Source organism: Kribbella sp. NPDC004138 (assembly GCF_053603655.1).
Genome location: NZ_JBSGFZ010000032.1, coordinates 1 through 56867, shown reverse-complemented (window position 1 = coordinate 56867; position 56867 = coordinate 1). Strand labels below are relative to the sequence as shown.

Sequence of the window (56867 nt, the reverse complement as noted above, 5' to 3'; positions counted from 1 at the left end):
ACTCGGATCCCTTGCGGGACAGGGAATCCGCGAGATGCTCGAGGGCCGGCAGCAGCTCCTGGACGACACCCGCTGTGGCGGCGACGTGGATCGCCGACGGGAAGGTGTCGTTGCTGGACTGCGACGCGTTGACGTGATCGTTCGGGTGCACGTCGGCGCCGAGCGCGCGGGTGGCGAGGGTGGCCAGGACCTCGTTGACGTTCATGTTCGTCGACGTGCCGGAACCGGTCTGGAAGACGTCGATCGGGAACTCCGCGTCGAACTGCCCCGCGGTCACCTGGTCCGCGGCGGCCGCGATCGCGGCGGACCGGTCGGCGTCGAGCACCCCGAGCGACGCGTTCACGACCGCGGCGGAGGCCTTGATCTGGGCGAGCGCGTGCACGAGCTCCGGCGCCAGCGGCCGCCCGGAGATCGGGAAGTTCTCCACCGCGCGCTGCGTCTGCGCCCGCCACAACGCGTCGCGGGGCACCTTGACCTCGCCCATCGTGTCGTGCTCGATCCGGAATTCCACGTCATCACCCATACCTGCAGAGTACGTCGCTCACCGTTGCCGGAACCGTTCGATCGGCAACCTGTGGACAACGACACAACGACTACGAGGCGCCTTGATAGACGTAGTACAGCTCGTCGCGCCCCTGGAGCTGGACCGGCACGGGTTTGACGTCGCACGTGCCGAACACTGCGCCGACGGCGGTCTCCAGGGCGGTCGACGCGGACGAGGACCACACGGTGAGGACGCCGCCGGCGCGCAGCTTGGCCCGGCAGGTGGTGAGGAAGCCGGACGTGTAGATGGTCGAGTTCTCGTTGTAGACAAGGAAGTCCGGGCCGTTGTCGACGTCCAGCAGGATCGCGTCGACGGACGCGTCGGGGAGGTCCGTGACGACCGCGCGGACGTCGCCGACGACGACCGCGACCCGCGGGTCGTCGAGGATCGACGGGACCAGGCCGGAGCGCATCCACGACACCAGGTCCGGCTCGATCTCCGCGACCACCACCTCGCCGAGCCGGTCGTCGGCGAGCAGCGCGCGGACCGTGTACCCGAGGCCGAGTCCCCCGACCAGCACCCGGTCCGGCCGCTGCACCGCCTCCAGCGCAGCCGACGCCAGCAACTCCTCGCTCGACGTCTCCCGGTCGTCCATCACGAATACACCGTTGACCCGCAGCTCCAGCGCCCCGTCGTCCTCCCGGCGCCGCAGCACGAGCTCTCCGCGCTCACCACGCACCCGCGCAATCTCCCGCACTCCACCATCCTCCCATCCACACATCCCGCTACGTCCGAAGAAGTCGCGAGACTTCCCGCCGCATCTCCGGACGTAAGGCGGTTGTCCACAGGGGCGGGAGGGAGTAGTGGCGGGAGCGGGGGTGCGGAGGGGAAACTCTCGCGGATGTTGGAAGGAGGCGGATCTCGGGCGGCGCGTCATCGGCGGCAACGAGCCGAGCGTAGCCGCGAGCTGTTCACGCAGCAGTACGGCGTTGCGAGTCGCAGGCAGTTGTACGCCGTCGGACTCGGGCGCTGGGACGTCAAGGCCGAGCTCCGTTCCGGCCGTTGGTCGACGCGCGGACCGCAGTCGATCAGCAACATCACAGGTGGGCTCTGCGAGCGAGGACGTTGGTGGACCGCATTGATCGAAGTCGGGTCCCGCGCGGCTCTGGACGGTGTCACCGCACTCCAAGCGGCCGGACTGACTGGCTTCACCGAACCAGCCATTCATGTCTCGATGCCCAAGTCCGGAAAACCGAGGCGGTGGCCAGGAGTTGTGGTGCACGAAACCCGGCGCCGGGTCAGCACGGATGTCGTCGTCGCCGGCATTCCGCGAGTCCGACCGGCCGTAGCGGCTGTCCGGGGCGCGCTGTGGGCCGCCTCCGACCGCCAGGCCGCGCTGATAATGACGATGTCAGTACAGCAGCGGCTGGTCACTGTAGCTGCGTTGGACGAGGCGATGGCAAACGTCCGGCGACACCGCAGGCGCAAGTTCCTCCTCCGGCTCCTCGTCGATCTCCAAGGTGGCGTGCAGTCGATGGCAGAACTTGACTTCGCTCGGATGTGCAGGGCGGCCGGTTTGCCGGAACCAGATCGCCAGGTGGTTCACGATCTCGGGGACGGTTGGGCCGTGGTCGACAACGAGTGGACCGAGTACGACCTGGTGGTGGAGATCGAAGGTGCTCATCACCTGCACGTTCCGGTGACGATCGCCGACGCCTTACGGCAGAACAACCTCACGACCCGTCGGTCGTCCGTACTGCGGATCCCCGTAGTCGGCCTCCGTACCGACCCCGAGCGTTTCCTCGACCAGGTCCGCGCTGCCCTCACAGCACGCGGCTGGCAACCCCACTGACTCGTTACGTCCGAAGAAGTGCGAGTGCGTCTCGCCACCTCTTCGGACGTAACGGCATCGGGTGATCAGTACCAGCCGCTGTTCTGGGAGTGGTTCCACGCCTTGCACGGCGAGCCGTACGTGGCCTCGATGTAGTCCAGGCCCCACTTGATCTGGGTGACCGGGTTGGTGCGCCAGTCCTTGCCGTACGCCGCCATCCGGTTGCCCGGCAGCGCCTGCGGGATGCCGTACGCCGTCGACGTCGGGTTGTCGGCGTTGACCTTCCAGCGGGATTCCTTGTTCCAGAGCTTCTCCAGGCAGCTGAACTGGCTCTGGCTCCAGCCGTGGTCGGGGAGGAGGTTCATCGCGACCTCCTTCGGCGTGCCCTCGTACTTCTTCCGCTCGGCGTCCCGGCTGGCCCGCTCCTCGGCGGCGTCCCGGCTCGCCTCCTTGAGTGCCTTGTAGCGCAGCAAAGCCGTGTTCCTGGCCTTCATCTTCTGGTCGGCCGCGTCCTGCAGCGCGGTGCGCTGCTGCTCGATGGCCTCGACCTGGTTCCGCATCCGGACCGCCTCGGCGGCGATCTCGGCGGCCGACTTCTCCTTGGCCGACGGCGTGGTCGCGGACGGGATGGCCTTCCCGCTGTTCAGCACGGCCATCTCGGCCCGCCCGGACACCTTCTCCGACGCACTGCTGCTCCCAGGAGAGCTGAAGAGGTCGACACCGGCGACAACGGAGACCACGGCGATTCCGGTGACTGCGAGAACCGCGACGGAGCGCTTCGCTTTCATCTGTCCTTCCGAGAAAACCCGACCCCCGTCGGCTGCAACGAGAACATACTCTGACGTAAACCGTCCGTGATCACAAGCAGGTCACGAACGAACGGTGCGGCCGCCGCGTGGCGACCGCACCGTTCTTACTCTCGCTTTACAGAAAGCTATTACCTAAGAAACGTAACGCTCCTTACAGGTACCGTCTGGCCCGGTCACAGCTGCAGATCGTCCAGCATCTCGGTGACCAGCGCCGCGATCGGCGACCGCTCCGAGCGGGTCAGCGTCACGTGCGCGAACAGCGGGTGCCCCTTGAGCTGCTCGACCACCGCGACCACGCCGTCGTGCCGGCCGACCCGCAGGTTGTCCCGCTGGGCGACGTCGTGGGTGAGCACCACCCGCGAGTTGGCGCCGACCCGGGACAGCACCGTGAGCAGGACGTTGCGCTCCAGCGACTGCGCCTCGTCCACGATCACGAACGCGTCGTGCAGCGACCGCCCGCGGATGTGGGTCAGCGGCAGCACCTCGAGCATCCCGCGATCGATCACCTCGTCGATCACGTCACCGCTGGTGAGCGCGCCGAGCGTGTCGTACACGGCCTGGGCCCACGGCTGCATCTTCTCCGACTCGCTGCCCGGCAGGTACCCGAGCTCCTGGCCGCCGACCGCGAACAGCGGCCGGAAGACGACCACCTTCTTGTGCTGGCGGCGCTCCATCACCGACTCCAGCCCGGCGCACAGCGCGAGCGCGGACTTACCGGTACCAGCGCGGCCGCCGAGCGAGATGATCCCGACGTCCGGGTCCAGCAACAGATCCAGAGCGACCCGCTGCTCGGCCGACCGGCCGCGGATCCCGAACGCCTCGCGGTCGCCGCGGACCAGCCGGATCCGCTTGTCCGGCATCACCCGGCCGAGCGCGCTGCCCCGGTCGGACAGCATCACCAGCCCGGTGTGGGTCGGGAACTCGCCGGCCGCCGGCAGCTCGACCGAACCGTTCTCGTACAGGTCGTCCACGACGTGCGTCTCGACCTCGAGCTCCGCCATCCCGGTCCAGCCGGACTCCAGCGTCAGCTCGGCGCGGTACTCCTCGGCGAGCAGGCCGCACGCCGACGCCTTGACCCGCATCGGCAGGTCCTTCGAGACCAGCGTGACGTCCTTGCCCTCGGCCATGAAGTTGCAGGCCACGGCCAGGATCCGGCTGTCGTTGTCGCCGAGCCGGAAACCGGCCGGCAGCGTCTCCGGGTCGGTGTGGTTCAGCTCGACCCGGAGGGTTCCACCCTTCTCCCCCACTGGCAGGGGCGCATCCAGACGTCCGTGCAGGATCCGGAGCTCGTCGAGCAGTCGCAGCGCCGTACGGGCGAAGTAGCCGAGTTCCGGGTGATGCCGTTTGGCCTCCAATTCGGTGACGACGACCACCGGGACGACGACCTCGTGCTCGTCGAACCGCAGCATCGCGTGCGGGTCCGAGAGGAGCACCGAGGTGTCCAGCACGAATGTGCGCTGGGCCGGTGTGGATGAGGTACTTGACGCCTTGGCATTGTCGGCCATGTCGCACGTCCTCTTCTGGCCGTGACGTGCACCCTCGCCCCGGCCGACCAGTGGTTAGGTGGACCGGGTGCCGCCCTCGGGGTCTGGTGCAGACCCCGTCCGCCGTGCCGCGTACGCAACGACGGGAATCAGTGAGATCGAGACCTGACGTCTCGGGTACTCCGTTCGGCCCCTCATGGGGCTACCGGCTGGCGAACGATTCTCAAGCTGATCGGGCCTCCCGGACAGCCGGCTTCCCCTCCGACCGTCATTGTCAGGGTAGGAGCCTCCTGCAAACGGCGCAGCCCGACACGCCCGGCCACGGGGTTAACACGGTGTTACGCCTTTCCCCCTCACGCGGGGGATCCACGTCACTCCGCCGGGTGATCCGGTCCGGCGGCCGCGCGACGAGGCTCGGGGCATGACTCGGAGCATGACAAGGAACTGGCCGACGTGGACCGGGTACGCGACCGCGCTCTGGTCCCTGGTGTACGGCGTACTCGGGCTGTACTGGACCTTCGGCGGCGCCGGTTACCCGTTCGCGCGGGTCCCTGACGACCTGTCCACGGCGTCGATCCTGGAAGGTATGCCGGTGCACGTCGTCGCCCCCGTGATGGCGGCGATCGGCCTCGGCGGCGCCGTTCTCGCGCTCGTGATGACGCACACCAGGCCGCGCGGATCGATCCTGCAGGCGATCGCCGCCGTGCTCGCGGTCGGCCTGGCGCTCGTCGTACCCGACTACACGCTGGTCGCGGTGGTCGCCATGGCGCCGGCACTGATCGTGTTCGCCTTCACCGGCGTACCGGGGCCGCAGGACGGCGTCGGCGACATCCTGTACTGGCACCGGGTGAATCTGATCATCCTGTTCGTCGGCGGGGTGCTCTGGGCGGCGACGGCGCTCGCGTACCACCGGCGCAGCCGCGAGGCGTGCGTCTCCTGCGGCCAGGGCGCCGCGGAGCCCGCCTGGAAGCGCCCGGAGGCTGCGCTCCGGTGGGGCCGCTGGGCGGTCGCGATCGCGGTCGTGGCGAACCTTCCGTACGAGCTCACCCGGATCGCCTGGTACTTCGGCTGGCCGCTCGGCATCACCGGCGAGTTCCACCGGATGATGGCCGACACGCCCGGGATGCTCGAGATGGGCCTCGGCCTGGCCGTCCTGGGCCTGGGCGGCGGCGTCCTCACGCACGGCCTGGTGCACCGGTGGGGCGAGGTGTACCCGCGGTGGATCTGGTTCAAGGCCGGCCGCCGCGTACCGCCGCTGCTCGCGATCGTCCCGGCCTCGATCGTGTCGGTCGTCCTGATCCCGGCCGGGCTGATGAACACCCAGGCCCCGCTCGACGGCGACATGTGGGGCGCCAACGCGCCGGGCATCCTCTGGATCGCGTGGGGCGCGGCGCTGGGCGTGGCGACGTACGCGTACTACCTGCGGCGCCGTACGACGTGCTCGCGGTGCGGGCGCGGCACTACGTCCCGAAGCGACGCTCTCGCTGCGCGTAGCTCCGGATCGCGCGCAGGAAGTCGACGTGCCGGAAGTCCGGCCACAGCGCCTCGCAGAAGTAGAACTCGCTCAGCGCGCTCTGCCACAGGAGGAAGCCGCCCAGGCGCTGCTCACCCGACGTCCGGATGACCAGGTCCGGATCCGGCTGGCCCTTCGTGTACAGGTGCCGCGCGATGTGCTCCACGTCGACGCGGTCCGCGAGTTCCTCGATCGAGATGCCCTTCGCGGCCTCCTCGAGCAGCAGCGAGCGGACGGCGTCGGCCAGCTCGCGCCGCCCGCCGTACCCGACCGCGACGTTGACCAGCATCCCCTGGTTGTCGTGCGTCGCCGTCTCGGCCGCCTTCAGCGCCTCGGCGGTCGTGCCCGGCAGCAGGTCGAGCGCGCCGACCGGGTGGATCCGCCAGCGGCCGATCGCGGTCAGCTCCTCGACGGTCTGCTCGATGATCCGCAGCAGCGGCTCGAGTTCCTCGGCCGGGCGGGTCAGGTTGTCGGTGGACAGCATCCACACCGTGACGACCTTGACGCCGACGTCGTCGCACCACTCCAGGAACTCGGAGATCTTGTTCGCCCCGGCCTCGTGACCGCGCGACACCGGATCGCCGACCTGGCGGGCCCAGCGCCGGTTGCCGTCGATGATGACGCCGATGTGCCGCGGGATCCGGTCCGGTGACAGGGACCGGCGGACCCGACGCTCGTACAGGCCGTAGATCGCGCCGCGCAGCTTCTGCTTGCCAGGTGTCCGCATGGGCAGGGTGCTCTCCTCAAAGACTCTCGGTCACGAGGCTAGCCCAGAAACGCCGCCGGTGAGAGGCCCTGGAGCGGCTCACGGAAAGCTGCCGGAAAGCTCGAACTTTTCGGTGAGTTCGTGCATCGTAAGCGCGGGAGTGCTGCAGCACCCGGGTGACTTCGCCTACATTTCATTCTTCCGACCGATGCAACCTACGGTTCCGTAGGTTACGGTTGCGTAGGTATGAACCGCCCGGACTCCCCTCGAAAGGACGGCGATGACCGCTACCAGCGCCCAGCCCCAGGACCTCGGGCACCGGCTCTCCGGCCGGCTCGGACCGCTCAAGCCCAAACTTCGTGGATGGTTGCACGCCGGCACCTTTCCGTTCGCCACCGCCGCCGGCATCGTGCTGATCTGCCTGGCCCCGCACGCGAACGCGCGCTGGGCGGCCGCGGTCTATACCGCCGGATCGATGCTGCTGTTCGGCATCTCCGCGCTGTACCACCGGTTCTACTGGGGCCCGACCGGTGAGGCGATCCTGCGCCGGCTCGACCACAGCAACATCTTCCTGCTGATCGCCGGCACCTACACCCCGCTCGGCATGGTGCTGCTGCACGGCAAGGACCGGGTGCTGATGCTCAGCCTGGTCTGGGGCGGCGCGGTGCTCGGCATCCTGTTCCGGATCTTCTGGCTCAGCGCGCCTCGGTGGATCTACACCCCCATCTACCTGGCCCTCGGCTGGGTCGCGATCTTCTGGATGGGCGCGATCTACCACACCGGCGGCGCGGCAGTCGTCACGCTGATCGCGGTCGGCGGCGGCCTGTACTCGATCGGCGCCGTCGTCTACGGCACCAAGCGCCCCAACCCCTCCCCCCGCTGGTTCGGCTTCCACGAGATCTTCCACGCCTTCACCGTGGCCGCCTTCATCTGCCACTACATCGCCGTCAGCATCGCGACATACCACGCCGGCTGACCACCCGCCGTACGCCGGGCTACGGGCCTATTGGGTGCCTAGTTCGCGGAGGGTTTGTTGTAGGGCTGCGTAGCGGGTGTGGCCTAGTTGGGCTGTCCAGGTGGCTTCTACTCGGGCTATGGCGGCTCGGCTGTAGGCGACTGCCTCGTCGCCCAGCGGGGTGCGGCGGACCAGGCGAACGCGGCGGTCGTCGGGGAGGCGGTCGGACTCGGTGTAGCCGAGTTTTTGCAGGTAGTCGACGTGTTGGCCCAGGCCTTGTTTGGTCATTGTCGCTACCTCGGCGAGGTCGGTGATGCGGGCGCCTTCGGGTGGGATCAGTTCGAGGAGGCGGTAGTGCGAGACCCGGAGGCCGGGGAAGTGGGCCTCGGAGTCAGCGAGGATCTCCGCGCGGATTCGGCGCAAGGCCTGCCCGAGCAGTCCGGCCACGTGGTCGACCCGGGGATCGTCGTTGACGGAGGTCATAAAGCCACTTTACTATGCCGATAGTAAGGTGACTTTACTTCCTTGGGGGGAACATGATCACCGAACTCGCACCGTTGGGCCGGGACGCGTTGGGGGCCGACGACCTGGCGGCGCTCGTGCGGACGATCACCGGGGATCCGGCGGCCGTCGCGGGCGCGGTCCGGGTCGAGCCCGTCGACTACCCGATCGGCACGCCGAGCACCGAGTCCCTGCACCGCGTCTTCGGTACGACGGCCGACGGCGCCGGCTGGTCGTGCTTCGTGAAGAAGCTCCAGTCGGTCCGGCATTCACCGATCATCCGGTTCGTGCCGATCGAATACCGGCAGAGCTTCATCGACTACATGCCCTGGCAGCTGGAGATCGCCGTGCACCGCAGCGGCGTCGGCGATCTGATGCCCGACGGGTTGCGGCTCGCGAAGGCCTACCGCATAAACCTGTACGACGACGACCGCGGCACGGTGTGGATGGAGAACGTCGTCCAGGAATGGGGCCCGTGGCCGCTGGAGCGCTTCGAGCGGGCGGCGTACCTGCTCGGCCGGCTGTCCGCGCGCCGCCAACCGCACCTCGTCGAGCCGCTGCTCGACAGGGAGGTCTCCAGCACACCCGGTGCGGCGTTGCGCTACTACGCGAACGGCCGCGTCATGAAGTCCGCACTGCCGGTCCTCGCCGACCCGCAATGCTGGCGGCAGCCGCTGCTCGCGGCGGCGGTGTGCAACCTCCACGAGCACGCCCTGCGGGACGATCTGCTCGCCCTGGGCGAGCGCATTCCCACGGTCCTCGACACGCTCGACGCGCTGCCGCAGTGCTACCAGCACGGTGACGCCAGCCCGCAGAACCTGCTGGTACCGCACGACAGCCCGGACGAGTTCGTGGCGATCGACTGGGGTTTCGACTGCCCGCAGGCGGCCGGATTCGACCTGGGGCAGTTGCTGATCGGGCTGGCCCACGCGGGCGAGCTGTCGCCGGAGGCGCTGCCCGCAGTACACGAAGTCATTCTGAAGGCGTTTCAGGAAGGGCTGCGCGAAGACGGTATGGAGGTGGACGAGGAGCAGGTGCTGTACGGGTATCTCGGCTCGCTGCTCGTCCGCGCCGCGTTCACCGCGCTGCCGCTGGAGCAGTTCGGTACCGCGGACGCATCGCTGGAGTTGTTCGAGGAGCGTGTACTGCTGACGCGCACGCTGGTCGATCTGGTGTCGCCGGTGATCTGAACATTTCAGTCGTGTCACAGCTGCAACGAACGGCCCGTCACCCTGTATCCATAGTGCGTGACGAACCTGAGCAGATACGCAGCAATGGCCGTGTGTACGACCGTCGCCGGACTCGTGCTGACCGGGTGCGGCAGCGAGTCCGGTTCGGCGGGTACGCCGCAGAGCACGACACCGCCGCCCACCCTGCCGACCGTGACGCAGTCGACGCCGGTGGGCACCGGCCTGCCGCTGACCGTGTCCAGGACCGGCGGGTTCGCCGGCTTCGACGACCACGTGCAGGTCGGCCCCGACGGCGTCGCGACCGTGACCAAGCGCGGTAGCAAGGAAACGATCCGGTGCAAGCTCGACCCGAGCCTGCTGACGACCATCACCACGGCCGCTCAGCAGGTCGACTGGGCGAGCGTCACCGCGACCAAGCTGACCGCGAAGCACCCCGACGACATGATCGTCGCGGTGTCGGCGAACGGGAAGACGGCCCGGATCGAGGACCCGAACCTGAAGCCGTTGGCGGCCCCGGTGAGCACACTGCTCACCGAAGCCGCCATTCCGCCGGGCAAGCTCTGCAAGCAGCTCTAGGCGGTCAGGGCCACGTCGTCGATCACGAAGCTCGTCTGCAGCGAGGAGTCCTCCTGGCCGACGAACTTCACCGTGATCGTCTTGCCCTTGTACTGCGTGACGTCCAGCGTTTTCTGCACGTACGACGAGCTCTTGTTCAGGTTCGAGTACGTCGCCAGCGTCGTCGTCGTGGATCCGTCGACGATCTGGACCTTCACGGTGTCGTAGACGGTCGACGAGGTGGTCTCGGCGGTGTCGATCCGGATCCACAACGACAGCGAGGCCGCCGTCGCCGTGGCCGGGATCGCGACCGACTGGCCGAGGTTCTCGGTACTGCTCCGGCCGTTGCCCTGCAGCCACGCCTTGTACGACCCGGTGTGGGCCGGACGTGACGAGCTGTTGGTGATCACGCCGGTGTTCCCGGTCCAGTTCACAGCACCGGACTCGAAGCCCGGGTTCTGCAGCAGGTTGCCGCCGGTCGGCGGCGGTCCGCCGGTGTAGTCCTTCTGCGCGTAGTTCCAGATCATGTGGCCGATGGCATCGATCTGACGGTCGAGCGACGTCAGGTTCAGATTGTTGATGGTGTCGCAGGACCGGTGGTAGCACGGGTCGAACGCGCTCCCCGCCGTACCGCCCCACTTCGACGCCTGGGCGGACGTCTTGATGTCCTCGGCGCCGGAGAAGGTCCCGGCCGTGGGGATGCCCAACGACCGGAACGCGGCGTGGTCGGAGCGCCCTTGGACGTCGATGAACTCGGTCTGGACGCTCTTGCTGGTGAAGTACGCGACCAGGTCGTCACGGGCGCCGTCGCCGGCCGGGTTGTCGTCGTACACGAAGTACCCCGGGTTCGGCGACGCGATCATGTCGAAGTTCAGGTACAGCTCGATCTTGTCGCGCTCGGCGGAGGGCAGGTTGTTGACGTAGTACTTCGAGCCGAGCAGCCCGAGCTCCTCGGCACCCCAGAAGCCGAAGCGCAGCCGGTTCTGGGGCGTTTGGCCGCTGGCAGCGTAGGCGAGGGCGGTTTCGAGTACGCCGGCGCTACCAGAGCCGTTGTCGTTGATTCCCGGACCGGAGCTGACGCTGTCCAGGTGCGAGCCGGTCATCACGACGTGGTTCGCGTCGCCGTGCGGCCATTCCGCGATCACGTTGTACGACGTACCGGCCGAGGTGCTGAACGACTGCAGGGTGGTGGTGTACCCGGCAGCGTCCAGCTTGGCCTTCACGTAGTCGGCCGAGGCCTTGTAGCCGGTCCGGCCGGTGTACCGGTTGCCGCCGTTGCTGTTGGCAATGGACTGCAACTGGTCCAGGTGGGCTTTGGTGTTGGTGACCGAGATGTCGGGCGACTCGGCCGCGACCGCGCTGTTGCCGGTGACAAGCACCGCTCCGGCGACGAGCGCTACTACGCCGAGCCCTGGGACGAGGGACTTGCGCATGGTGGATCTCCTTGGGACAAAGGAATCCGGGGCGTGCGGGCCTTGGGCGGAGGGCCGCGCACGCCCCGGACGAAACACCCGCGAGGTCAGCTCGCGGTCAGGGAGGTGTCGTCGATGACGAAGCTGGTCTGCAGGGAGGAGTCCTCCGTGCCGACGAACTTCACCGAAACCGTCTTCCCCTTGTACTGCGTCACGTTGAGCGTCTTCTGGACGTACGACGTGTTCTTGTTCAGGTTCGAGTACGTCGCCAGCGTGGTCGTGGTCGAACCGTCGACGATCTGCACCTTGGCGGTGTCGTACGCCGTCGAGGTGGTGGTTTCCGCGGTGTCGATGCGGATCCAGAACGACAGCGTCGCGCTGGTCGCCGACGCCGGGATCGCGACCGACTGGGCCTCGTTCTCGGCCGCGGCGCGGCCGTTGCCGCCGAGCCACAGCTTCCAGGTGCCGGTCCGCGCCGGGCGGCCCGAGTCGTTGGTGATCGGGCCGGCGGTGCCGGTCCAGTTCACCGCGCCGGACTCGAAGCCCGGGTTGAGCAGCAGGTTGTCGCCGGTCGGCGGCTCCGGGTCGCCGCCGCCCGAGCAGGCGGCCGCACCGGCCGGGACCGAGATGCCGTTGAACGCGGCCTCGATGCCCTTGCACTGCGCGGAGTCCGCGCCGTACAGCTCCTTCGCGGAGTTGATCGCACCCTCACGGGCGTCCTTGTAGGTGCTGCCCGAGCTCAGCTTGGTGCTCAGCGTGCGGTACCAGACCTTGGCGGCCACGTCGCGGCCGATACCGGTGATGGTGGCGCCGTTGCAGGCGGTGCTGCTGTGCGTCACGCCGCCGATGACCTTGCTGCCGGTGCCCTCGGAGGCCAGGTAGAACCAGTGGTTCAGCGGGCCGGACGAGTAGTGCGGGTCCAGGCCGCCGGTGCTCGTCGACCAGCAGTCCACGCTCCGGCCGTCCTTCGACGGCTTGTCCATGTAGCGCAGCGGCGTGCCGTTGCCGTTGATGTTGATCTTCTCGCCGATCAGGTAGTCACCCGGGTCGGACGAGTTGTTCGCGGAGAACTCCACCGCGGTACCGAAGATGTCGGAGGTCGCCTCGTTCAGGCCGCCCGCGTCGCCGGAGTAGTCCAGGTTCGCGGTCGCCTCGGTGACACCGTGGCTCATCTCGTGGCCGGCGACGTCGATCGCGGTCAGCGGGTGGGTGTTGGCCGATCCGTCGCCGTACGTCATCTGGGTGCCGTCCCAGAACGCGTTCACGTACGCGTTGCCGTAGTGCACGCGGGAGCGGGCGCCCTGGCCGTTGTTGAAGATGCCGTTGCGGCCGTGGACGTTCTTGTAGTAGTCCCAGGTCAGCTGGGCGCCGTAGTGCGCGTCCACACCGGCGGTCTGGCGGTTCGACGCAGCGCCGGTCCCCCAGGTGTCGTCGGGGTCGGTGAACGTCGTGCCGTTGCCGGACGTCGCGCCGTTGAGGTCCGTGGTGTAGTTGCCGCCACGGGTCGGGTCGGTCATCGTGTAGCTGCCCGACGTACCGATGCTGACGGTGCCGGAGTACATCGAGTTACCGGTACCGGTCTTGATCTCGTCGTCCTGCGCGAGCACCGCGCCGGACTTGGCGTCGACGAACGAGTGCAGCACCGACGGGGTCTGGTCGGCCTTCACACCGGTGGTGACCACCTCGTACGCGAGGACAGGCTTGGTCGGCGTCACGAAGACGACGAGCTCGCCCTTGTTGCCGGTTGCCTTGAACTTCGCTGCCTGCGCACCCTTGGTGAGCGCCGCCGACTGGGACAGAGTCGGCTTGGTGGCGACGGCGACGGCCTTCGCGCCGCGGTTGTAGGTGACCTGCCCGATCGACTCGCCCTTGCGCTTGACGATCAGGTCACCGCCGACGACCTTGAGGCCGTTGAAGGTGCGGTCGTAGCGGACGTACTCGGTGCCGTCCGCGTCCTTCACGACGTCGCGGACCTTGAGTTGCTCGCCGGTGCCGAGGCCGAGAGCGGCGGCCGTCTGCGCGGTCAGCGCCTGTTCGGCCTGAACGGCGGCCGGCTGGTTGAAGCCGGATGCCGGGAGCGGAGCCGTCCGGTCGGCGGCACCCGCGGTCGAAGCGGTGAACGTCGCGGCAAGACCCGCTGCCGCGACGACGGCCACCGCCCCTGCTGATGTCAGTCGTTTCAAGACAACATCTCCTCACGGTGTGGTCGCTGTTTGGGCGCAGCGACCTAATTCAATTGGGGACGCGCCGGATGCTGACGCAACAGTGCCACTGCCTCATTTGTGACACTTCGTGTCGATGCATGCGAGTTCTGTTACATCCGACGTGAGGACAGACTGTTGCCGTCCGTACGCCGTGAGTCAAGGGATTCGGCCGAAACCGCAGGGAAAACCCGCGCCCGGGACGGGATCAGTCCGTGGGGCGCAACTCCTGCCGAAGGTGTTCCGGCAACGTCACGGGCAGCCGGCAGGTGAATTTCTGACACACGTACGCCGCCGGCGATCCACCGACCAGCCCCCGTCCGTCCATCAGCGGTACGCCGAGCCCGGGCGCCCCGGCCGCGATCGGCGTACCCCAGGGAGCGTCGGCGAACGCGACCCGCACAAGCTCTCGCGCGGAGCCGGTGAGAGAGTCGCCGGCGGCAACGACGGCGATCTCGAGGGGGCCTCCGGCAATTGTTTCGGCGACGGCCAGGGCGCGGCCCGCGAAGCGCGGGGCCCGGGCGGCGATGGTTGCTGAGGCTTGCAGGGCCTGGTGGGCGGCGGTCTCGTAGGTGTCGGATCCCGTCAGGCTCGCGAACGTGATGAGGGCCTCGGCCGCCAGGCTGACCCCCGAGGGGGTCGCGTTGTCCGTCGCGTCCTGCGGCCGCCACACCAACTGCTCCGCGTCCGCGGCCGTGTCGAAGTAGGAGCCATCAGCAACAAACTGCTCCAGAACCCTGCCCAGCAAGCCCTCCGCCACCCGGAACCACTCGACGTCGCCGGTCGCACTGAGCAGCGTCAAGCACCCCTGGGCGAACGCGGCGTAGTCCTCAAGTACGCCGTCCGCACTCCCCCGCACTCCGTCCCGCGACGTCCGGTACAACCGGGCACCGTCAAGATGCACCTCCCGGATCAACCGCGCCGCCGCAACCGCGGCCTCGACGTACTCAGGCCTGTCGAGCACCATCCCGGCCCGCGTCAGCGCCGTGATCGCCAACCCGTTCCACGCGGCAACGACCTTGTCGTCCCGGCCCGGGTATGTGCGCCTGCTCCGCACCTCCGCGAGCGTCGAGCGCACCCGACCCCACCGCTCGACGTCCTCCGGATCCCGCCGAAGCTGGAGCACCGACGTACCGTGCTCGAACGTGCCCGTCACGTCGCAGAGCTCGATCACCCAGGCGGCGTCGTCGTCCCCGAGCACCTGCCGAAGCTCGTCCGGCGTCCAGACGTAGTACTTGCCCTCCTCGCCCTCGGTGTCGGCGTCGAGCGCGGAGGCGAAGCCGCCCTCCGGCGTCCGGAGCTCCGCGAGCAGGAAGCCGGCGGTCTCCTCGGCGACGCGTCGCGCCGGCGGGTCGCCGGTGAGCGTCCACCAGTGCGTGTAGACGTCGAGGAGCAGCGCGTTGTCGTACAGCATCTTCTCGAAGTGCGGAACGATCCACTGCCCGTCGACGGAGTACCGGGCGAAGCCGCCGGCCAGCTGGTCGTACATGCCGCCCCGGGCCATCCGGTCGCAGGTGTGGGCGACCATCGCGAGCGCGTCCTCGTCGCCGGTGCGCCGGTGGTGCCGGAGCAGGAAGTCGAGCACCATCGACGGCGGGAACTTCGGGGCCCGCCCGAAGCCGGCGTCGACCGGGTCGAAGTCGGTCTTCAGCAACTGGACGGCGCGGTAGAGATCGAACGCCTCCTCGCCGGCGGGCTGGTGCGCGCCGAGCTGTTCGACGACCCGCTTCCCGATCCCGTCGAGCTGCTCGCGCCGGTGCTGCCACGCCTCGGTGATCGCCTCCAGCACCTGCCGGAACGACGCCATCCCGCCGCGGGCGTCCTTCGGGAAGTACGTGCCGCAGAAGAACGGCTCGCCCGCCGGTGTCAGGAACACCGACATCGGCCAGCCGCCCTGCCCGGTCATCGCCACGGTCGCCGACATGTAGATCGCGTCGACGTCCGGCCGCTCCTCGCGGTCGACCTTCACGCTGACGAAGTGCTCGCTCAGGTACGCGGCGGTCGCGGCGTCCTCGAACGACTCGTGCGCCATCACATGACACCAGTGGCACGCGGAGTACCCCACCGACAAGAAGACCGGCACGTCCCGCTCGCGGGCCTCGGCGAACGCCCGCTCCGACCACTCCCGCCACTCCACCGGGTTGTCCGCGTGCTGCCGCAGGTACGGACTGGTCGACCGCCCGAGTTCGTTCGCCATACGTCCCACCGTATGCGTCCGGGGTTGAATGGGAGCGTGCCCGTCCACCCTTTGCTCGCCAGCCGCTTCAGCCCGCTGATGTTCGATCCCGCCTGGACCGTCTCCGAGGACGACGTCGAACTGCTCCTCGACGCGGCCCGCTGGGCGCCGTCCGCGGGCAACTCGCAGCCCTGGGCGTACTTCGTGGCGCGCCGCGGCGAGCCCGAGCACAAGCGCGTCGTACGGCATCTCGCCCGCAGCTCGGCCCGCTGGGCGCCGAGCGCGTCGCTGCTGATCGTGACGATGGCCCACCGGTACGTCGAAGACACCGACTGGGCGTACTCCGACTTCGCGGACTACGACCTCGGGCAGTCGGTCGCGCACCTCACCCTGCAGGCCCACGCGATGGATCTCGCCTGCCGCCAGTTCCGCGCGTTCGACCTCGAGTCGCTCACCGCGGACCTCGACCCCGGTCCCGGCTGGCACATCCTCTCGATGATCGCGGTCGGCCGGCCCGCGGAGGACCGCCCGGCCGATCGGGAGCGTCGCAGTACCGCTGACCTGCGCACGGCTCCCTGGGACTAGGACTAGGCGGTCTGCGACAGGGCGACCGACAGGCCGAGGGTGAGCGCCATCACCAGGAGCTCGACGCCGACCACGCGCCAGAACGGGCCGCCGGAGTCCAGCAGGTCGACGTCGGAGCGAGCCCGGTGGATCGCCGCGAGGACGACCAGGAGCACGAACGCCGCCACCTTGGCGATCAGCAGCGCGCCGTACGCGTCCTCGGTGAGCGCGTCGACGAGCGAGCCCCAGCCACCGCCCTTCGCCGCCAAGCGGCCGGCGGCACTGATCAGGCCGCTGACCAGGACGGCGATCGCCGAGATGAACGCCGCCTGGCCGTACCGCTCCATCACGAGCGGCAGTCCGGTCCGGCTCGCCCGCCCGTACCGGACCAGGCCGGCGAGTCCGCCGATCCAGGTCGTCGCCGCGATCACGTGGATCACCAGCGCGGCGCCGGCCAGGACGACGTACGACTCGTTCCTCGGGTACGCCGTGACCGCGGTCGGTATCAGTGCGCCGATCGCGACCAGCACGCCGAGTCCCGCGGCCGAGGACGTCTGCACCCGGCGGATCCCGATCGCCAGCGCGAGGACCAGGATGCCGGTGATCAGCAGCGCCTTCACCTCGGGGACGCCGAGCGCGTCGTCGAGGCGGAGCCGGAGCAGCAGCACCGGCGTGTTCAGCAGCAGCGACGCGGTCACGATCGCACCCGCGAACGCACACACCGCCCAGATGATCGCCGCGTTGCTCGCGTCCCGGACCGCCCGCCGGCCCTGTACGCCGAGCGGCCCGCCCTCGACCCGCAACAGGACGACCGCGGCCAGCAGCGCACCGGCGCAGCCGACCGTGGCCAGCGTGGAGATCATCCGCAACAGCGGCAGCAGCCAAGCGACGAAGACATCCGGACCGCCGATCCCGCCGACATCACGAGGCTCGCTGTCCGCCGCGAACAACGCGGCCACCAACGCCGCCGAGGCGACGAGAACAGCACCCACCCCACCCACGACCAGACGTCCGGGCATGCGATGCCGGGCGGCGCGGGTCGCGGTCACCGGGGGGACCGGTCCTGGGCACCATTCAGCACGCGGCTCACTATAGGGTCAGCCGAAGGTGGGCCGCCCAGTCCGACACCATCTCGTGACCAGGGTGTTTCCGAGCTCCCAGGATTCAGTTACCGCACTGACACGGAGTCAGTGCTCTGAGTGGTCCTTGGGCTCACTCGGCGTCGGGGCCGAGGTCGTCGGGGTCGGGGCCGAAGTCGTCGGCGCTGCATCGGTAGCCGGGGACGCTGAGCGGTCCGGACTCGCTGGGTCGCCGGACGGTGCTGGGTCGTCCGCACCATCGCGATCGAAGTCGATCCGCTTCAGCTGCTTGCCCATGTTGCGCCACAGCAGCACCGTGGCGGCACCGAGCGCCAGCACGATCAGCAGCGCGACCCACCCCGGCTTCACCACGTTGGGGTCGATCTCGGCCGTCTGAAGGGAGATCATCGCTGTTACCACGCCACCATTGTCTCATTGTCCGCGCCGCCCGTCAGTGCAGCCCCGCGAACAGATCGTCCTCGGGCAGCTCGGACTCGACCACACTCCGCGCGAGCTCGTAGTCCTCGGTCGGCCAGGCCGCCTGGTGCACGTCCAGCGGTACGGCGAACCAGGCGCCGTCCGGGTCGATCTGGGTGGCGTGCGCGAGCAGAGCCCGGTCGCGCACCTCGAAGTACTTCGCGCACTCCACCCGGGTGGTGATCCGGCGCTCGTTCTCCGGGTCCGGCTTCCAGTCCTTCAGGCGCTCGGCGTACGGCGACTCGAGGCCGCGCGCGACCATGCCGTCGTGCAGGGCCTTCATCCGCTCGTAATGGAACGTGTGGTGGTAGTACAGCTTGAGCGGCTGCCACGGCTCGCCCAGCTCCGGGTAGGCGTCCTTGTCCCCCGCGGCCTCGAACGCGGCCACGGTGATCTGGTGGCACATGACGTGGTCCGGGTGCGGGTAGCCGCCGTTCTCGTCGTACGTCGTGACGACCTGCGGGCGGAACTCGCGGATCAGCTTCACCAGCGGCGCGGCGGCGTCCTCGACCTTCTGCGCCGCGAAACAGCCCTCGGGCAGCGGCGGCAGCGGATCGCCCTCCGGGAAGCCGGAGTCCACCCAGCCCAGCCACTCCTGCCGGATGCCGAGGATCTCGCGCGCCGCGTCCATCTCCTTGCGGCGGATCTCGGTGATGTTCGCCAGCACCTCGGGGCGGTCCATCTTCGGATTCAGGATCGATCCGCGCTCCCCGCCGGTACACGTGGCGACCATCACTTCCACGCCTTCGGCGACGTACCGTGCGGTCGACGCGGCTCCCTTGCTCGACTCGTCGTCCGGGTGGGCGTGCACATGCAACAACCGAAGATCTCCACTCACAAGACACAATGGTCCTCCAACACCCGCGAAAACCCACGACCGACCCCCTGGACACCCCGTGACCGAGTCATCTGCCGCCAGTCCGCCCTCCGACCTGAACGCCCGCTACGGCCGGTCCGGACGGTCCCGCCGGCCGCTGCTGATCGGCGTCGCGGGCGTCATCGCGCTGGCCGGACTGGCCTGGTTGATCTGGGTGGCGTGGGTGCAGTCGAATCCGCCGGTGACGTCGCAACTGCAGGGATTCGAGATCGTCTCGCCGACCAGCGTGAAGGCCAGCGTGAAGGTCGACCGCAGCAAGTCGGTCGCGGCGAACTGCCGGCTGCAGGCGAAAGCGGCCGACTTCTCCATCGTCGGCGAGGTGACGCTGACGGTCCCCGCGGACGCACCCCGTCACCAGGTCCTCCCGGTGACGCTGACAACGCAACGCTCGGCTACATCGGTCGTCCTCGTCGGCTGCACCACCGCGGACCAGCACCGCCCGCGCTAGCCGGGCCCGTCGTACTTCTTGAGCGCCGCGACGAGCGCCGTCTCGCCGACTTTCAGGTGCTTGCGCAGCACCTGCTCCCGGACCGCGGGTGCATCGGGTCCGTGCGCCAGGTCGGCGTACAGCGCGTTCACCCTGGCCTGCCCGTACTTGCTCACCAGGTACTCGACGATGATCCAGGCGACGCCGTAGCTGTCCTCGTCGTAGTCGCCGTGGAACACGCCGTCGATCGGGAGCACCGCCAACGCCGGAATCTTCTCGCTCAGCAACTGGCGGCGCTCCCCGGCGACCTCGCCCCGGTACCCGCTCTCGGCGGCGAGCCGGTACTCGACGTACCGGGCGAATCCCTCCACCAGCCAGATCGGGGCCTCGCCGCCCAGCGGCGCCACCGCCACGTGCGTGAACTCGTGCGCCAGCAGCAGCCGGCCGGCCCGCCTCCGCTCGGTGGGGTTGATCACCACCCGGCTGCCGATGACCTTGAAGTCGCTCACCTGGGGGTCCACCGGAGCGTAGTTCGGCGCCGCGACGGCGGCCGCCGGATGCCCGCCGGTCACCCACCCGGGATCCATCGAGGTCTTGTCGGCCAGCGCGATCACCAGGATCCCGGCCGTCGCCCGCCGGGTGATCGACCGCACCATCGGGACGGCCCGCTCCGACTCGTGTGCGAGCCGTTCGCCGTTGGGGCGTTCGCCGACGGGTACGACGACCAGCACGCCGGGCCGGCGGACCGCCTCGATCGCGCCGAGGTGCCACGGTTCGCGGTACGGCCCGAGATCCGCGGTCAGGTCGTCGTCGGCGACGAGCAGCCAGCGACCGTTGCGCTCGGCGAACGTGTAGCCGAGCGACGTGGCGCGCGGCGCCGAGTCGATGCCGGCGATCTGCAGCTGCATGAGGACGCGGAGCGCCCGCGCGGTCGGGCCGTGCTTGGCTTTCGCCTCGGGCGCCCAGCGGGTGTCCACCTGATAGGTCAGCTTCGCGAGGCCGAGTTTGCGCAGGTTCGTGAACACCTGCTGGTCACGCTGGCGGAGCTTCCGGTTCGCCGGGTCGACATACCGGAGGTACTGCGCCAGTTGGCCGCTCAGGACGGCCGCTGCGCGCATTTTCAGGATGGCTTCGGCGCCGGCCAGCAGCTGCTCCTCGGACGGCGGTTCGGTCGTGGTCGGCACGGCCGCCGGTACCTCGGCGCCGCTGTCCCCGCGCCCCACGACGAACCAGGTCACCGCGGCTGCCAGGACCGCGAGCACGGCCACCCCCGCGATCCACAGCCTGTGCGGACCCGGCCGCTCGGCACTCGTTGTCACATGAACCACTTTCCCCGCCCCGGGCCGCTGTCCTGGGGAGCGTAGGAAAGCGCAGGTCAGGCGTCAATTGATGGCTTGGCGGCAACCGATTGCCAGGAAACTTTCCACGATCGGCGAAATGTCGCCGAGCAAGCGTTTTCCAAGCGTTTGCGACCGTCTGGAGACCCTGCGTGATCTGCGGTCTCTTGCTACGCTCATTGGATTGGTCGCCGTCGACGACGGCGGCCAAGAGTATTTTCCTGCCCATCCCATCCGACACAAGGAGCAGCCCGTGACGCAGAGGATCGACGAGGACAGCGTTGTCTGGCTGACGCAGGACGGTTACGACCAGCTGAAGTCCGAGCTCGAGCACCTGAAGGGCCCTGCCCGTGCCGAGATCACGCAGCGGATCAGCGAGGCCAGGGACGAGGGCGACCTCAAGGAGAACGGCGGCTACCACGCCGCCAAGGACGAGCAGGGCAAGATCGAGGCGCGGATCCGGCAGCTGGAGGACATGCTCCGCCGGGCCCGGGTCGGCGAGACCCCGAAGGCCGGCGGCAAGATCGAGCCGGGCATGAAGGTGTCGATCAAGTTCGCCGGTGACGACGACGTCGAAACGTTCCTGCTCGGCTCCCGTGAGCTGCTCGCCCTGGACGCGTCGGTGGACATCGACGTCTACTCGCCGCAGTCTCCGCTCGGCGCGGCGATCCTCGGCAAGAAGAAGGGCGACAAGGCCTCCTACGAGGCGCCGAACGGCAAGGACGTGACCGTCGAGATCGTGGCCGCGGAACCCTTCACCGGCTGACCCACCAAGCTTCCGAAGCGCCCCGGTGGGATCCCCCACCGGGGCGCTTCGGCTTGGCGGGCCGGTTCAGCGCCCGGTCGCGCTGCGGTACTTGCGGACCGCGAGCGGCGCGAAGACGGCGATGATCGCCGTGCACCAGATCAGCGACAGCCAGACCGGGTGCTGGGCCGGGAAGCTGTCCGGGCTGGCGAACGGCGACGGGTTGCCGAACAGGTGCCGGCAGGCCGCGACGATCGACGAGATCGGGTTCCACTCGGCGATCGGCTGCAGCGCGCTCGGCAGCTGCGGCGTCGGCACGAACGCGTTCGACAAGAAGGTCAGCGGGAACAGCCAGATCAGCCCCGCCGACGACGCCACCTCGGGTCCGCCGACGGACAGCCCGATCAGCGCGCCCACCCACAGCATCGCGAACGCGAACAGCAGCAGGATCCCGAAGGCCGCCAGTGCCTGCCCGAACCCGTTGTGCCAGCGCCAGCCGACGAGCAGGCCGCAGAGCACCATGATCACCATCACGAACGAGTTGAACACCAGGTCGCCGGCCACCCGGCCGGCGATCACCCCGGACCTCGCCATCGGCAGCGACCGGAACCGGTCGATGAGGCCCTTCGACATGTCGTCGGCCAGCCCGACACTCGCCGAGGCGACCGCGAACGCCATCGTCTGCGCGAAGATCCCGGCCATCAGGAACTCCCGGTACGCCTGCGGTCCGGGGAAGCCCGGGATCGGGATCGCGTTGCCGAACACGTAGGCGAACAGCAGCACGAACATGATCGGCTGGATGGTCGCGTAGATCAGCATGTCCGGCGTCCGCGGGATCCGCTTCAGGCTCCGCCAGGCGAGGATCCCGGCATCCGACAACGCCCGGCCGATCGGGTTCACCCGGGCCGGCAGCTCCGCACTCACACTGTCTCCTTCTGCTCGGCCTCGTGCCCGGTCAGGCTGAGGAACACGTCGTCCAGCGTCGGGCGCCGCAGTCCGATGTCGGCGATCCGGATCCCGGCCGCGTCGAGCGTCCGGATCACCTCGACCAGCGCGCTCGAGCCGCCCGGGGCCGGCACCGTGATCCGGCGGGTGTGCTCCTCGAGCGTGGTCGACTCCGGATCCGCGATCCCGAGCGCGCGGGTCAACAGCTCCAGCGCCCGCACGGTGTCGCCCGGATCGTGCACGACGACCTCGATCCGCTCGCCGCCGACCTTCGCCTTGAGCTCGTCCGCCGTACCGCGGGCGATCACCGAGCCGTGGTCGACGACCGCGATGCTGTCGGCCAGCTCGTCGGCCTCTTCCAGGTACTGCGTGGTGAGCAGGATCGTCACGCCCTCGCGGACCCGGTCGCGGATGATCTGCCACAGGTCGAGGCGCGAACGCGGGTCCAGGCCCGTGGTCGGCTCGTCGAGGAACAGCACCTTCGGGTGCGCGATCAGCGACCCGGCCAGGTCGAGCCGGCGCCGCATGCCGCCCGAGTACGTCTTCAGGATCCGGTCCGCGGCGTCGGTCAGGTCGAACGTCGCCAGCAGTTCCTCGGCCCGCTCCTTCGCCTGCCGGCTGGTCAGCCGGTACAGCCGGCCGAACATCCACAGGTTCTCCCGGCCGGTGAGCAGCTCGTCGACCGCGGCATACTGCCCCGACAGCCCCACCAGCGACCGGACGGTGTCCGCCTCTGTCACCACGTCGTGGCCGAGTACGCGGGCCGAGCCGGCGTCCGGCTTCATCAGCGTGGTGAGCACCCGGACCGTGGTGGTCTTGCCCGCCCCATTTGGCCCGAGCAGGCCGAGCACCGTCCCTTCCGGCACGTCGAGGTCGATCCCGTCGAGTGCCTTGACCGTGGCCTGTCGGCCTTTGAACGTCTTCACGAGGCCAGTTGCCTCGATTGCAGCCATCCGCACGTCCCCCTTCTGGATGTGACGCGGGCCACCATCCTGTCGGAGAACGCCGACAATTTCACTCCAAAATTATATTGAGTCTGCTCGACTCAACTTTGTTGCCACTTGAGTCGACATGGCTCAGGTTTGGCCCTACGGTCGCGGAATGGGCATCCTCCGCCATCCCGATTTCCGCCGGTTGTGGGCCGCCGACCTGCTCAGTCAGCTCGGATCCCGCCTGAGCATGGGCGCGATCCCGCTGCTCGCCGTCCTCACCCTGAACGCGTCGACGCTCCAGGTCTCACTGCTCCGGACGTGCGAGACGGCCGCCTGGCTCGTCCTCGGCCTGTTCGCCGGCGCCTGGGCGGACCGGATCCGCTGCCGACCGGTCCTGGTGTACGCCGACCTGCTCCGCGCACTCCTGTTCGCGTCGATCCCGATCGCCTGGTGGTTCGACGTACTCACGCTCACGCAGGTGTACGTCGTGCTGGTGCCGGCCGGGATCCTGACGGTGCTGTTCGACGTCGCGCACAACTCGTACCTGCCGCGGCTGCTCGAGCGGGACCGCCTGCTGCCGGGCAACGCCAAGCTGGCCGCGAACCACTCGATCGCGGCCGTCATCGGCGCCGGTGCGAGCGGCCTGCTCGTCCAATGGCTCGGGGCGGCGCTGACCATCGGCCTGGACGCACTGACCTTCCTCTGGTCAGCGCTCTGGCTGCGAAGCATCCGGACGCCGGAGGCCGAGCCCGTGAAACCCGAACGGCCGAATCTGCGCCGCGAGATCGGCGACGGCATGCGGTACGTCTTCCAGCATCCGCTGCTGCGACCGCTCGCGCTGAACACGATGGTGACCATGCTCTTCCAGGCCGCCGCCGGCGCGATCATGGTCGTCTACCTGGTGCGCGGCGTCCATCTGCAGCCGGCGACCATCGGCGTCCTCAGCATGATCGGCCTGCTCGGCGCGATCGTCGCCTCGGCCGTCACCGAGAAGCTCAGCACCCGGTACGGCGATGCGCGCACGCTGCTGTTGTCGTCGACGGGCATCGGCGTCGCGTTCACCCTGCAGGCACTCACCGCACCCGGCTGGATGGTGAGCTGGTTCGTGGTGGCCACGCTGCTGGCCGGCTTCTGCATCATCGTCAGCTACATCCTGCAGGTCAGCACACAGCAGCGCCTCTGCCCGCCGGACCTGCAGGGCCGGGTCAGCGCCACCATGAGCTTCGTCAGCTGGGGCGCCGCACCGGTCGGCAGTCTCCTCGGCGGCGCCCTCGGTACGGCGTTCGGCCTGCACACCACACTGTGGATAGCAGGCCTCGGCACCCTGGCCGGCAATACCGTGCTGTACTTCTCTCCCCTCCGTCGCCTGCGCACCATCCCCGCCGACGACGGCGACCGGGTGGGTAAGGACTAGTCCGAGGCGATCTGGGCGGTGCCGACCAGGACCTCGACGTCGAGGGCGGCGCGGCCGCGGCCGATCTCTACATCCTTGGACTGGCCGGAGACGGCGCCGGTCCAGGTGACGCGGCCGAGTTGGGCCTCGGTGTGGACATGGACGTCGGAGCCGCGGCGGAGCGCGACCTGCGCCGTACCGGACTCGACGCGGACGCGGGAGCGGCCCTTGGTGATCTGGGCGTCCAGGTTCGCGGAGCCGGCCTGGACGAGGACGTCGATCGGGCCGTCGACGTCGGAGACCTTCGCCGTACCGGCGGTGACGCGGACGCGGCTCAGACCGGGCAGGCGCTCGGCGTTGACACTGCCGCCGGTGACCTCGACCTCGACCTGGAGCTGTGGGTTCACGCGGATCGACAGCTCCTTGGCGAGGCCGTTGACGTGCGCCTTCAGGTCGGTCGGGTTGCGCAGCATGCTGAAACCGTCGATCGAGACGCCCATATCGCCTTCGCTGCTGATCGCGAGGGTGTCGCCGTCGCGCTTGATCACGTGCGGCCCGTCGACGGCGACGCCGTTGACGGCCGGCTCGCCGATCAGCCGCACCCGCCGCCCGATCGCCCGCACGGTGACCCGCTGCACGCCCGACGGGATCGGCACGTTGCTGTGCTCCTCCTCGACCGGCTCGGCCTCCTCCACAGCCGGCTCGACAACCGCCTCGGCCGCAGGCTCGGGAGCACGTTCGGCGGCGGGTTCGGCAGCAGGCTGGGCGGCGGGTTCCGCGGCGGGTTCGGCGGCGGGTTCGGCGGCGGGTGAGTCGACGGCGTCCGCCCAGACCTCCGGGGACGCGAGGTCCTCGGCGGCCGGCCAGTCGGTCGAGTTCCGGCGCGGGGCGTCCTGGGTCCCCTCCTCGGCAACCGGCTCCTTGGCGCCCGGCCCATCAGCGGTCGAGGTGTCACCGGCGTCGGCGGCCGGTTTGATGGCGGCGATCAGGGTGGTGGCCTCCTCGGTGGACAGGTGGCCTTTCGCGACGCGGTCGAGGATGGCCTTGACCTTCTCGTCGTAGCTCTGGTTGCTCATGTCCCCAGTCCAGCACCCCACCGGTCCGAAACCAATCGGGGATCGCCCCGAAAAGCAGTAGTGCGGACCCCCGGAAGGATCCGCACTACTTCATCTATCACCGCACAGCCCGGGAGGGCTGGTTGTTGTCAGGCGGCCGGGGTCATCTCCTCCGACGCCAGTTCGTCCTGTACGGCGGCCAGTTCCGCGGCCTCCCGTTCCTCGACGGCCCGGCGAGCGCGCAGGCCGCGCAGGCCGGTCAGCGCGATGACCAGGCCGAGTGCCGCGATCCCCGTCACGACGCCGAGACCGGACTTGTACGCGGACAACACCCCGGTCGGTGCGGTGACGCCGACGGTCTGACTGCTGATCACCGCGGTCACGATCGCGAGGACCACCGCGCCACCCACCTGGTTGGAGGTGTTGAACAGCCCGGAGGCCAGTCCCTGCTCGTGGTCCGGGACCCCGGACACGGCCTGGATGTTCAGCGACGGGAACCCGATCGCGAACCCGAGACCGAGCAGCATGATGGTCGGGAACACCTCGGAGAAGTACGCGGACTCCGGACCGATGCGCAGCGAGAGCGCGTACCCGGCGACGAACAGCGCCATCGCGACGATGATCATCTTCTCGGTGCCGACCCGGTCGACGATCTTGCCGACGTTCGGGGACAGCGTGGCGACCAGCAGGCCGGCCGGGAGGAAGCCGAGCGCGGTCTCGAACGACGACCAGCCCAGCAGGTTCTGCAGGTACAGGGTGCCGATCAGCTGGAAGGCGACGTACGAACCGAAGACGGTGAGGATGGCCAGGTTCGCCCGCCGCAGCGAGGCGTTGCGCAGGATGCCGAGCCGGACCAGCGGGTGCTTGGTGCGCTGCTCGATCGCGACGAAGCCGGCCAGCAGCACGGCCGCGAGCGCGAACAGCCCGATGGTCTGGAACGAGGCCCAGCCGGCGTGCTCGGCGCCGACGACCGCGTAGACCAGGGACAGCATGCCCGCGGTGACGGTGACCGCCCCCGGTACGTCGTACCCGCCGGCGGCGTCGTCGCGCGGGCTGTTCGGGATCAGCTTGATGCCGAACAGCAGCACGATCAGGGCGACCGGGCCGGGCATCAGGAAGGTCCAGCGCCAGCCGACCTCGGTCAGCGCGCCGCCGAGGATCAGGCCCATCGAGAAGCCGCTGGCGGCGCAGGTGGTGAAGATGCTGAGGGCGCGGTTGCGATCCGGGCCCTCGTGGAAGGTCGTGGTGATGATCGAGAGCGCGGCCGGGGCGGTGAACGCCGCGGCGACACCCTTCACGAACCGCGCCGCGATGAGCAGTTCGGGGTTGCTCGCCAGTGAGCTCAGCATCGAGACGACGGCGAAGACGGCCAGCGCGATCAGGAAGACGCGGCGCCGGCCGAGCAGGTCGGCGGTCCGCCCGCCGAGCAGCAGCAGGCCGCCGTACCCGAGCACGTAGCCGGTCACGACCCACTGCAGAGAGGCCAGGGAGACGCCCAGGTCGGCGCCGATGGACGGCAGGGACATGCCGACCATGGACACGTCCAGGCCGTCGAGGAAGATCACGCCGCAGACCACCAGAAGTGCGCCCCAGAGGCGCGCGTCCCAGGTCATGCGGGCCGGTGATGTGGTGTGCGTTGTTTCGGTCACGAGGAGAGACTATTGCATGCGTGTGCATCTAATGTCTAGGCATTAAATGCGTTTGCATAGATTGCGCGTGCATGCTATGGTCGGCTCCATGACCGCTACGAAGGTCAGTGGTGGGACTGGTGAAACCACCGCCGATGTGCGCGAATGGCGCGAGCTGCTGGCTCGCCACGCGGACCTGACCTGCGCCCTCGACCGCGCGCTGCAGGCCGGCCACGCCCTCGGCATGAGTGAGTACGAGGTGCTCGAGCGGCTCGCCGAGCTGCCGGAGCACTCCGCGAAGGTGGCGACGATCGCCAAGTCCGTGCACCTCAGCCAGAGCGCGCTGTCGCGCGTGATCGGGCGCTTGGAGGTGGCCGGCCTGGTCGAGCGGCACATGTGCCCCGAGGACCGCCGCGCCGTCAACGTCCGGCTGACCGACGAAGGCCTGCGGCGCCAGACCGAGGCCCAGCCGACCCAGCGCCGAGTGCTCGCCCAGCGGCTGCACGCGCCGCTGGTGAAGACCTGTGAGCCAGTACCCTCGGTGGATGCCTGAGGGGTTGGACGACGCCCGCGCGCTGATCGCGGACCTGCAGAAGATCGTGACGCCCAACGGCGTCCAGGAGAACTACCTGCTGAAGGCCGGCGGGCTCGACCACTGGGTGTACGCACGCGGGAGCGACCGCGCGAACCCGGTGATCCTGTTCGTCCACGGCGGCCCCGCCTCGCCACTCGCCCCGTTGGCCTGGCAGTTCCAGCGCCCGGTCGAGGAGTACTTCACCGTCGTCACGTACGACCAGCGCGGCGCCGGGCGCACCCTGCGTACCGTCGATCCCGAGACCGTCGCGGACACGCTGAAGATCGCGCAGTACGTCGCCGACGCGATCGAGCTCGCCGAACAGGTCCGCGACCGGTACGGCGTCGAGAAGCTGGTCCTGCTCGGCCACAGCTGGGGCACGATCATCGCGACGCGAGCCGCGCTGGAACGGCCCGACCTGTTCCACGCGTACGTCGGGATCGGCCAGATCGTCAACGCCCGGGAGAACGAGGAACTCTGCTTCGAGTACGCGGTCGAGCAGGCGCGCGAACACAACCACACCGAGGCGCTCGAGCAGCTCGCGTCGATCGCGCCGTATCCGGGCGACGAGCCGGTGACCCGGGAGCGGATCATCATCGCCCGCGACTGGGCGCAGTCCCGCGGTGGACTCTCGGCGTACCGGGACAGCTCGCTCTACTTCTTCATGGCGCCGCTGCTGTCACCGGAGTACACCCTGGAGGAAGCCGAGGCGATGGGTGACGGCGGTGAGTTCACGCTCGGCCGGGTGCTCGACGAGATGCTCCAGGTCGACTTCTCCGACGTGACCGAGTTCCCGATCCCGGTGGTCATGTTCTTCGGGCGCCACGACTACACGACCCCGACGGCGCCGGTCGAGGCCTGGTTCGAGGCTCTCCAAGCGCCGTACAAGCAGGCGGTCTGGTTCGAGCACTCGGCCCATCTGGCGCCGTGGGAGGAGCCGGGCAAGTTCCTGGTCAGTCTGCTGACCTACGTACGTCCGCTGGTTACGGCCGCACCCTAGTCACGAAAAGCAGTTGCACGCGGTACATACGCTTCTGGACGTGGAAGCCACTGCTGTCGTCGTGCGTCCGTCCGACCAAGCTGTCCTGATGCTCCCGTCGGGGCTCCCCCGGGTCGCGCGGCCGGACGACTTCTGGTTCCCGGACGTCGAGTCGGTTCTGGAGGCGTTGCGGGACGAGCACGGCGTCGAGGCCGTCGTACTCACGTGTCTGTCCGACGACCCGCTCACGTACCTGATGCTCTTGTCCGGCGAGCCGCCGGCCGGCGCCCGCTGGGTGCACGACCATCCCGGCACTGCGTCGGACCTGCCCGACTGGTCACGACCGGAGTGGTTCGGCGAAGCGCCGCGGTGGATCGCCGAGCGGGTGAAGGCGACAGGCCCGTGGGCGCAGGTGAAGTCGTGGGGTCTCTCGAATGTGTTGCGCATCCCGACCGCCGGCGGTGACGTGTACTTCAAGGCGCTCTCGCAGGCGTCGACCGAGTCGGACGTCTTGCCGTTCCTGTTCGCGAACGAGCCCCAGTTCCTGCAGCGCGCGTCCACCGACCGCCCCGGTGAGGTCCCAGCGCCGATCGCGATCGACGAGCAGCGCGCCTGGATGCTGCTGCCGGACCTCGGGTCGCCGCTCGCCGGCGAGGACGATATCGCGGTGTGGATCGATGCCGTGCGCAACCATGCGCGATTGCAGCGCAGTTACGCCACGGAGCCCGAACGGCTGCTGGAGTACAGCTGCGCCGACCGGCGGCTCGCCGTACTCGACGCGGAGCTGGACCACCTGCTCGCGCCGAACGCGCTGACCGAGGGTCTCGATCCGACCGAGCGGGCGAAGCTGCCGGACCGTGCGAAACAGTTGCGTGAGGCAATCGCCGAACTGGCGGCGATCGGCGTACCGGAGACCCTGCTGCACGGCGACCTGCACCCGCGGAACCTGGCGGTGCGCGACGGTCAGGTGCTCGCGTTCGACTGGACCGACGCGGCGCTGGCGCATCCGTTCCTCGACCTGGTCACGTTCGTGGAGAAGTCGTCGCCGCTGTCGAGCGACCCGCGCGTGCGGGACGCGTACCTGGCCGAGTGGGAGGAGTACGCCGCGCCCGCCGGCCTGCGCCGCGCGCTGACGCTGGCCGAGGAGCTCGGCACCCTCTACCAGACGATCACCTACCTGCACCTCGTCGACCACCTCGGCGGGCCGAGCAAGCAGTCGATGCTGCGCGGCGGCTCCGTCTGGCTCGAGAAGCTGCTAGCCGTGCAGGATGACTAGCTGGTTGCGGAGCCCGCGGCGCACCGGCGGGTCGAGGTAGCGGTCCCAGTCCGGGTGGCGTTCGCCGCGGAGCTTCGCGTAGTGCGCGAGGGCTTCGGACAGCGCGGACTCGCGCAGGTAGCCGCGGGCGAGCGGCTGCTTGCCGCGGCCGTTCGGGCGGGGCCGGTGCTCGTACGCCGCGTTCGCGGTGAAGATCCCGAGTCCGTAGAAGACCGTGAGCAGGTCGGTGAGCGACTCGTGGTCGGGCCGCCGGACAAGTGAGATCCGGCCGCTGCCGAGCAGCAGCTCGTGGCCGGCCTCGTGGGCGTAGGTGGCGATCAACGCGACCGGATCGGCCGCCAGCGCGGGTACGAGCAGAATCTGGTTCTGCCCGTTGGTGCGGATCCAGCGCCCGGACTGCTCCTTCACCACCAAACCGTTCACAGGACGCCGTACGCCGTCCAGCTCGAAGCTCAGCCCGCATTGACCCGGGCGCAGGTCCATCCACGCGTCGATGCGGCCGCACAGCTCGGTCGCCGCGGCCACGCTGCCGTCGTACTCGTCCGGGATCAGGTCGGACGGCAGCGCGATCGGCCGAAGCAGCACGTCGCGACCGAACTCGGCCACCAGCCAGTCCATCGACGATCGGATCCAGCGCCGGCTGCCGCCCGGCAACCGCTCGCGCGGCGCCTTCAAGTGGGATCGCAGCTGCTGACTTCGCCGGATCATCCCGATCGGATTCCTCACCCGCCGGATCATGCCTGTACGACGCCGCTGCGAAACCTCTTGGTTCCGCTGCGTCACTGCCGCTTGGACGTCAGGGCAGCGGCGCGCCCTCCTGGATCGACGCGATCTCGGCGTCCTTCACCAGCGTCGCGAGCCGCGCGAAGGTGCGGATCCGGACCGCCCGGTCGACCTCGGCGGGCATCACCGGCAGCAGCGACTCCGGCCACAACAGGTGCCGCCGGAAGGCGTACGCCGCCAGCGCGTCGCAGGCGCCGCGCTCGCCGAGGTAGCCGAGCGTCTGCAGCGCCGAACGCCGGCCGGGGACGCGCTCGACCGCCTGGTTGGCCAGGAAGATCCCGAATCCGTGGAACACCGCGAACAGGTCCGTCAGCGCCTCGGCGTCCGGGCGGCCGCGGTCGATCAGGTGATAGCCCCAGAGCACCTCGTGCCCGAGCTCGTGAGCGGTGGCCGCGACCACGGCGGCCGGGTCGGCCAGGGTGGTTGCCGACAGCATCACCGCGGTCCCCCGGTGCCCGCCGCCGCGCAGGTCCAGCCAGGCCGCGCGCGATCCGCTGCCGGCCGGCGTCGACCAGATCGCCTCGGCACGCCGGCTGAGTTCGGCCCGCCGGACCGGGTCGGTCGCGGCGCGGATCGCCGTACAGCGTTTCACCTCGGCGTGCAGTTCGCGCTCCGCGAGTACGCCGATCTCGGCCGCGAACCCGGCGGCCGCCAGCGCAGCCACCTCGGCCGGGGTCATCGTTGCCTTCAGCCCCGACACCGCGACCAAGTCGCGGCCCTGCTCGGCGTGCAGCCGGTGCACGGCCGCGCTGCGGGCCGCCGCACGGACCTGTTCCATCCGGAAGCTGAACCGGATCCGGTCGTCGGGGACCTCCATCCATGCGCAGACCTTCAGGCAGAGTTCGCGCGCCGCGTGCTCCGAACCGTCGTACCCGGCGGGCACGAACTCGCTGGGCAGAACCGGCCGCCGGCGAAGCGGCTCGACCCCGAACCGGCCGATCAGCCAGTCCAGCGAGTTCTCGATCCACTGCTCCGGCCCACCGGGCAGCAGGACCTTCGGTCCGTACAACTGCTCGCGATGTCGTTGCCGGCGCCGCCACGCACCGATCAGATTCATACCGGAACTGACGCGGCCGCACGCGGCCCCGTTCCATCAGGAGTGTTGCGGCTGGATCACCAGCCCAAGACGGTCGGCGGGCCGCCGATCAGCTCCTCCAGCCGGGCGACGAAGCGGGCTCGCGGCTCCGGATCGAGAGCCTGGTGCCAGTGCGGGAGGAGTGGTCCGTCGCGGACCAACTGGTGCTGCCGGAAGCGGTACCCGGCGAGCGCTTCGGCGACGGCGTGTTCACCGAGGTAGCCGAAGGTCTCCACGGTCGATGTGCCGAGCGTCTTCTCGTCGAGCGCCGCGTTCGCGTGCGCGATCCCGAACCCGTGCAGGACGGCGTACAGGTCGGTCAGCGGTTCGCGGAGCGGGCCGGCGGCACCCGGTACGTCGGAGGACAGCAGGACCTGGTGGCCGAGCTCGTGCGATGCCGCCGCGATCAGCACGGTCGGGTCGGCGAGGAGGCCGGAGCCGAGCATCACTGCGGTGTGGCCGGGCAGCAGCTCGACACCCGGCAGGCAGTAGGTCAGGTCGGTCCAGCGCCCGGCGGCGGACGCCTCGGCGGCCGCGGTTCCGGGGTCCGGGCGATCGGGGCGCCGCTCGAGCTCGGCGCGGCGGAGGGGGTCGGGCTCGGCCGCGATCTCCCGGCAGCGGACCAGCTCGGTGAGGAAGTCGAGGAACGCGAACCGCTGGATCTCCGGCAGCAGGCCGTCGCCGTCCGTGCCGTCGTGAACGCCGCACTCGACGAGCAGTTCCTCGAACCGGTCGCCGGTCTCGGCGCCTGGCATCCGCGCGTACTTCCGGACGGCGGCGACGTCCTCCGCGGCCGCGCCGCGGAACGCCGGCAGGGACCGCGCGACGTACGCGTCGACAAGGGTTGCCGCCAGCAACTGTCCCGCCTCGACGACCTGCTCCAGCTGGAAACTGAACCGGATCCGCGCCGACGGGATGCCCATCCGCTCGCTCACCTGCAGGCACAGCTCACGAGCGGCTCCCGGCGACCCGTCGTACCCGTCCGGCACGAACTCCCCCGGCACGACGGCCGGCCGCCGCAACCCGTCCGTCCCGCAGTGCTCGACGAGCAGCCCCAACCCCTCCTCGACCCACCGCCGCGCCCCACCCGGCAACTCGACCTTCGGAGCGCGCACCAGATCGCGGAAGGACATGTCCATGCCTGCTCCGACGGTGGCCACTGTTGTGTCGGTTCCGCGTTATTTCAGGAGGAGTTTGCCGAGGCGGCGGGAGGCTACGTACATGCCGAGGGCGCCCATGGCGGCCAGGTAGAGCGCGTGGACCAGGAGGAACCAGTCGACGTTGCCGGTGCTGAACGCGCGCTCCAGGACGACGCCCTGGTAGAGCGGGGTGATCTCGACCAGCCAGCGGATCGCCTCGGGGTAGGTCTCGACCGGGTAGAACGTGGCCGAGAACAGGAACATCGGCATGATCGCCAGCTGCACGAACTCGAAGTCCTGCCAGCTGCGCATGAACGTCGTCAAGGCCATGCCCGCACCGGCGAACGCGAACCCGATCAGCACCGCGGCGGGCAGCGCGAGCAGCGCCCACCACGACGAGATCAGGCCCATCAGCAGCATCACGACGATGAACATCGCGGAGTAGATCGCGCCGCGCAGCAGCGCCCAGGTGACCTCGCCGGTGGCCACGTCCCACGGCCGCAGCGGCGTGGCGAGCATCGAGTCGTAGAGCTTGGCGTACTTCATCCGGAAGAAGATGTTGTACGTCGAGTCGAAGATCGCGCCGTTCATCGCGGAGCTGGCGAGCATCGCCGGCGCGACGAACGCGGCGTACGCGATCTTCGTGCCGTCGGACAACGTGAAGTCGCCGACCAGGTGCGCGACGCCGACCCCGATCGAGAGCAGGTAGAACACCGGCTCGAAGAAGCCGGACAGGAACACCACCCAGGACCGCCGGTAGAGCAGGAAGTTCCGCTCGACGATGTGCCGGCCGCTGCCGAGCCGCACCGGAACCGGCAGCACGCGCGCCGCGATCGTCGCCATCAGCCGACCAGCCTTTTCGTGAAGCCGCGGACGGCGAGCCAGGTGCCGACGACGAACCACGCCAGCAGGTACGTGACATTCAGGACCGCGAGCCAGGGGTCGACCGTGCCGAGGCTGAGGCTGCGGCACAGGTCGACCGCGTGCCACAGCGGGCTCACGTAGGCCAGCCACTCGATCCAGTCCGGCAGCTGCGAGACCGGGAAGAACGCCCCGGAGAACAGGAACGCCGGCACCACACCGAACCGGAACACCATCGCGAACCCGGAGTCGTTGTCCAGGATCGTCGCGTACGCCGCGATCGGGCTCGCGACCGCCATCCCGACGAGCAGCGCGACCGGCAGACCGAGCACCCCGAGCGGCGACTTCAGCCCGCCGAACAGCGTGATGATCACCAGGAACACCGCGCACGACGTGAACACCCGGAACGCGATGAAGCCCAGCTGTCCGTAGACCACGTCGGCCGGGCGCAGCGGCGTCGCGATCATCGAGTGGTAGAACTTCTGCCACTTCAGCCCGCTCATCACCGGGTACGTCGCCTCGCCGACCGCGATCTGCAGCGCGGTGGCGGCCAGCAGGCCCGGCGCGATGAACTGCAGGTAGCTGACGCCGCCGAGCGCACCGGTCCCGTTGCTGTCCACGAACGAGCCGAGCCCGATCCCCATCGCTGCCAGGTAGAGCATCGGCAGCAGGAAGCTGCTGATCATCGTGCCCTTCCAGGTCCGCTTGTAGACGGTCAGCCAGTAGTCGAACATCCGGCGGCCGTTCTCCACTGCGAGCGCCATGTCAGTCCACCAACGTCCGGCCGGTCAGGCGTAGGAACACGTCCTCCAGCGTCGAGCGGCGGACCAGCACGGCGGCCGGCTGCAGACCGCGCTCGTGGACGGCGGCGACGGCGCGCTCACCGTCGTCGGTGTAGAGCAGCAGGCGGTCGGGCAGCACCTCGATGCGTTGGGCCAGGTCCTCGACCTTGCCGGCCAGGGCGTCGTGGTCGGCGAGCATCACGTCCGGCCCGAACCGCAGCTCGGTCACCTCGCGCGTCGAGTAGTCGCGGATCAGGTCGGCCGGGGAGCCCTCGGCCGCGATCAGGCCGCCGTCCATCACCACCAGCCGGTCGCACAACTGCTCGGCCTCGTCCATGTAGTGGGTGGTGATGATCAGCGTGACGCCGGCTTGTTTGAGCCGGAAGAGCTTGTCCCACAGCAGATGCCGGGCCTGCGGGTCGAGGCCGGTGGTCGGTTCGTCGAGCAGCAGCAGGTCGGGCTTGCTGACCAGCGAGCGCGCGATCGTCAGCCGGCGCTTCATCCCGCCGGACAGCTCGTCGACCTTGACCTTCGCCTTGTCGGTCAGCGCGACGAACTCGAGCAGCTCGTCGGCGCGGCTGCGGCACTCGGCCCGGCTGAGACCGAAATACCGCCCGTAGATCGTCAGGTTCTCCCGGACGGAGAGCTCGGTGTCGAGGGTGTCGTCCTGCGGGCACACCCCGAGTCGCGCGCGGATCGCCGGGCCGTCGGCGGCCGGGTCCATACCGAGGATCCGCAGGGTGCCGCCGCTGGTCGGCGAGACCGCGCCGATCATCCGCATCGTCGACGACTTGCCGGCGCCGTTCGGCCCGAGGAAGCCGAAGGCCTCGCCCCGCCACACGTCCAGGTCGATCCCCCGCACGGCCTCGAAGTCGCCGTACGACTTCCGCAGGCCGCGGACATGCACCAGTGACTCCCGCTCTGCACTCACCTGACCGACACTAGACGCACCTCCGGACAGTTTCCTGGTGTTTTGCCTGTGAGTAACCGAGCCGCTTGACCGCATACGCCCGCACCCCCGCGGCGAGCCACTCCGGCAGGTCCCGGTCCACCAGCTCGATGATGGCGCGCTGGTCCGCGTTCGCCACCAGCAGATCGCCGAGCCCGTAGTACGTCGTGGGCGTGGCCGGCCAAACCTCCAGCACGCCGAGGTAATGCTGCTCGATCAGCTCCAGCCCCTCCGCCGAGTCCGGGAGAACACCGCGGTCCCTTGCGGCGGCCATGCGCAGCAGCAGGCGACGCCCTTCGTCGCCCATCCGCTCGTAGTCCTCCCGCGTCCACCCCTCAGCCTCCCGCACCGCCTTCTCGAATCCCTCCGCCGCGCCTTCTCCGTACCGCTCGGCCAGGTCGTCCCGCAGCCGGGTTCGCGCCTGCGACAGTCCGGCGAAGAACTCGTCGTCGGCCACCGAGGCGTCCCCGGACAACGCCGCGACGGTCCGGTCGATAGCACCGAGCATCGTGTCCAGCCGTGCCCGCTCGCGCAGGAGCTGCTCGCGGTGCCCCTCGAGCGCGGCCACCTCGTCGTCCTGCTCGTCCAGGATCCGCGCGATCCCCGGCAGCGGTACGCCGAGCTCACGGAGCAGCAGGATCCGTTGCAGGCGGAACAGTTCCGGGCGGCCGTAGTACCGGTAGCCGTTCGCGGCGACGCGGCCGGGTGCGAGCAACCCGATGGCGTCGTAGTGCCGCAGCGTCCGAACGGACACACCGGCAAGCTTGGCCACCTCGCTGACCGTGCGCTCCACGACACCTCCGGAAACAAGACTGGAGTATGACGTTACGTCAGCCTTTAGCGTCCGCGGCATGGCATTCACGATCCTGCACACCCGACTGACCGACCGAGGCGCGGCGCTGCCCGCGGACTGCCTGCGGGTCGCGAACGGTCGCATCACGGCGATCGGCGGCCCGGAGATCGCCCAGCCGGGCGACACGCTCGTCGACGGTTCCGGCGCGACCCTGCTCCCGGGGCTGATCGACGCGCACGTCCACCTGGCGCCGGGGTGCGTCCAGCTCGCGGCGGCGTACGGCGTGACGACGCAGCTCGACCAGTTCAGCATGCCGGAGGTGATCGACCGTGAGACCCCGCGGTCGTCGTTCCGCACGTCCGGCATCGGCGCGACCGCGCCCGGCGGGCATCCGACGATCGCGTTCCCGCCGATCCCGTACGTCACCGGGCCCGGGGACGCGAAGCAGTTCGTCGCGGACCGGATCGCCGAGGGCGCCGACCACCTGAAGCTGATCTACGACGACGGCTCCGGCGCGATGCTGAACATCCCGACGCTCGACTCACGCACCGTCCAGGCGCTGACCGACGAGGCGCATGCCCACGGGCTCACGGTCGTCGCACACGTGTCGACGGCAGCCGGCGCGGTCAAGGTGGTCGAGTGCGGGGTCGACGTACTGGCGCATGTGCCGTCCGACCTCATGTCCCCGGCGGACATCGAAGCTGTGGCGGACGTAGCCGTCATCGCGACGCTGGGGGTCGCCGTCGACGGCTTCAACGGGCCGTCCGGACACCTGCCGCTGCTGGACGAACCAGAGCTCATGGCGCGCATGCCCGCGCGCTGGAGACGAGTGCTGGACCACCAGTCCCGTCGCTGGATGCCGCCGGAACCACCGGACGGTACGGCGGCCCGCGCCAACACGCTGGCGCTGCACCAGGCCGGCGTACGGGTGCTGGCCGGTACAGACGCACCCAACCCCGGTCTGGTGTTCGGAGCCTCGCTGCACCGGGAGCTGGTCCATCTTGTGCGTGCTGGGCTCACAGCGGCGGACGCGCTCGTGGCTGCAACCAGTGCACCGGCCGAGGTGTTCGGCCTGGCGGACCGGGGCCGACTGACAGTCGGTGCACGCGCAGACCTGCTGCTGGTCGACGGCAATCCACTGGCCGACATCACTGCAACCCAGCGGATTCGTCAGACCTGGGTCGGCGGAGAGCAGCGTGAGTACGACGACGAGCGAGAGCTGGCGAGCATCCGCTTCCTGGGAGAGACGACGGCCCGGATCGTCGCAGCTTTGAAGTCGCAGTTCCCGGGGTTTCCGTCGCCGGAAGACGTGGTGCGTGAGGACGGGGAGCTGCTGGGCCGCGTCGTACCGGTGACCGGCGGCTGGTTGCCGACGACGGTCTTCGGCGCGGAGCTCGGTCCGGTACGCAGCCACGACAGCGCGGTCGAGACGGTCGAGCGAGAAGGGCTGGCGAGTCTCACCGAGACCTGGTGGGCGCGGACCGACGGGCCTTGGCTGGAGGCCGTGCTGACAGAGGTACAGCCGGAGCGGGTCCGGCTGCGCTGGAAGGACCCGCTGCTCGAACAGCCGCCGTCAGGCCGGTGGTACGACCTGACGGACATCGACCTGTCTCGTCACCCTCGCCCGACATAAGGCATGCCGGCCGCCATCACCGTCAGCGTGGGTACGGCGACCGACGTCGGCAGCTCGGCGATCCGCACGACGAAGTCGGCCACGATCTTCGGGTCGAACGTCGGCTCGACCGCGATCGAACCGTCCGGCTGGAGCACGCCCTGCTCCATCCGGGCGGTCATCGCGGTCGCGGCGTTCCCGATGTCGATCTGGCACGCCGTGATCCCGTGCGCCCGGCCCTCCAGCTCGAGGCTCTTGGTCAGACCGGTGACGGCGTGCTTGGTCGCGGTGTACGCGATCCCCTGCGGCCGCGGCACGTGCGCCGAGATGGACCCGTTGTTGATGATCCGCCCGCCCTTCGGGTCCTGCCGCAGCATCACGTCGTACGCCGCCTGCGCGCAGAGGAACGAGCCGGTCAGGTTGGTGTCCACGACCCGCCTCCAGTCCTCCTCCGCGACGTCCTGCACGGCCGCGGCCGGTGAGCCGATGCCCGCGTTGTTCACCAGGACGTCGACCCGCTCGAGTCCGCCGAAGAACTCGCGCACCGCAGCTCCGTCGGCCACATCGAGTACGACGTGCCGCACCGCCCCGCCCGCAGCGTCGACGGTCTCCTTCAGCTTCGCCTCTGTCCTGCCGGTCACCCACACCTGGAACCCAGCCGCCGCCAAGGCCAGCGCCATCTCCCGCCCCAGCCCTGACCCGCCACCGGTAACTATCGCGACCCTCGTCATGCCGTCACCCTTCTGCCTCGCCGGACTGCCGTCCAGGATGGCAGCAACGCGGCAGCGACCGCAGTGAGGACCAGCAACTCCAGCCACACGCCCTTGCCCAGCGGAGGCACCAGCTCCTCCGTCAGGTTCCAGGCCGCGTGCACCAGGATCGCGGCCGGCACCCCGCCCCGCAGACGCTCACTCACGAACAGCATCACGAACGTCAGCGGGAACAGCTCCAAGAAGAACGTCAGCCCTTGCTGGGTGAACAGCCCGTCGTCGTACTGCCCTGTGCCGGGCAGGAAGTACAGCGGCACATGCCAAAGGCCCCACGCCGCCCCCAGCACCGCGGTCGTCCCGAGCGGCCCGAAGTACGCCCGCAGCCGCGGCTGCGCGTACCCGCGCCACCCGAACTCCTCCGACACCGGCCCCGCCAGGAACGTGTACGCCGCCGCGCCGAGCACCCCTCCAGCTCCCGCGACGACCGAGGCAGCGTGATCCGGCAACGCTGGGAGGTCTCCCATCAGTGCGGTAGCCACCAGCGGCGGCAGCGCACCCAGTACGACGGCGGCGACCGGCCACGCCAACGACCACCGGACGACGCGCCGCCGCTCACGGTGCAGCAGCCACATCACCAGCGCGGCCAACGACGGCCCCGCGGCCGCCAGCGCGAAGACGAGCGAGCCCACCCCCTCGTCCGGATCGGCCTCCAGTACGCCGAGGACTCCCCACGGCACCCAGGTCAGAACCAGACAGATGACCCCGAACTCCACCAGTCGCCGTTTGATCACCGCCACAGCCTCGTGGCGTCACGGCGGTCGTACGAGGGTGCTGGGCCGACCATCGCCGGGGAGGCCAGCACTACCTCGCGTCACAAAACGCCGGCCTGCACCGTCGCATTACTGCCCACACCCACGATTCGGCTGCAGAAAGTGATCACCCGGCAACAGAGAGCAAATGAGTGGCGGCTCAGTTGATGATCATGGAAAGTCATTTGCGTGTATCACGCAAGCATGTATATGCTTGCAGCATGCAAGTAAACGACGCGTACATCCCGGAGACCCCCATCGAGGGCGTCATGCACGCGTTCACCCGGATCGGGCGCCGGCTGAAGGCCAAGCAGCCCGGCGACACCATCGACCACAGCGCCCACGTCGTGCTGTTCGCGCTGCGCTGCAACGGCGCCCTGCGGCTGTCCGACCTCGCCGCGCGGCTGGAGCTCGACGCCTCCACCACGAGCCGGCACGTCCGGTCCCTGGAGCAGCTCGGCCTCGTCCGCCGCTCCCCCGACCCCGACGACGGCCGCGCGTTCCGCGTCGAGCTGACCGAGCAGGGCGTCGAGCAGTGGGAGGCCAGCGCCCGGCACCGGATGGAGCTGCTCAGCGCGGCCATGGAGGGCTGGTCCGAGGAGGACGTGCAGACCTTCGAGCGGCTGATGACCCGCTTCGCGGACGGCGTCGCCGCCCTCACCGAAGCCCCCAGCAGCGGCGCCTGGGCCGACAAGGGCTGGGCCGCGGTCGCACCACGACTGCAGCAGCCCGCCCCGGCAGAGCGCAGTACCGACAAAGACTCCACTGCCGGCGGCGACCCCGCTGACAGCGTGAACAACGACAACAACCTGGAGAGCACCAGATGAGCACCACAGAGCCCGCCACCGCCGGCGGCGCTGCACCAACCGACGGTGGTCCCAACTACCTGTCCCACAAGCAGATCCTGGTCGTCCTCGGCGGACTGATGGCGGGGATGTTCCTCGCCGCCCTGGACCAGAGCATCGTGGGCACGGCGCTGCCGCGGATCGTCAGTGAGTTCAACAGCCTGGACAAGCTGTCCTGGGTGGTCACGGCGTACCTGCTGACCTCGACCGCCTCCACCCCGCTGTGGGGAAAGATCTCCGACCTCTACGGCCGCCGCCCGCTGTTCATCGCGGCGATCCTCACGTTCCTCGCCGGCTCGGTGCTGTCCGCGATGTCGCAGAACATCGAGATGCTGATCGGCTTCCGCGCCGTCCAGGGCCTGGGCGCCGGCGGTCTGATGTCGCTCGCGTTCGCCACCATCGGCGACGTGATCCCGCCGCGCGAGCGCGGTAAGTACATGGGGTACTTCGGCGCCGTCTTCGGCCTGTCCTCGGTGGCCGGCCCGCTGCTCGGCGGCCTGCTCACCGACGGCCCGGGCTGGCGCTGGATCTTCTGGATCAACCTGCCGATCGGTCTCGTTGCCCTCGGCATCGTCAGCGCCGTGCTGAAGCTGCCGCACGTGAAGCGCTCGCACAAGATCGACTACCTGGGCGCCGCGACCGTGGCCGCCGCCGTCACCTCGCTGCTGCTGGCCGTGTCCTGGAGCGGCCCGTCCAACGGCTGGGGCACCGGCACCACGCTGGCCCTGCTCGCGGGCTCCGTCGTGCTGGCCATCGCGTTCGTGTTCATCGAGCTCCGGGTCGCCGAGCCGATCATCCCGATGGACCTGTTCAAGGGCCGGATCTTCTCCGGGTACGCCGGGTTCGCGTTCCTGCTCGGCTTCGCGATGTTCGGTGCGCTGATCTTCCTGCCGCTGTACCTGCAGGCGGTCAAGGACCTGTCCCCGACCCGCTCCGGCCTGGCGCTGCTGCCGATGATCGTCGGCATCTTCTCCGCGTCGATCCCGAGCGGCCAGCTGATGAGCAAGACCGGGCGGTACAAGATCTACCCGATCATCTCCGCGGTGATGGTCAGCGGCGCGATGGTGCTCCTGTCGACGCTGAGCCTGAGCACGCCGTACTGGCAGCTGGCGATCTACATGTTCGTCATGGGCGCCGGTCTGGGTCTGTCGATGCAGATCACCGTCACCGCCGCGCAGAACAGCGTGCCCCGGCAGCACATGGGCTCCGCGACCTCGACGATGACGTTCTTCCGCTCGATGGGCGGCGCGATCGGTACGGCGGTGTACGGCGCGGTCCTGACCAGCCGGCTGAAGGTGCACCTGACCGACCTGGTGCCGCAGGCCGCGCAGGGCATGGTCGACAAGCTGGCCGACGCGGCGAACAGCGTGCAGGCACTGCACCTGCTCCAGCAGCCGATGAAGGGCTGGGCGCTGCACGGTCTGGTCGACGCGATGGACGACGTGTTCCTGGTCTCGCTGCCGTTCCTGGCGATCGCACTGGTCCTCGCGGTCATCACGCCGGAGCAGCGGCTGGCCGGCCGCAACGACGGTCCCAAGCCCGAGGGCGAGGAGTCGCTGGAGTCCTCCGCGGCCGCCGCGATGCACTGACCGGCGCTTGACCGAACCGATACCGAACTTCGGTTGACCTACCCGACAGCCGCCCTGGGAAGCTTCCCAGGGCGGCTGTTCTCGTTCTGTCCGCGGACAGGCCGGGAGCAGGACGTCCGCCTGACCCCTCCGGGGACTTAGTTTCGACACGTACCGCAACCGACAGGGACTGCCGCACGGATGAAGACACTTGACCGGCCGCTGGACGACGACGACCGCGCGATGGCCGACATCGCCGAGGTCCGCGACTGGCGACGCCTCGGCGGCCCGCACGCGGGCCAGACCGGACCGCTGCCGGTCCGCCGCCTGATCCGCCGGGTGAAGTCCGCGACGAACTGGAAGCCGTGGCCGATCAACCGCAAGACGGTCATCGACGAGCAGCTCGACGGCTGGGGTTTCCTGACCCGCCGCAACACCGAGCTCGCGGTGTACGACGACCAGGTGCTGCCGCACAGCCCGTTCAGCGGCTGGGTCGCGTTCGCCCTCGAGCCGGCCGACGTCGATGCCGCGGCCGCCGGGCTCGACGAGCACTGGCCGGCGAAATTCGACCTCGCCTGCCGGCACTGGGGACAGCCGTCGTACGTCGGAATCGAGAGCAAGACCGGTTTCGAGGACGACTGGGCCCCCGGCGCCGGCACCGACCGCCGGCACCTGGCGGTCTGGACGCCGCCGGGCGCGCAGATCCACCTGTACAGCAACAAACCGACGCCGAGGTCGACGTCGGTCGGCATCAACTATGTGGTGTACCTCAACGAGGAGGGGTCATGACAGCACTCGACGAGCGCCGGGCAGCCCGGACCGCGCTCCGCGACCAGATGGCGAACGGCGACGTCGCGCCGGCCACCGGACCGGAGAGCAGCGTGTCGCAGGAGGCCCTGACCCGGATCTCGCGGCAGGTCGCCGCGATGAGCGGGAACGGCCCGTCAGAACTGTCCCCCGACCTCGCCAAGAGCGTCCAGGCAGCAACCCTGCCCCGGGTCGCACCGGGGCAGGCGCGGACCGGCGATGTGCACGGCTCTCGCACCGAGTCCAGCACCTTCGAAACCCGCAAACCCGACCGCGGCGGACCCGCTCGCTGACAGCGGATCAGTCCGCTTTCCAGGGCTCATCGCCCTCCAGATGCTGACCCCGCTACCGCCGTACGGTTGCCGCCGACGGCTCGAGTACTGACGGAAGGAACAAAGCCCGGAATGAAAACCCAGGACAGGCCCCTCGACGAAGACGCCGCAGCGATCGCCGACTTCGCCGAGATCGCCGACTGGCGACCGATCGCCGGACCGGACAACGACGAGACCGGCCCCGAGGTGGTCAAGGCGATCGTCCAGCGCGTCACGTCGGTCACCGACTGGCAGCCCTGGCCGCTGCTGCCAGGACAGCAGATCGACGACGTGCTCGCCTCGTGGGGATTCACCACCAAGCGCGGGAGCACCGTCGTGGTCTTTCCCGGGCTCGCGTTCGCGGACGCCCGCAACAGCGGCTGGTCGGCGTACGAGATCAGCCCCGACGACATCCCGGCGGCCGAGGCCGGGCTCGACCAGGCCTGGCCGGCGATGCTCGACCTGGCCCGCAAGTACCTCGGCGAGCCGGATTATGTGGGCGACGACAGCCGCCCGCACTTCCTCGATGAGTGGCGCCCCGGTGCGGGCGCCGACAAGCGGCACCTGGCCGCCTGGGTCCGCCCGGGCGCGCAATTCCACCTGTTCAGCAGCAAGCCGACGCGGGACCCGCTGACCGAAGCGGTGGGCGTCACTTACGCGGTCTACATCGACTAGGAGTCCGAGATATGTCGCAGCCCACCGAAGGCCCGCAGCCGCAACGCACCTGGACCGAGACCCTGGACTGGCTGGCCAGCCAGCCCCAGCAGAACTTCGAGAACCTCGGCCGCCTCGCCGCGCTGGAGAAGGAACAGTTCGATCGCCTCATCAAGCAGGCCCAGAAGGTGCCGTTCAAGGACAAGGTGAACGACAAGGTCCTGAGCGCCACCGTTCGGGTCCAGGCGGTCTTCGACCGGGAGACGCAGCGCCTGAGCGACATGGCCGAGCGTCTGCAGAGCCAGGCCGGTCAGTACCTGAACGCCGGCCGCGAGTGGGCCGACCAGCAGATCCAGGCCGGTCGCCAATGGGGCGGCCAGCAGATCCAGGCCGGACGTGAGGGTCTGCAGGCCGGGCGTGAGTGGGCCGGTCAGCAGGCCCAGGCAGGTCGTGAATGGGCCGGTCAGCAGGTCGACCGGGCGGCCGCGTTCGGCGGCCAGCAGATCGACCGCGCGGCCGCCTTCCGCGACCGGCAGATCGACCGCGCCACGGAGTTCGGCCAGCAGGCCGCCGGTGCGTACCAGGCCGGTGTCGAAGCGGCCGGCCGCGGCATCCAGGCCGGCCGCGAGTGGGGCGGCCAGCAGATCGACCGGGCCGCCGCGTTCGGTGGTCGGCAGGTCGACCGGGCCACAGAGCTCGGCGGACGTGCGATGGACGCCGGCCGCGATCTCCGTGACCGGGCAGGGCGCTGGCTCCAGGCCCAGAAAGGCCGTGTCAGCAGGGCTTCCGAAGGCGCCCGCGCAACCATCGCCATGGCACGGTTCGACGGGAACATGCCGGGTGTGACAACGCAGGATCTGGCGCACCTGAGTCAGCAGCACAGCCGCATCATGACCGGCGGCACGCTGGAAGCCCGGCTGGCAGCCGCACAGGACGTGGCGCAGCGGCTCCAATCCCAGATGGACGCCCAGACCCAGGCGCACGCCCTCGGTGGTCTGGCACCGGCCGGGCAGGCCGTCAACCAGGGCCAGGGCACCCAGACCCCTGGGACCGAGCAGGCCGCCACCACAACCCTGCAGAAGAACGCCGACAACAAGGGCATCGGCAAGGGCTGATACCCGACCCGAACCCGAAGAGACGCCGCCGGGCCTGGCTCGGCGGCGTCTTCGCTTGTTCGCACGGCAGACTGGGCCCATGAATCCGCTGCAGACCCGGATGGCCACCGTCGGCCTGCAAGCCCTCGCCGACCGCGGATTCGTCCTCGCCGGCGGCTTCGCCCTCCAGGCCCACGGCTTCGGCCACCGCGAGTCCGACGACATCGACCTCTTCACCGACGACCTCGACCCGGCGCATTTCACCGAGTCCGTCGAGCACCTGGTCACCGCGTTCCGGTCAGCCGGCCTCGATACCGAGGTCGCGCGGCGGGCGCCGCTGTTCGCCCGGCTCGTGGTCGAGTCGAGCGCCAAGGCCGACCTGGGTGTGGATCACCGGCAGCAGCCGCCGGTGCCGCTGGAGATCGGTCCGGTGCTGTCCGAAGCGGATGCGATCGGCAGCAAGGTCGGCGCCGTGTACTCCCGGCTCGAGCCTCGGGACTTCATCGACGTCCAGTTCGTCCTCGACAGCGGCAGATACGACCGGAGTACGCTGCTCGAGCTGGCCGACCACCGCGAGGCCACCCCGCTGGACCGGCAGATGTTCGCGGGCCAGCTGCGGGCCGGCGCCCGTGTCCCGGACGCCGGCTTCCTCCGCTACGGCGCTGCTCCGGAGCAGATCGCGCGCATCCGGCGTACGGCGACCGACTGGGCCGCGGCGCTCACAGACCACCCGGTGGACGGGTCATCTGGGACGATGTCCTCATGAGTGACAAGCACGAGGCGCAGCCGGGCGACACCTACGCGTCGATGATCCCGTACGTCGTCCCCGAGTCACTGGACCTGCTCCAGGGGCCGACCGCGGGCGTCATCGACCTGCCCACGCGCCTCGAATGGGGACCGAACAGCCGGTACGACCTGTCGAACATCGACGAAGCCACCGCCTTGTACGCCAAGGTGATCAGCGAGGCGTCGACGCCGGACGACCTGACGCAGTACCTCAGTCGCGACATCCTGGTCGCCCTCTGGCCGCGGCTCCGGCTCCCGCGCCGCTGCGCGGACCTGTGGAACCAGGCCTTCCCGCAGCTTGCCGCGGGCAACGGAACCCGAGGATGAAGCCGGAGCACGAACGCGCCACCCGGATCGCCCTGGACGCCCTCCGCGACAAGGGCTTCGCGCTAGCCGGCGGCAACGCCCTCGCGCAGCATGGCATCGGCAGCCGCCAGTCCGACGACATCGACCTGTTCACCAACCAGATGAACCAGGACGTCGGCGAGACCATGAACGATGCCCGGGCGGCGTTCGAGGAACAGGGCTACAGCACGGAGATCATCCGCCAGGGGCCGCACCACGCCCGCATCGAGGTCGCCAGGGGCGAGGAGAAGGCGCAGATCGACTTCGGCAAGGACTTTCGCGCCAAGCCGCCGGTGGACTCCGAGGTCGGCCCGGTGATCTCGGTCGAGGACGCGGTCGGCTCGAAGGCGGCCTCGATCTACACCCGCGGCGAGGCCAAGGACTTCGTGGACGTCGACGCCGCGATGCAGGCCGGGTATTCGACCGACCATCTGCTCCAGCTGGCCGACGCCCGGGAGGCGTCCCCGATGGACCGGCAGATGTTCGCCAGTCTGCTCGACGACGCCCAGCGCATCCCGGACGCCGAATACGCCAAGTACGGCCTCGACGCCGAGCAGACCGCCGGGCTGCGGGGGCGGATGGGCGCCTGGGCGAACCAGATCCGCACCCGCGAGGCGAACCCGGACATCGACAAGTCGGTCGGGCTGCTGAACTCCGGCCAGGCGATGCCCGGCCAGGTACAGGCCGCCGGCACGAGCGGCGCGGCCGGACGGACCGGGCACACCCTCAGCCAGGAGCGGTCGAAGGGCGAGCGGGGTAGTTAGTCGACGATCGGGGTGTCCTCGGTGGCTCCCTGGTGATTGCGGCGTCTGGGGAGCGGTCTGGGGGGTTCGGGGTCGACGTCGTTGCCGGCCAGGTGGTTGACGATGGCGTTCAGGACGGCTGCTGTCGGGACCGCGACCAGGGCGCCGACGATGCCGGCGATGACCACGCCGGTGGCGATGGCGAGGATGACCGCCAGCGGGTGCACGCTGACCGCACGGCCGAGCAGGAACGGCTGCAGCACATGCGCCTCGAGCTGCTGGACGCCGATCACGACCGCGAGCATGATGATCGCGACGATGGGGCCCTTGGCAACCAGCGCGACGAGGACGGCGACGATCCCGCTGACCAGGGCGCCGACGACCGGGATGAACGCGCCGACGAACACCAGGATGCCGATCGCGCTCACCAGCGGCAGGCCGAGGATCGCGGCCCCGAGCGAGATCCCGATCGCGTCGACCGCGGCGACGATCACCGTGGCCCGGACGAACGCGGTCAGCGACACCCACGCCTTCCGGCCGGACGAGTCCGCCTTGTCCCGGGCCCGGCGCGGGAACAGCCGGACCAGCCAGGACCAGATCTGTTCGCCCTGGTAGAGGAAGAAGAACAGGCAGAACAGCGAGATGAACAGCCCGGCCACCACGTGCGTCGCCGTCGTACCGACCGCCGCCGCCTGCTGGCCGAGCGCGCCGCCGGACGTGAGCTGTTCGCGGACCTGCTTGAACAGGTTGGTGATGTCGGAGTCGGTCAGACCGAAGTTGATCCGGGCCGTGTCGCGGATCTTCTGCACACCCTCGCCGACCTGGTTGGACAGGTCCTCGAACTGCCCGGCGATCTGCGTGCCGACCAGCGTCAGCAGGCCGGCGAGCACGATGATCGTCGCGATCACCGTGATCCCGGCCGCCGGTCCGCGCGGCAGCCGAAGCTTCTGCAGGCCGGTGGTGACGGGCACCAGCAGCGCGGTGAGCAGGACGCCGACGGTCACCGGTACGACGACCTCGGACAGGTACCGCATCCCGTAGCCGATCACGCCGACGGCCGCCACGATCACCAGGAACCGCCAGGCCCAGGCACTGGCGATCTCCATCGCCGGCGTCACGCCGTGATCAACCTTCTTCCGCGCCGCGGGCTCCGAAGGCACCGAGTGCGCCGCCGGCTCGGCGCTCGACGACTCCAGCACGTCGTTGTCCGCCACCGGACTCGACTCGTCACGGTCCTCGGCCCGGTCCCGCCCCGTCTCGCTCATCCCACCTCCGCAGGCTTGGTGATGACGAGACTAGTGCCCGGTGCGGCTCGTTCCATGAATGTGGGCGGCCAGGCCTTCGGCGGCCTTCGGGGCGTCGTCGGCGAGCAGACCGACCGCGGCGAGCACGTAGTCGGTGTCGACGCACACCTCGGCGCGTTCCGGGACCAGCCAGCCCTCCGCCTGCGCGTTGGTCCCGATCGACCCGAGGATCCGGGCCGCGACCTCCGGCGGGTTGTGCCTTAGCACTCCCCCGGACCCGACCAGCAGGTCCACCTCGCGCAGGTCCTTCCCGGACCGCTCGATCACGCGTCCGCCCGGCCCGAACACGATCCGCTGCCGTCCCGCGTGCCGGCGCAGCGCGACCGTCGCGGCGACACTCGCCAGCGCCTCGTCGTACGCCGCCTCCCGGTCACTGCCCGGAAGGTACGACGGGTCCGCGCGCCGGCGCTCGGCCGCCGCCTGCAGCTCGCCGGCATCCGCGACCAGTCCCGCCTCCTCGCCCGCAGCGACCACTGGCACTGCGCTCCAGCGCATCCCGAGGTCGCCCTCGACGGTCCTGGTGACCGGATGCGTCGCGACCACCTCGCGGCCGAGGTTCGCGTCCTCGGGATCGAGCTCGATGACCGAGTGCACATCGGTGGTCGCGCCGCCGATGTCCACGACCGCGACGTCGCCGTGCAGCGCGGCGAGCACCTCGACACCGCGCAGTACGACGTCCGGCGTCGCGGCGCGCACCATCCGGGCGAACGACGGGTCCCGGGACAGGTTCTTCCCGCCGATCACGTGCGCGAGGAACATCTCCCGGATCGCGGCGCGGGCGCTGTCCGGCGCGAACACGCCGATCTCCGGTACGACGTTTTCCGCCAGTACATGCGGGACTTCCGCCGCGGTCAGTGTTTCCGTGATTTCCGCCTCGGCGTCGATGTTGCCTGCGACAACGACCGGTTTCCGCCAGCGGTACTTCGCCAGCGTTTCCGCGGCCTTGAGCAGGACGGCCGAGTTGCCGCCGTCGGTCCCGCCGAGCAGCAGCACGACGTCCGGGCGGTCCTTGCGCAGCTCCTTCTGACTCGTCGCGGTCAGCCCGCCGCTGACGACCGCCACGACGCGTCCGCCGCTGGACAGCGCGACCCGCTTGCCCGCCTCCGCGGTGACGAGCTCCTCGTTGCCCACGACACCGATCCGCAGCCCGCCGCCCGCACTCGAACAGCCCAGCACCTCGGCGTCCCGGACGCCCCGGTCAGCTGCTTCCAGGACGGCACGGCAGGCGTGCCAGCCGTCCATGACGTCGGTGCCGATCGTCGTGCGGTGCTCGGCCCGGGCGACGAGCTCGCCCGAGCCGGAATCCACCGCGACCGCCTTCGTGAAGGTCGACCCGAAGTCGACCGCCACCACCAGACTCACGCCATTGCGCGATCGAGGTCGAGCAGCAGGTCGTCGATCGTCTCGATGCCGACGCTGAGCCGGATCAGGTCCGCCGGGACCTCCAGCGGGGTGCCGGCGACCGAGGCGTGCGTCATCTTGCCGGGGTGCTCGATGAGGGACTCGACGCCGCCGAGCGACTCACCGAGGGTGAAGACCTCGGCCTTGTTGCAGATGTCCAGGGCCTGCGCCTCGCCGCCGCCGACGCGGAAGCTGACGATCCCGCCGAACCGCTTCATCTGCTTGGCCGCGGTCTCGTGGCCGGCGTGCCCGTCGAGGCCCGGGTACAGCACCTGGGTGACGGAGTCGTGCCGCTGCAGGAACTCGACGACCCGCTCCGCGTTGTCGCTGTGCCGGTCCATCCGGACCCCGAGCGTCTTGATGCCGCGCAGCACGAGCCACGAGTCGAACGGGCCGGCGACGGCGCCGATCGCGTTCTGGTGGAAGGCGATCTTGTCCGCCAGTTCGGCGTCCCGCACGATCAGCGCGCCGCCGACCACGTCGGAGTGGCCGCCCATGTACTTGGTCGTCGAGTGCACGACCACGTCCGCGCCGAGCTCCAGCGGCTGCTGCAGGTACGGCGAGGCGAACGTGTTGTCGACGACCAGCAGCGCGCCGGCGTCGTGCGCGATCTGGGCGACGATGGCGATGTCCGCGACGTTCAGCAGCGGGTTGGTCGGGGTCTCCAGCCAGACGACCTTCGTTTTGCCGGGCTGGATCGCGGCCCGGATCGCCTCCGGGTGGGTGACCGCGGCGGGCGTCATCTCGACACCCCAGTTGCTCAGCACGCGGGAGAACAGCCGGAACGTGCCGCCGTACGCGTCGTCGGGGAACACCACGTGGTCGCCCGGCGCGCACACCGACCGGATCAGCGTGTCCTCGGCGGCCAGGCCGCTGGCGAACGCGAAGCCGCGGGTGCCGGCCTCGATCGCGGCCAGACACTCCTCGAGCGCCGTCCGGGTCGGGTTCGCCGATCGCGAGTACTCATAGCCGTTGCGCAGGCCGCCGACGCCGTCCTGCTTGTAGGTGCTGGTCGCGTAGATCGGCGGCACCACCGCACCGGTGGTCGGGTCGGGCTCGTTCCCGGCGTGGATGGCGAGCGTCTCGAAGCCGTAGTGGTGTTCCTTGTTCACCGGACCAGCGTACGGCCTGGTCTGCTGGGCTCCCGCACGCCGTCCGGGAGCGGGCCGATCGGGTGGATCCGAGTTGTCCACAGCTGCGTCGTACCGGCTGGCGAATGACCCATCGGGCCGCCTACGGTTGCGCACAGAAGTTCTACAGAGGGTTGCGGTCAGCGAACCGGGCAGGAAGGACGTCGGGGCCGGATGAAGACGCAGGACAGGCCGCTCGACCAGGACGACCTGGCGATGGCGGATCTCGCCGAGATTCCGGACTGGACCGTGATCGCGGGTCCGGACGGCGACGAGGCCGGGCCGGAGGTCGTGCGCGCCCTGGTGCACCGGGTGATGGGTGAGACCGCCTGGGAGCCGTGGCCGCTGCAGGCCGGTGAGGTGATCGGCGCCGACATGGTCTCCTGGGGATTCACCACCCGCCGCGGCACCACGATGATCGTGTTCGACGGGCTGGCGTTCCCCGACTGCCCCGACAGCGGCTGGTCGGCGTACGAGATCGGTCCGGACGACATCGCCGCCGCCGAGTTCGGGCTGGACACGCACTGGCCGGACCACCTCGCGCTCGCCACCAAGCACTGGGGACAGCCCGACTACGTCGGCGACGAGAGCAGCCCGACGTTCGCGGACGAGTGGGAGCCCGGCGCCGGGACCGGCCGCCGGCACCTGGCCGTCTGGCTGCGCCCGGGCGCCCAGATCCACCTGTACAGCACGAAGCCCAGCAAGGACCCGCTGACGACCTCAGTCGGCGTCAACTACGCCGTGTACATCGACTAGGAGACCCGATGAGTGAGCCCTCGCAGGAAGGCACCGGCGTTCGCGCCAGGTACTCCCGTTGGCGCGCCACGTCGCGGGGTCGCAAGACGCTGAAGGCGGCGTACGCGCAGGCGGCCCGCGACGTGATGCGGATGGACCCGGCGGTCCGCGAGCGGATCGGTCGCGCCAACATGACGCAGTCCGACCTGCAGCAGCTGGCGAGCCTCCACGTCGACGCACAAATGCGCCCGGATCGGTATGCCGGTGTCTCGGAGCGGCTCGGCCAGCGGGCGAGCGACCGGCTGCAGGAGGCGGGCCCCGCCCCCAGACAACCGCGCGTGTCCAGGACCAGGAATCCGGTCCGCAGGATCGCTCGCCGGTACTCACGCTGGGGGCGGAACGAACGTCGGGGGACGAAGGCGCTCAAGGCTGCCCTGACGCAGGCGGCCAAGGACATCAAGCGGACCGATCCGTCCGTGCTGCGGGCCATCGGCCGATCGACGCTGAACAGCGCGGACCTCGCGGCGCTGGCCTCGAGCCGGATGGACGAGGTGTTCCGGCCGGAGGGCCGCTTCCAAGGGGTGCCGGGGCAGCAGAACGGCGCCGGTCGGCAGGGGCAGGGTATCCAGTCCCGGGACGCGGTCCGGCAGACGCCTCAGCAGTCCGAGCAGGTGGCCCAGCGGATCGCGGCGCTGCAGCAGTCGATCCTCGAGAGCCAGCAGCAGATGCTCACGCTGATGGAGGAGAACAACCGCCTCCAGGCCGAGATGCGTCAACTGCTCGAAGCGCGCGTCCAGCAACTCCAGCAGGAGAACGCCGGCACGGACCCTGCCCTGGAGCCCGGTCGGGATCAGCAGCGGGAAGGCGTCAATCAGCTCGAGCCGAGCACCGGCCAGGAACCAGGCGAGCGCGCCGAAGGCGGACCCGAGGGCGAGCCTCGCGCGACAGGCGATGCCGAGGTCGGCGAGCCGCGGGCCGTGGGTGAGGCCGAGGTCGGGGACGACAACGGGCCGCAGGTCGGTGAAGGCGGAGAGCCGCGGACGCCTCAGGCCGGCCCGGAGGTCGACGGCGCGGAAGCGCGGAACCCCGCCGAGGACTGGACCGTCTCGTCCGAAACCCAGGGCGAGTCCGCCAGGTCCGCCGAGGCACAAGAACGCCCGCTGCCCACCGGCGAACTGGACGCACCCGCAGCCGGCACGCAAGACCCGGCTAGCACCCCAGGACCAGCCGTCGTCCCCCAGCAACCCGGCACCGACCAGCAACTGCCCGCGCAGGGACCGCAAGAGCCCGCAGCCGGGGAGGCGCCGACGAGAACGCCGTCGACCCGCCGGGAACTCGTGGCAGACACCCCCGGGCCCGTCACCATCGATGCCGAGCTGATGCGATCTGCCGGCAAGGTCACGGTCAGGGTCGATCCGAACTGCACGCAAGCGAGGCTGGAGATCTCGACCGCCGACACCGAGGGGCCTTCGGCCGAGGCGGTGCAGCGCGCGACGCTCGGGCAGAGCCCCGACGGCGTACTCTCCGCGAAGGTTGCCGGCACCTCGAACGGCAGCGTGATCACCACCGGGAACGGTATCCAGATCTCCGGATACAGCGGTTCGATCCACGTCAACGGCGTGCAGATCAATGGCGATGGCTCCGCGACCCCGGCCCCGTCGCCGATCGAGGTGACCGCCGTCGTGCCGCCCGGGAGTGTTCTGAGCGCGCAGACCCAGAGCGCCGACATCGAGGCGAGTGGCCTCGACATCGTCGAGGCGCGAAGCCAGTCCGGCGATGTGCGGGTGGACACCGCCCAGAACGTCGCCGCTGAGACCCAGTCCGGAGACGTATCCGTCGACCGGGCGCAGAAGGTCGATGCCAGGTCACAGAGCGGGGACGTGCGGGTCGGCCGCGTAGAAGACGATGTGCGGGCGAAGACACAGAGCGGGAACGTTTCGGTCGACCAGTTCGCCGGCGGGTCAGCGCGCGTCGGCTCCATGTCCGGCAATGCCCGGATCCATGTGGTCGATCGGGCCGAGAACGGGCCCCGGATCGTCCGCGCCGAGTCGATCTCCGGCAACGCGACCGTCAGCACCTCGAACGAAGGGGTCGCGCAGAACCTGAACGCCGACGCGACGTCGATGACCGGTCGCGCCAGCGCGCCGCCGCGTGCGTCCACCGCACCGCTGCACCAGTCGGGCCAGTCGAGCCAGTCCGGCCAGGGCGCCAGACCGGACCACCAGATGCCGGGCCGGCAGTCCCCTACGGCCCGCGGCCCGGCCTCGGAACGGTGACACGGACATGACACGGACACTGCCGCGGACCACAGGGGTTGTCAGAAGTCGGTCAGCGTCAGCCGCGTTTCTACTGGAGTGCCTTCGGTGAGGTTCTCGGCGGTGCGGACCGGCTTCTTGATCGGGAGGACGTAGGCGCCGGTCTTGCTCGGGAACACCGACGTCTGCCACGTGCTCCCACCAACCGTCACCGTGACCCGCACCGACCCGAAGCCCTTCCGCCGGCCCGCGGTCAGCGCCGCGATGTCGTCGCTGATCTCCTCGGGAACGGTGACGAAGTACCAGCTGCCCTCGCCCGGGTACTGCCACAGCGGTGCCGTGAACCGATAGCCCGGCGCCGTCATTCGGTGACCGGGGCGCCGCGGCGAGCCAGGATGGCGGAGGCGGCGTCCAGGAGGATGGCCCGGATCTCGGCGTCCGAGACGCCCAGGTCGAGCTCGGCCGACATCGCGGCGCCGATGGTTTCGACCGCGGCGGCGGCCCGCAACCGGTCGGCGGGCGTCGGATCGGGGCCGGCGAGCCAGAGCTGGAAGCGCCGGGACTGCGCGATCAGGATGTCCAGGTCGTCGCCGAAAGCGGCGAGCACGGCGGCGATGTCGCGCATCAGCGTCGGCCCGGTCGATCGGTGCGCGATGACCACGTCGACGTACGCCGCGAGCAGTTCGCGCTCGTTCTCCGGTGACCACGGGAGATCCTCGACCTTCCGCAGGACGGCGAACACGTCGTCGAGGAACGTTCCGACGATCGCGCGCAGGAGCTCCTGTTTCGACGAGTAGTGGTAGTACAACGACGCCTTGGTGATGCCGACCTGCTCGGCGATCTCCCGCAGGCTGGTCTTGTCGTACCCCTGGCTCGAGAACAGGTCGACCGCGGCGCGGTGGATCGCCGCCTTGGTGTCGCGGGAACTCGTCGCGTGCTGCACGTCACCACCTTCTCACCTTCACTTGCCTACCGACCGGCAGGTAGTCTACCTACCGACCGGCAGGTAGACAGAAAGGTTCTCGGGGTGTTCACCAGACTCGGACGCTTCGTCGTCCACAACCCGTGGAAGGTGATCGCCGCGTGGGTGGTCGCGGCGGTGGCCGTGATCGCGTTCGCGCCGACGCTCGCGGACGTCACCACCAAGGACCAGGCGGCGCTGCTGCCTGACAAGTACGAGTCGGTGCAGGCGCAGAAGCTGGCCGCCGACACGTTCGGCCAGACCAACGACGCGACCGCCAGCATCGTCGTCAAACGCGGGGCCGGCGGCGAGCTGACCGCGGCCGACCAGGCCAAGGTCACCGAGCTCGCAGCCAAGATCACCGCCGCCGAGATCGATCGGGTGACCGCGGCGGTCACCGGCCCGCAGGCGGTCTCGCCCAACAAACAGGTGCAGATCGTCAGCATCGGCCTCAAGGGTGCACCGGACGAGCAGGCGGTGCTCGACGCCGTCCAGAAGGTCCGGGACGTGACCGGGTCCGCGCTCACCGGCGCGGACCTCGAGTACGGCGTGACCGGCGACGCGGCGCTGATGCTCGACAACCAGGACGCGTTCGAGAACGCCTTCATCGTGGTCGGGATCGCGACCGTCGTGCTGATCATCGGCCTGCTGCTGGTGATCTACCGCAGCCCGGTCGCCGCGTTCCTGCCGATCCTCACGGTGGGCCTGGTGGCGGCGATCGCGCCCGGCCTGATCGCGCTGGTCGCGAAGGCGACCGGCCTGCAGGTCACCCAGGATCTGCAGACGATCCTGACCGTCGTGCTGTACGGCGTCGGCACCGACTACATCCTGTTCCTGCTGTTCCGTTTCCGGGAGCGTCTCCGGGTCGGCGAGCAGTCGAAGGAAGCGCTGGTGAACGCGGTCGCGCGGGTCGCCGAGGTGATCGTGTCGGCGGCGGGCGCGATAGTGGTCGCGTTCAGCGCACTGCTGCTCGCGGTGTTCGGCGGGTTCAAGAGCCTCGGCCCGGGGCTCGCGATCGCGGTCGCGGTGATGGCCCTCGCGGCGATCACGCTGGTCCCGGCGGTGGTCTCGCTGCTCGGCCCGAAGGTGTTCTGGCCGTCGAAGTCGTGGCAGAAGACCCCGAAGGGCGCGATGTTCAAGCGGCTCGGCACCTTCACCGCGCGCCGTCCGGCGGTGGTCGCGGCGATCTCGGGCGGTGTGATGGTCGTGCTCGCGCTCGGCTCGCTCGGCATGAAGGTCGACTACGACGCGTTCAGCCAGCTGCCGGACGGCACCGAGTCGGCGCGCGCGATCAAGGACCTGCAGGCGGGGTTCCCGGCCGGCGCGCTGAACCCGACCACGGTGTACGTGCGCAGCACCGACGGCAAGCCGCTCGACCCGGCCGCGCTGACGGCGTACGCCGGGAAGCTCGCGAAGGTCGACGGTGTCGGCGGGGTCCTTCCGGCCGCCGCGGACGGCAGCCCGGCCCTGCTGAGCAAGGACAAGACCGTTGCCCAGATCAACGTCGTGCTCGACGGCGCGCCGTACGCGAACAAGTCGCTCGACCTGGTCGACGGCCCGCTGCGGGACGCCGCGCACGCCGAGGCGCCGGCCGGCACGACCACGCTGCTCGGCGGCGTGACCGCCGGGTACACCGACATCCGGGACGCCAACAGCCGGGATCTCTCGGTGATCTTCCCGGTCGCGGGCGGGCTGATCGCGGTCATCCTCGCGCTGCTGCTGCGGTCGCTGATCGCCCCGCTGATCCTGATGCTCGCGGTGGTGCTGAGCTTCTTCAGCTCGATCGGCGCGACCGTGTTCGTGTTCCAGGGCGCGGCCGGCCACGCGGGCGTGACGTTCTCGCTGCCGATCATGCTGTACCTGTTCGTCGTTGCCATCGGCACCGACTACAACATCCTGATGATCGCCCGGTTGCGTGAGGAGGCCGAGCGCGGGACGGACCCACGGACCGCGGCCGACCGCGCGATCGAGCACGGCGGCCCGTCGGTGGCGGCGGCCGGGCTGATCCTGGCCGGTACGTTCTCGTCGCTGATGCTGGCCGGTATGGCGCTGCTCACCGAGATGGGCTTCTCGGTCGCAGCCGGCATCGTGATCTCGGCGTTCGTGATGTCGAGCTTCCTGGTGCCGAGCGTGATCGCCCTGCTCGGCACCCGCGCCTGGTGGCCCCGCCGCCTGAAGGTCCGGTCGGTGACGCAGGAGCGCGACCTGGAGCCGGTCGGCTGATATAGGTCGGGCGTAGCCCCTTCACGAACACCTCCGGAGGTGTCAGAAGGGACCCATCAGGTTCCTTCGAGGGTCCGGCGTTGGCGC

Annotated in this window: 55 protein-coding genes (1 of these 55 running past the window's edge); 24 read left to right on the top strand and 31 right to left on the bottom strand. The window is 69.7% G+C overall.

The features are described 5' to 3' along the window. Both ACWEOO_RS35920 and ACWEOO_RS35915 read right to left on the bottom strand, forming a co-directional pair. Positions 1–523, bottom strand: partial view of a class II fumarate hydratase gene (locus ACWEOO_RS35920; RefSeq protein ID WP_452146846.1) — the 5' end (the start) only. 881 nt of this gene lie to the left of the window's left edge; 523 of the gene's 1404 nt are visible here — the first part of the coding sequence; it begins with the start codon at positions 521–523; the stop codon falls past the left edge of the window. Positions 524–593: 70 nt separating this feature from the next. Continuing rightward, the gene (locus ACWEOO_RS35915; protein WP_452146845.1) at positions 594–1241 is read right to left on the bottom strand and encodes a spermine/spermidine synthase domain-containing protein; all 648 of its coding nucleotides are present in this window, start codon (positions 1239–1241) and stop codon (positions 594–596) included. 519 nt (positions 1242–1760) lie between these two features. Here ACWEOO_RS35915 and ACWEOO_RS35910 point away from each other — a divergent pair. Continuing rightward, positions 1761–2336: a hypothetical protein gene (locus ACWEOO_RS35910; protein WP_452146844.1), complete on the top strand. Its 576-nt coding sequence runs from the start codon at positions 1761–1763 to the stop codon at positions 2334–2336. 65 nt (positions 2337–2401) lie between these two features. Here ACWEOO_RS35910 and ACWEOO_RS35905 read toward each other — a convergent pair whose 3' ends face one another. From ACWEOO_RS35905 to ACWEOO_RS35895, 3 genes are all read right to left on the bottom strand, one after another. Next, positions 2402–3103, bottom strand: coding sequence for an aggregation-promoting factor C-terminal-like domain-containing protein (locus tag ACWEOO_RS35905; protein WP_359926336.1), 702 nt, complete (start codon positions 3101–3103; stop codon positions 2402–2404). A 194-nt stretch (positions 3104–3297) separates the two neighbouring features. Next, complete coding sequence (locus ACWEOO_RS35900) at positions 3298–4629, bottom strand: PhoH family protein (RefSeq protein ID WP_359926339.1); 1332 nt, start codon at positions 4627–4629, stop codon at positions 3298–3300. Between the two features lie 1439 nt (positions 4630–6068). Continuing rightward, complete coding sequence (locus tag ACWEOO_RS35895) at positions 6069–6848, bottom strand: isoprenyl transferase (protein ID WP_359926342.1); 780 nt, start codon at positions 6846–6848, stop codon at positions 6069–6071. A gap of 259 nt (positions 6849–7107) precedes the next feature. On the opposite strand from ACWEOO_RS35895, the gene trhA reads away from it, so the two are divergent. Further along, positions 7108–7803, top strand: coding sequence for a PAQR family membrane homeostasis protein TrhA (gene trhA, locus ACWEOO_RS35890; RefSeq protein ID WP_355476956.1), 696 nt, complete (start codon positions 7108–7110; stop codon positions 7801–7803). A 27-nt stretch (positions 7804–7830) separates the two neighbouring features. Here the strand turns inward: trhA and ACWEOO_RS35885 are convergent, their stop codons facing one another. After that, positions 7831–8265 (bottom strand): hypothetical protein, encoded by a 435-nt coding sequence (locus ACWEOO_RS35885; protein ID WP_359926345.1) that lies wholly within the window; start codon positions 8263–8265, stop codon positions 7831–7833. A gap of 53 nt (positions 8266–8318) precedes the next feature. Here ACWEOO_RS35885 and ACWEOO_RS35880 point away from each other — a divergent pair, with 53 nt between their 5' ends. Beyond that, positions 8319–9473, top strand: a complete 1155-nt coding sequence (locus tag ACWEOO_RS35880; protein ID WP_452146843.1) for a phosphotransferase — start codon at positions 8319–8321, stop codon at positions 9471–9473. Positions 9474–9530: 57 nt separating this feature from the next. Beyond that, positions 9531–10049, top strand: a complete 519-nt coding sequence (locus ACWEOO_RS35875; RefSeq protein ID WP_452146842.1) for a hypothetical protein — start codon at positions 9531–9533, stop codon at positions 10047–10049. Here the strand turns inward: ACWEOO_RS35875 and ACWEOO_RS35870 are convergent. From ACWEOO_RS35870 to ACWEOO_RS35860, 3 genes are all read right to left on the bottom strand, one after another. Beyond that, positions 10046–11461 carry a M20/M25/M40 family metallo-hydrolase gene (locus ACWEOO_RS35870; protein ID WP_452146841.1) on the bottom strand — a complete coding sequence of 472 codons (1416 nt, stop codon included), beginning with the start codon at positions 11459–11461 and terminating at the stop codon, positions 10046–10048. The two genes, ACWEOO_RS35875 and ACWEOO_RS35870, sit on opposite strands and share 4 nt — an antisense overlap. An 86-nt stretch (positions 11462–11547) precedes the next feature. Then, complete coding sequence (locus tag ACWEOO_RS35865) at positions 11548–13623, bottom strand: M4 family metallopeptidase (RefSeq protein ID WP_452146840.1); 2076 nt, start codon at positions 13621–13623, stop codon at positions 11548–11550. A gap of 226 nt (positions 13624–13849) precedes the next feature. Further along, positions 13850–15838, bottom strand: coding sequence for a thioredoxin domain-containing protein (locus ACWEOO_RS35860; RefSeq protein WP_452146839.1), 1989 nt, complete (start codon positions 15836–15838; stop codon positions 13850–13852). Between the two features lie 36 nt (positions 15839–15874). Here ACWEOO_RS35860 and ACWEOO_RS35855 point away from each other — a divergent pair, with 36 nt between their 5' ends. Next, complete coding sequence (locus ACWEOO_RS35855) at positions 15875–16402, top strand: nitroreductase family protein (RefSeq protein WP_359926363.1); 528 nt, start codon at positions 15875–15877, stop codon at positions 16400–16402. Between the two features lie 2 nt (positions 16403–16404). Here ACWEOO_RS35855 and ACWEOO_RS35850 read toward each other — a convergent pair whose 3' ends face one another. From ACWEOO_RS35850 to mca, 3 genes are all read right to left on the bottom strand, one after another. Further along, positions 16405–17373, bottom strand: coding sequence for a copper resistance D family protein (locus ACWEOO_RS35850; protein WP_359926366.1), 969 nt, complete (start codon positions 17371–17373; stop codon positions 16405–16407). Positions 17374–17568: 195 nt separating this feature from the next. Beyond that, positions 17569–17868 carry a hypothetical protein gene (locus ACWEOO_RS35845; RefSeq protein ID WP_452146838.1) on the bottom strand — a complete coding sequence of 100 codons (300 nt, stop codon included), beginning with the start codon at positions 17866–17868 and terminating at the stop codon, positions 17569–17571. Positions 17869–17911: 43 nt separating this feature from the next. Continuing rightward, positions 17912–18775, bottom strand: a complete 864-nt coding sequence (mca, locus tag ACWEOO_RS35840; RefSeq protein ID WP_355700439.1) for a mycothiol conjugate amidase Mca — start codon at positions 18773–18775, stop codon at positions 17912–17914. 58 nt (positions 18776–18833) lie between these two features. On the opposite strand from mca, the gene ACWEOO_RS35835 reads away from it, so the two are divergent. Beyond that, positions 18834–19262, top strand: coding sequence for a DUF4307 domain-containing protein (locus tag ACWEOO_RS35835; protein ID WP_363717406.1), 429 nt, complete (start codon positions 18834–18836; stop codon positions 19260–19262). On the opposite strand, the gene ACWEOO_RS35830 is transcribed toward ACWEOO_RS35835, so the two are convergent. Next, positions 19259–20560 carry a hypothetical protein gene (locus ACWEOO_RS35830; protein WP_452146837.1) on the bottom strand — a complete coding sequence of 434 codons (1302 nt, stop codon included), beginning with the start codon at positions 20558–20560 and terminating at the stop codon, positions 19259–19261. The genes ACWEOO_RS35835 and ACWEOO_RS35830 overlap by 4 nt on opposite strands. 271 nt (positions 20561–20831) lie before the next feature. On the opposite strand from ACWEOO_RS35830, the gene greA reads away from it, so the two are divergent. Continuing rightward, entirely contained in the window at positions 20832–21344 is a 513-nt protein-coding gene (gene greA / locus ACWEOO_RS35825; RefSeq protein WP_359926377.1) for a transcription elongation factor GreA, read from the top strand. A 66-nt stretch (positions 21345–21410) separates the two neighbouring features. Here the strand turns inward: greA and ACWEOO_RS35820 are convergent, their stop codons facing one another. Next, positions 21411–22247, bottom strand: coding sequence for an ABC transporter permease (locus ACWEOO_RS35820; protein WP_363717408.1), 837 nt, complete (start codon positions 22245–22247; stop codon positions 21411–21413). After that, positions 22244–23221, bottom strand: a complete 978-nt coding sequence (locus ACWEOO_RS35815; RefSeq protein WP_452146836.1) for an ATP-binding cassette domain-containing protein — start codon at positions 23219–23221, stop codon at positions 22244–22246. Before ACWEOO_RS35815 ends, ACWEOO_RS35820 begins: the two co-directional genes overlap by 4 nt. 148 nt (positions 23222–23369) lie before the next feature. On the opposite strand from ACWEOO_RS35815, the gene ACWEOO_RS35810 reads away from it, so the two are divergent. After that, entirely contained in the window at positions 23370–24614 is a 1245-nt protein-coding gene (locus ACWEOO_RS35810; protein ID WP_452146835.1) for an MFS transporter, read from the top strand. On the opposite strand, the gene ACWEOO_RS35805 is transcribed toward ACWEOO_RS35810, so the two are convergent. Together ACWEOO_RS35805 and ACWEOO_RS35800 are read right to left on the bottom strand one after the other, a co-directional pair. Next, complete coding sequence (locus tag ACWEOO_RS35805; RefSeq protein WP_452146834.1) at positions 24611–25669, bottom strand: hypothetical protein; 1059 nt, start codon at positions 25667–25669, stop codon at positions 24611–24613. The genes ACWEOO_RS35810 and ACWEOO_RS35805 overlap by 4 nt on opposite strands. 128 nt (positions 25670–25797) lie before the next feature. Beyond that, positions 25798–27297: an MFS transporter gene (locus ACWEOO_RS35800; RefSeq protein ID WP_359926390.1), complete on the bottom strand. Its 1500-nt coding sequence runs from the start codon at positions 27295–27297 to the stop codon at positions 25798–25800. A gap of 88 nt (positions 27298–27385) precedes the next feature. On the opposite strand from ACWEOO_RS35800, the gene ACWEOO_RS35795 reads away from it, so the two are divergent. Genes ACWEOO_RS35795 through ACWEOO_RS35785 form a run of 3 tightly spaced genes read left to right on the top strand, consistent with a single transcriptional unit; the run spans position 27386 to position 30105 of the window. Beyond that, the gene (locus ACWEOO_RS35795) at positions 27386–27829 is read left to right on the top strand and encodes a MarR family winged helix-turn-helix transcriptional regulator (RefSeq protein ID WP_355700430.1); all 444 of its coding nucleotides are present in this window, start codon (positions 27386–27388) and stop codon (positions 27827–27829) included. Continuing rightward, the gene (locus tag ACWEOO_RS35790) at positions 27822–28850 is read left to right on the top strand and encodes an alpha/beta fold hydrolase (protein WP_452146833.1); all 1029 of its coding nucleotides are present in this window, start codon (positions 27822–27824) and stop codon (positions 28848–28850) included. Before ACWEOO_RS35795 ends, ACWEOO_RS35790 begins: the two co-directional genes overlap by 8 nt. A 40-nt stretch (positions 28851–28890) precedes the next feature. After that, entirely contained in the window at positions 28891–30105 is a 1215-nt protein-coding gene (locus ACWEOO_RS35785; RefSeq protein ID WP_452146832.1) for an aminoglycoside phosphotransferase family protein, read from the top strand. On the opposite strand, the gene ACWEOO_RS35780 is transcribed toward ACWEOO_RS35785, so the two are convergent. The 7 genes from ACWEOO_RS35780 to ACWEOO_RS35750 form a co-directional block, all read right to left on the bottom strand. Next, positions 30085–30831, bottom strand: a complete 747-nt coding sequence (locus ACWEOO_RS35780) for a hypothetical protein (RefSeq protein WP_452146831.1) — start codon at positions 30829–30831, stop codon at positions 30085–30087. The genes ACWEOO_RS35785 and ACWEOO_RS35780 overlap by 21 nt on opposite strands. A gap of 70 nt (positions 30832–30901) precedes the next feature. Beyond that, positions 30902–31945, bottom strand: a complete 1044-nt coding sequence (locus tag ACWEOO_RS35775) for a hypothetical protein (RefSeq protein ID WP_452146830.1) — start codon at positions 31943–31945, stop codon at positions 30902–30904. 56 nt (positions 31946–32001) lie between these two features. After that, the gene (locus tag ACWEOO_RS35770; protein ID WP_452146829.1) at positions 32002–33102 is read right to left on the bottom strand and encodes a hypothetical protein; all 1101 of its coding nucleotides are present in this window, start codon (positions 33100–33102) and stop codon (positions 32002–32004) included. Between the two features lie 39 nt (positions 33103–33141). Further along, entirely contained in the window at positions 33142–33945 is an 804-nt protein-coding gene (locus ACWEOO_RS35765; RefSeq protein WP_452146828.1) for an ABC transporter permease, read from the bottom strand. Beyond that, positions 33945–34727: an ABC transporter permease gene (locus tag ACWEOO_RS35760; RefSeq protein ID WP_452146827.1), complete on the bottom strand. Its 783-nt coding sequence runs from the start codon at positions 34725–34727 to the stop codon at positions 33945–33947. The genes ACWEOO_RS35765 and ACWEOO_RS35760 overlap by 1 nt, the downstream gene beginning before the upstream one ends. A gap of 1 nt (position 34728) precedes the next feature. Then, on the bottom strand, positions 34729–35676 hold the full coding sequence (locus tag ACWEOO_RS35755; RefSeq protein WP_452146826.1) for an ABC transporter ATP-binding protein: 948 nt from the start codon (positions 35674–35676) through the stop codon (positions 34729–34731). A gap of 10 nt (positions 35677–35686) precedes the next feature. Beyond that, positions 35687–36487 carry a MerR family transcriptional regulator gene (locus tag ACWEOO_RS35750; RefSeq protein WP_452146825.1) on the bottom strand — a complete coding sequence of 267 codons (801 nt, stop codon included), beginning with the start codon at positions 36485–36487 and terminating at the stop codon, positions 35687–35689. A gap of 58 nt (positions 36488–36545) precedes the next feature. Here ACWEOO_RS35750 and ACWEOO_RS35745 point away from each other — a divergent pair, with 58 nt between their 5' ends. Beyond that, the gene (locus ACWEOO_RS35745; RefSeq protein WP_452146824.1) at positions 36546–38120 is read left to right on the top strand and encodes an amidohydrolase family protein; all 1575 of its coding nucleotides are present in this window, start codon (positions 36546–36548) and stop codon (positions 38118–38120) included. Here ACWEOO_RS35745 and ACWEOO_RS35740 read toward each other — a convergent pair. Both ACWEOO_RS35740 and ACWEOO_RS35735 read right to left on the bottom strand, forming a co-directional pair. Beyond that, complete coding sequence (locus ACWEOO_RS35740; protein ID WP_452146823.1) at positions 38102–38830, bottom strand: SDR family oxidoreductase; 729 nt, start codon at positions 38828–38830, stop codon at positions 38102–38104. The two genes, ACWEOO_RS35745 and ACWEOO_RS35740, sit on opposite strands and share 19 nt — an antisense overlap. After that, positions 38827–39600: a CPBP family glutamic-type intramembrane protease gene (locus ACWEOO_RS35735; RefSeq protein ID WP_452146822.1), complete on the bottom strand. Its 774-nt coding sequence runs from the start codon at positions 39598–39600 to the stop codon at positions 38827–38829. The genes ACWEOO_RS35740 and ACWEOO_RS35735 overlap by 4 nt, the downstream gene beginning before the upstream one ends. Positions 39601–39839: 239 nt before the next feature. On the opposite strand from ACWEOO_RS35735, the gene ACWEOO_RS35730 reads away from it, so the two are divergent. From ACWEOO_RS35730 to ACWEOO_RS35690, 9 genes are all read left to right on the top strand, one after another. Continuing rightward, positions 39840–40445, top strand: coding sequence for a MarR family winged helix-turn-helix transcriptional regulator (locus tag ACWEOO_RS35730; protein WP_452146821.1), 606 nt, complete (start codon positions 39840–39842; stop codon positions 40443–40445). Then, positions 40442–42052, top strand: coding sequence for an MDR family MFS transporter (locus ACWEOO_RS35725; RefSeq protein WP_359926426.1), 1611 nt, complete (start codon positions 40442–40444; stop codon positions 42050–42052). Before ACWEOO_RS35730 ends, ACWEOO_RS35725 begins: the two co-directional genes overlap by 4 nt. 180 nt (positions 42053–42232) lie before the next feature. Continuing rightward, positions 42233–42820: a hypothetical protein gene (locus ACWEOO_RS35720; RefSeq protein ID WP_363717424.1), complete on the top strand. Its 588-nt coding sequence runs from the start codon at positions 42233–42235 to the stop codon at positions 42818–42820. Then, positions 42817–43131, top strand: a complete 315-nt coding sequence (locus tag ACWEOO_RS35715) for a hypothetical protein (RefSeq protein WP_452146820.1) — start codon at positions 42817–42819, stop codon at positions 43129–43131. Before ACWEOO_RS35720 ends, ACWEOO_RS35715 begins: the two co-directional genes overlap by 4 nt. Positions 43132–43242: 111 nt before the next feature. Continuing rightward, on the top strand, positions 43243–43824 hold the full coding sequence (locus ACWEOO_RS35710; protein WP_359926434.1) for a hypothetical protein: 582 nt from the start codon (positions 43243–43245) through the stop codon (positions 43822–43824). Between the two features lie 11 nt (positions 43825–43835). Beyond that, positions 43836–44918 (top strand): hypothetical protein, encoded by a 1083-nt coding sequence (locus tag ACWEOO_RS35705; RefSeq protein ID WP_452146819.1) that lies wholly within the window; start codon positions 43836–43838, stop codon positions 44916–44918. Positions 44919–44997: 79 nt separating this feature from the next. Further along, a complete protein-coding gene (locus ACWEOO_RS35700) occupies positions 44998–45663 on the top strand; it encodes a nucleotidyl transferase AbiEii/AbiGii toxin family protein (protein ID WP_452146818.1) in 666 nt (221 codons plus the stop codon). Further along, a complete protein-coding gene (locus ACWEOO_RS35695) occupies positions 45660–46010 on the top strand; it encodes a hypothetical protein (RefSeq protein ID WP_452146817.1) in 351 nt (116 codons plus the stop codon). Before ACWEOO_RS35700 ends, ACWEOO_RS35695 begins: the two co-directional genes overlap by 4 nt. After that, entirely contained in the window at positions 46007–46792 is a 786-nt protein-coding gene (locus tag ACWEOO_RS35690; RefSeq protein WP_452146816.1) for a nucleotidyl transferase AbiEii/AbiGii toxin family protein, read from the top strand. Before ACWEOO_RS35695 ends, ACWEOO_RS35690 begins: the two co-directional genes overlap by 4 nt. Here the strand turns inward: ACWEOO_RS35690 and ACWEOO_RS35685 are convergent. Genes ACWEOO_RS35685 through ACWEOO_RS35675 form a run of 3 tightly spaced genes read right to left on the bottom strand, consistent with a single transcriptional unit; the run spans position 46789 to position 50588 of the window. Beyond that, a complete protein-coding gene (locus ACWEOO_RS35685; protein WP_452146815.1) occupies positions 46789–48036 on the bottom strand; it encodes an AI-2E family transporter in 1248 nt (415 codons plus the stop codon). The genes ACWEOO_RS35690 and ACWEOO_RS35685 overlap by 4 nt on opposite strands. A gap of 30 nt (positions 48037–48066) precedes the next feature. After that, entirely contained in the window at positions 48067–49437 is a 1371-nt protein-coding gene (locus tag ACWEOO_RS35680; RefSeq protein WP_452146814.1) for a glutamate mutase L, read from the bottom strand. Beyond that, positions 49434–50588: a cystathionine gamma-synthase gene (locus ACWEOO_RS35675; protein WP_452146813.1), complete on the bottom strand. Its 1155-nt coding sequence runs from the start codon at positions 50586–50588 to the stop codon at positions 49434–49436. The genes ACWEOO_RS35680 and ACWEOO_RS35675 overlap by 4 nt, the downstream gene beginning before the upstream one ends. 192 nt (positions 50589–50780) lie before the next feature. Between ACWEOO_RS35675 and ACWEOO_RS35670 the strand changes: the two genes are divergently transcribed. Further along, positions 50781–51362, top strand: a complete 582-nt coding sequence (locus ACWEOO_RS35670; protein WP_359926455.1) for a hypothetical protein — start codon at positions 50781–50783, stop codon at positions 51360–51362. 8 nt (positions 51363–51370) lie between these two features. Next, on the top strand, positions 51371–53617 hold the full coding sequence (locus ACWEOO_RS35665; RefSeq protein WP_452146812.1) for a DUF4097 family beta strand repeat-containing protein: 2247 nt from the start codon (positions 51371–51373) through the stop codon (positions 53615–53617). Between the two features lie 41 nt (positions 53618–53658). Here ACWEOO_RS35665 and ACWEOO_RS35660 read toward each other — a convergent pair whose 3' ends face one another. Continuing rightward, complete coding sequence (locus ACWEOO_RS35660; protein ID WP_452146811.1) at positions 53659–53961, bottom strand: DUF1905 domain-containing protein; 303 nt, start codon at positions 53959–53961, stop codon at positions 53659–53661. Beyond that, on the bottom strand, positions 53958–54539 hold the full coding sequence (locus tag ACWEOO_RS35655; protein WP_359926464.1) for a TetR/AcrR family transcriptional regulator: 582 nt from the start codon (positions 54537–54539) through the stop codon (positions 53958–53960). Before ACWEOO_RS35655 ends, ACWEOO_RS35660 begins: the two co-directional genes overlap by 4 nt. Before the next feature lie 84 nt (positions 54540–54623). Here ACWEOO_RS35655 and ACWEOO_RS35650 point away from each other — a divergent pair, with 84 nt between their 5' ends. After that, the gene (locus ACWEOO_RS35650; protein WP_452146810.1) at positions 54624–56780 is read left to right on the top strand and encodes an MMPL family transporter; all 2157 of its coding nucleotides are present in this window, start codon (positions 54624–54626) and stop codon (positions 56778–56780) included. Positions 56781–56867: the final 87 nt, after the last annotated feature.

Coding starts and splice junctions, on each gene's coding strand:
- ACWEOO_RS35905 (WP_359926336.1), bottom strand. CDS start 3,103: ATGAAAGCGAAGCGCTCCGTCGCGGTTCTCGCAGTCACCGGAATCGCC.
- ACWEOO_RS35900 (WP_359926339.1), bottom strand. CDS start 4,629: ATGGCCGACAATGCCAAGGCGTCAAGTACCTCATCCACACCGGCCCAG.
- ACWEOO_RS35895 (WP_359926342.1), bottom strand. CDS start 6,848: ATGCGGACACCTGGCAAGCAGAAGCTGCGCGGCGCGATCTACGGCCTG.
- trhA (WP_355476956.1), top strand. CDS start 7,108: ATGACCGCTACCAGCGCCCAGCCCCAGGACCTCGGGCACCGGCTCTCC.
- ACWEOO_RS35885 (WP_359926345.1), bottom strand. CDS start 8,265: ATGACCTCCGTCAACGACGATCCCCGGGTCGACCACGTGGCCGGACTG.
- ACWEOO_RS35880 (WP_452146843.1), top strand. CDS start 8,319: ATGATCACCGAACTCGCACCGTTGGGCCGGGACGCGTTGGGGGCCGAC.
- ACWEOO_RS35870 (WP_452146841.1), bottom strand. CDS start 11,461: ATGCGCAAGTCCCTCGTCCCAGGGCTCGGCGTAGTAGCGCTCGTCGCC.
- ACWEOO_RS35860 (WP_452146839.1), bottom strand. CDS start 15,838: ATGGCGAACGAACTCGGGCGGTCGACCAGTCCGTACCTGCGGCAGCAC.
- ACWEOO_RS35845 (WP_452146838.1), bottom strand. CDS start 17,868: ATGATCTCCCTTCAGACGGCCGAGATCGACCCCAACGTGGTGAAGCCG.
- ACWEOO_RS35815 (WP_452146836.1), bottom strand. CDS start 23,221: ATGGCTGCAATCGAGGCAACTGGCCTCGTGAAGACGTTCAAAGGCCGA.
- ACWEOO_RS35810 (WP_452146835.1), top strand. CDS start 23,370: ATGGGCATCCTCCGCCATCCCGATTTCCGCCGGTTGTGGGCCGCCGAC.
- ACWEOO_RS35805 (WP_452146834.1), bottom strand. CDS start 25,669: ATGAGCAACCAGAGCTACGACGAGAAGGTCAAGGCCATCCTCGACCGC.
- ACWEOO_RS35795 (WP_355700430.1), top strand. CDS start 27,386: ATGACCGCTACGAAGGTCAGTGGTGGGACTGGTGAAACCACCGCCGAT.
- ACWEOO_RS35790 (WP_452146833.1), top strand. CDS start 27,822: ATGCCTGAGGGGTTGGACGACGCCCGCGCGCTGATCGCGGACCTGCAG.
- ACWEOO_RS35775 (WP_452146830.1), bottom strand. CDS start 31,945: ATGAATCTGATCGGTGCGTGGCGGCGCCGGCAACGACATCGCGAGCAG.
- ACWEOO_RS35770 (WP_452146829.1), bottom strand. CDS start 33,102: ATGGACATGTCCTTCCGCGATCTGGTGCGCGCTCCGAAGGTCGAGTTG.
- ACWEOO_RS35765 (WP_452146828.1), bottom strand. CDS start 33,945: ATGGCGACGATCGCGGCGCGCGTGCTGCCGGTTCCGGTGCGGCTCGGC.
- ACWEOO_RS35760 (WP_452146827.1), bottom strand. CDS start 34,727: ATGGCGCTCGCAGTGGAGAACGGCCGCCGGATGTTCGACTACTGGCTG.
- ACWEOO_RS35745 (WP_452146824.1), top strand. CDS start 36,546: ATGGCATTCACGATCCTGCACACCCGACTGACCGACCGAGGCGCGGCG.
- ACWEOO_RS35740 (WP_452146823.1), bottom strand. CDS start 38,830: ATGACGAGGGTCGCGATAGTTACCGGTGGCGGGTCAGGGCTGGGGCGG.
- ACWEOO_RS35730 (WP_452146821.1), top strand. CDS start 39,840: ATGCAAGTAAACGACGCGTACATCCCGGAGACCCCCATCGAGGGCGTC.
- ACWEOO_RS35725 (WP_359926426.1), top strand. CDS start 40,442: ATGAGCACCACAGAGCCCGCCACCGCCGGCGGCGCTGCACCAACCGAC.
- ACWEOO_RS35720 (WP_363717424.1), top strand. CDS start 42,233: ATGAAGACACTTGACCGGCCGCTGGACGACGACGACCGCGCGATGGCC.
- ACWEOO_RS35715 (WP_452146820.1), top strand. CDS start 42,817: ATGACAGCACTCGACGAGCGCCGGGCAGCCCGGACCGCGCTCCGCGAC.
- ACWEOO_RS35710 (WP_359926434.1), top strand. CDS start 43,243: ATGAAAACCCAGGACAGGCCCCTCGACGAAGACGCCGCAGCGATCGCC.
- ACWEOO_RS35705 (WP_452146819.1), top strand. CDS start 43,836: ATGTCGCAGCCCACCGAAGGCCCGCAGCCGCAACGCACCTGGACCGAG.
- ACWEOO_RS35700 (WP_452146818.1), top strand. CDS start 44,998: ATGAATCCGCTGCAGACCCGGATGGCCACCGTCGGCCTGCAAGCCCTC.
- ACWEOO_RS35695 (WP_452146817.1), top strand. CDS start 45,660: ATGAGTGACAAGCACGAGGCGCAGCCGGGCGACACCTACGCGTCGATG.
- ACWEOO_RS35690 (WP_452146816.1), top strand. CDS start 46,007: ATGAAGCCGGAGCACGAACGCGCCACCCGGATCGCCCTGGACGCCCTC.
- ACWEOO_RS35685 (WP_452146815.1), bottom strand. CDS start 48,036: ATGAGCGAGACGGGGCGGGACCGGGCCGAGGACCGTGACGAGTCGAGT.
- ACWEOO_RS35670 (WP_359926455.1), top strand. CDS start 50,781: ATGAAGACGCAGGACAGGCCGCTCGACCAGGACGACCTGGCGATGGCG.
- ACWEOO_RS35665 (WP_452146812.1), top strand. CDS start 51,371: ATGAGTGAGCCCTCGCAGGAAGGCACCGGCGTTCGCGCCAGGTACTCC.
- ACWEOO_RS35660 (WP_452146811.1), bottom strand. CDS start 53,961: ATGACGGCGCCGGGCTATCGGTTCACGGCACCGCTGTGGCAGTACCCG.